The 56,595-nt window shown below is 67.4% G+C and carries 53 protein-coding genes (1 of these 53 only partly in view); 25 read left to right on the top strand and 28 right to left on the bottom strand.

The window, feature by feature from the left end; genetic code table 11:
- From ASG07_RS09750 to ASG07_RS09735, 4 genes are all read right to left on the bottom strand, one after another.
- Positions 1–397: the 5' portion of a TorF family putative porin gene (locus ASG07_RS09750; protein ID WP_055845251.1), read on the bottom strand. Its footprint begins 452 nt before the window's first position; the window shows 397 of its 849 coding nt (coding positions 1–397); it begins with the start codon at positions 395–397; its stop codon lies beyond the left edge, outside the window.
- A gap of 204 nt (positions 398–601) precedes the next feature.
- Positions 602–1,798, bottom strand: a complete 1,197-nt coding sequence (metC, locus tag ASG07_RS09745) for a cystathionine beta-lyase (protein WP_055845248.1) — start codon at positions 1,796–1,798, stop codon at positions 602–604.
- The gene (locus ASG07_RS09740) at positions 1,795–2,634 is read right to left on the bottom strand and encodes a sulfurtransferase (protein WP_055845245.1); all 840 of its coding nucleotides are present in this window, start codon (positions 2,632–2,634) and stop codon (positions 1,795–1,797) included. Before ASG07_RS09740 ends, metC begins: the two co-directional genes overlap by 4 nt.
- Positions 2,635–2,720: 86 nt before the next feature.
- Complete coding sequence (locus ASG07_RS09735) at positions 2,721–4,262, bottom strand: cryptochrome/photolyase family protein (RefSeq protein WP_055845240.1); 1,542 nt, start codon at positions 4,260–4,262, stop codon at positions 2,721–2,723.
- Between the two features lie 29 nt (positions 4,263–4,291).
- Between ASG07_RS09735 and queF the strand changes: the two genes are divergently transcribed.
- The 4 genes from queF to ASG07_RS09715 all read left to right on the top strand — a co-directional run bounded on the left by queF (position 4,292) and on the right by ASG07_RS09715 (position 8,925).
- Positions 4,292–4,738, top strand: coding sequence for a preQ(1) synthase (gene queF, locus ASG07_RS09730; RefSeq protein WP_055845237.1), 447 nt, complete (start codon positions 4,292–4,294; stop codon positions 4,736–4,738).
- A 135-nt stretch (positions 4,739–4,873) separates the two neighbouring features.
- On the top strand, positions 4,874–7,141 hold the full coding sequence (locus tag ASG07_RS09725; RefSeq protein ID WP_055845232.1) for a glycosyltransferase family 4 protein: 2,268 nt from the start codon (positions 4,874–4,876) through the stop codon (positions 7,139–7,141).
- Positions 7,142–7,207: 66 nt separating this feature from the next.
- A complete protein-coding gene (locus ASG07_RS09720) occupies positions 7,208–8,491 on the top strand; it encodes a glycoside hydrolase family 130 protein (protein WP_055845227.1) in 1,284 nt (427 codons plus the stop codon).
- Positions 8,491–8,925 carry a hypothetical protein gene (locus tag ASG07_RS09715; protein ID WP_055845224.1) on the top strand — a complete coding sequence of 145 codons (435 nt, stop codon included), beginning with the start codon at positions 8,491–8,493 and terminating at the stop codon, positions 8,923–8,925. Before ASG07_RS09720 ends, ASG07_RS09715 begins: the two co-directional genes overlap by 1 nt.
- 4 nt (positions 8,926–8,929) lie before the next feature.
- Here ASG07_RS09715 and ASG07_RS09710 read toward each other — a convergent pair whose 3' ends face one another.
- Positions 8,930–10,903, bottom strand: coding sequence for an OPT family oligopeptide transporter (locus ASG07_RS09710; protein ID WP_055845221.1), 1,974 nt, complete (start codon positions 10,901–10,903; stop codon positions 8,930–8,932).
- Positions 10,904–11,389: 486 nt separating this feature from the next.
- On the opposite strand from ASG07_RS09710, the gene ASG07_RS09705 reads away from it, so the two are divergent.
- On the top strand, positions 11,390–12,679 hold the full coding sequence (locus ASG07_RS09705) for a homoserine dehydrogenase (RefSeq protein WP_055845217.1): 1,290 nt from the start codon (positions 11,390–11,392) through the stop codon (positions 12,677–12,679).
- 22 nt (positions 12,680–12,701) lie between these two features.
- Here ASG07_RS09705 and ASG07_RS09700 read toward each other — a convergent pair whose 3' ends face one another.
- From ASG07_RS09700 to ASG07_RS09690, 3 genes are all read right to left on the bottom strand, one after another.
- Positions 12,702–13,226, bottom strand: a complete 525-nt coding sequence (locus ASG07_RS09700; protein ID WP_055845214.1) for a hypothetical protein — start codon at positions 13,224–13,226, stop codon at positions 12,702–12,704.
- A 71-nt stretch (positions 13,227–13,297) separates the two neighbouring features.
- The gene (locus ASG07_RS09695; RefSeq protein ID WP_055845212.1) at positions 13,298–13,726 is read right to left on the bottom strand and encodes a CoA-binding protein; all 429 of its coding nucleotides are present in this window, start codon (positions 13,724–13,726) and stop codon (positions 13,298–13,300) included.
- A 23-nt stretch (positions 13,727–13,749) separates the two neighbouring features.
- Entirely contained in the window at positions 13,750–14,721 is a 972-nt protein-coding gene (locus ASG07_RS09690; protein ID WP_055845210.1) for an Mrp/NBP35 family ATP-binding protein, read from the bottom strand.
- A gap of 73 nt (positions 14,722–14,794) precedes the next feature.
- On the opposite strand from ASG07_RS09690, the gene hflK reads away from it, so the two are divergent.
- From hflK to ASG07_RS09660, 6 genes are all read left to right on the top strand, one after another.
- Entirely contained in the window at positions 14,795–15,931 is a 1,137-nt protein-coding gene (gene hflK / locus ASG07_RS09685) for a protease modulator HflK (protein WP_055845207.1), read from the top strand.
- Positions 15,928–16,791, top strand: a complete 864-nt coding sequence (hflC, locus tag ASG07_RS09680) for a protease modulator HflC (RefSeq protein ID WP_055845204.1) — start codon at positions 15,928–15,930, stop codon at positions 16,789–16,791. Before hflK ends, hflC begins: the two co-directional genes overlap by 4 nt.
- A 244-nt stretch (positions 16,792–17,035) precedes the next feature.
- On the top strand, positions 17,036–18,580 hold the full coding sequence (locus tag ASG07_RS09675; RefSeq protein ID WP_055845200.1) for a Do family serine endopeptidase: 1,545 nt from the start codon (positions 17,036–17,038) through the stop codon (positions 18,578–18,580).
- 105 nt (positions 18,581–18,685) lie between these two features.
- Positions 18,686–20,338 carry a helicase HerA-like domain-containing protein gene (locus ASG07_RS09670; protein ID WP_055845197.1) on the top strand — a complete coding sequence of 551 codons (1,653 nt, stop codon included), beginning with the start codon at positions 18,686–18,688 and terminating at the stop codon, positions 20,336–20,338.
- Between the two features lie 10 nt (positions 20,339–20,348).
- Positions 20,349–21,569: a M20 metallopeptidase family protein gene (locus ASG07_RS09665; RefSeq protein WP_055845194.1), complete on the top strand. Its 1,221-nt coding sequence runs from the start codon at positions 20,349–20,351 to the stop codon at positions 21,567–21,569.
- Positions 21,566–22,174: a peptidylprolyl isomerase gene (locus ASG07_RS09660; RefSeq protein WP_201780996.1), complete on the top strand. Its 609-nt coding sequence runs from the start codon at positions 21,566–21,568 to the stop codon at positions 22,172–22,174. The genes ASG07_RS09665 and ASG07_RS09660 overlap by 4 nt, the downstream gene beginning before the upstream one ends.
- Here ASG07_RS09660 and ASG07_RS09655 read toward each other — a convergent pair.
- Positions 22,164–23,132, bottom strand: coding sequence for an isopenicillin N synthase family dioxygenase (locus tag ASG07_RS09655; protein WP_055845191.1), 969 nt, complete (start codon positions 23,130–23,132; stop codon positions 22,164–22,166). The two genes, ASG07_RS09660 and ASG07_RS09655, sit on opposite strands and share 11 nt — an antisense overlap.
- 96 nt (positions 23,133–23,228) lie before the next feature.
- Here ASG07_RS09655 and ASG07_RS09650 point away from each other — a divergent pair, with 96 nt between their 5' ends.
- The 4 genes from ASG07_RS09650 (at position 23,229) to ASG07_RS09635 (ending at position 26,469) form a co-directional block, all read left to right on the top strand.
- Positions 23,229–24,470: a multidrug effflux MFS transporter gene (locus tag ASG07_RS09650; RefSeq protein WP_055845188.1), complete on the top strand. Its 1,242-nt coding sequence runs from the start codon at positions 23,229–23,231 to the stop codon at positions 24,468–24,470.
- Between the two features lie 64 nt (positions 24,471–24,534).
- Positions 24,535–24,879, top strand: a complete 345-nt coding sequence (locus ASG07_RS09645; protein ID WP_055845186.1) for a hypothetical protein — start codon at positions 24,535–24,537, stop codon at positions 24,877–24,879.
- Positions 24,880–24,919: 40 nt separating this feature from the next.
- Entirely contained in the window at positions 24,920–25,618 is a 699-nt protein-coding gene (locus ASG07_RS09640; protein ID WP_055845183.1) for an MliC family protein, read from the top strand.
- Positions 25,619–25,866: 248 nt separating this feature from the next.
- Positions 25,867–26,469 (top strand): hypothetical protein, encoded by a 603-nt coding sequence (locus ASG07_RS09635; protein WP_055845181.1) that lies wholly within the window; start codon positions 25,867–25,869, stop codon positions 26,467–26,469.
- A gap of 66 nt (positions 26,470–26,535) precedes the next feature.
- Here ASG07_RS09635 and ASG07_RS09630 read toward each other — a convergent pair whose 3' ends face one another.
- On the bottom strand, positions 26,536–26,730 hold the full coding sequence (locus tag ASG07_RS09630; protein WP_055845178.1) for a hypothetical protein: 195 nt from the start codon (positions 26,728–26,730) through the stop codon (positions 26,536–26,538).
- Between the two features lie 129 nt (positions 26,731–26,859).
- Here ASG07_RS09630 and ASG07_RS09625 point away from each other — a divergent pair, with 129 nt between their 5' ends.
- Genes ASG07_RS09625 through ASG07_RS09615 form a run of 3 tightly spaced genes read left to right on the top strand, consistent with a single transcriptional unit; the run spans position 26,860 to position 27,618 of the window.
- Complete coding sequence (locus ASG07_RS09625; RefSeq protein WP_236694632.1) at positions 26,860–27,198, top strand: HNH endonuclease; 339 nt, start codon at positions 26,860–26,862, stop codon at positions 27,196–27,198.
- Between the two features lie 50 nt (positions 27,199–27,248).
- Positions 27,249–27,416 (top strand): hypothetical protein, encoded by a 168-nt coding sequence (locus tag ASG07_RS09620; protein ID WP_156361817.1) that lies wholly within the window; start codon positions 27,249–27,251, stop codon positions 27,414–27,416.
- The gene (locus tag ASG07_RS09615) at positions 27,406–27,618 is read left to right on the top strand and encodes a type II toxin-antitoxin system RelE/ParE family toxin (protein WP_082474704.1); all 213 of its coding nucleotides are present in this window, start codon (positions 27,406–27,408) and stop codon (positions 27,616–27,618) included. The genes ASG07_RS09620 and ASG07_RS09615 overlap by 11 nt, the downstream gene beginning before the upstream one ends.
- Positions 27,619–27,884: 266 nt before the next feature.
- Here the strand turns inward: ASG07_RS09615 and ASG07_RS17655 are convergent, their stop codons facing one another.
- Genes ASG07_RS17655 through ASG07_RS09600 form a run of 3 tightly spaced genes read right to left on the bottom strand, consistent with a single transcriptional unit; the run spans position 27,885 to position 30,260 of the window.
- Positions 27,885–28,952, bottom strand: a complete 1,068-nt coding sequence (locus ASG07_RS17655; RefSeq protein ID WP_201780995.1) for a hypothetical protein — start codon at positions 28,950–28,952, stop codon at positions 27,885–27,887.
- 3 nt (positions 28,953–28,955) lie between these two features.
- Positions 28,956–30,014 (bottom strand): ribonucleotide-diphosphate reductase subunit beta, encoded by a 1,059-nt coding sequence (locus ASG07_RS09605; protein ID WP_055845171.1) that lies wholly within the window; start codon positions 30,012–30,014, stop codon positions 28,956–28,958.
- Between the two features lie 45 nt (positions 30,015–30,059).
- Positions 30,060–30,260: a hypothetical protein gene (locus ASG07_RS09600; protein ID WP_055845168.1), complete on the bottom strand. Its 201-nt coding sequence runs from the start codon at positions 30,258–30,260 to the stop codon at positions 30,060–30,062.
- 56 nt (positions 30,261–30,316) lie between these two features.
- Here ASG07_RS09600 and ASG07_RS09595 point away from each other — a divergent pair, with 56 nt between their 5' ends.
- On the top strand, positions 30,317–30,568 hold the full coding sequence (locus ASG07_RS09595) for a DUF2171 domain-containing protein (RefSeq protein WP_055845165.1): 252 nt from the start codon (positions 30,317–30,319) through the stop codon (positions 30,566–30,568).
- A gap of 77 nt (positions 30,569–30,645) precedes the next feature.
- On the opposite strand, the gene ASG07_RS09590 is transcribed toward ASG07_RS09595, so the two are convergent.
- The 4 genes from ASG07_RS09590 to ASG07_RS09575 form a co-directional block, all read right to left on the bottom strand.
- Positions 30,646–30,930 carry an endonuclease domain-containing protein gene (locus ASG07_RS09590; protein ID WP_236694631.1) on the bottom strand — a complete coding sequence of 95 codons (285 nt, stop codon included), beginning with the start codon at positions 30,928–30,930 and terminating at the stop codon, positions 30,646–30,648.
- A gap of 184 nt (positions 30,931–31,114) precedes the next feature.
- Complete coding sequence (locus ASG07_RS09585; RefSeq protein WP_055845162.1) at positions 31,115–33,022, bottom strand: ribonucleoside-diphosphate reductase subunit alpha; 1,908 nt, start codon at positions 33,020–33,022, stop codon at positions 31,115–31,117.
- Positions 33,023–33,400: 378 nt separating this feature from the next.
- Entirely contained in the window at positions 33,401–34,276 is an 876-nt protein-coding gene (locus ASG07_RS09580; RefSeq protein WP_055845158.1) for a right-handed parallel beta-helix repeat-containing protein, read from the bottom strand.
- Positions 34,277–34,414: 138 nt separating this feature from the next.
- Complete coding sequence (locus ASG07_RS09575) at positions 34,415–37,015, bottom strand: EAL domain-containing protein (RefSeq protein WP_055845154.1); 2,601 nt, start codon at positions 37,013–37,015, stop codon at positions 34,415–34,417.
- A 102-nt stretch (positions 37,016–37,117) separates the two neighbouring features.
- Between ASG07_RS09575 and ASG07_RS09570 the strand changes: the two genes are divergently transcribed.
- On the top strand, positions 37,118–38,638 hold the full coding sequence (locus ASG07_RS09570; RefSeq protein WP_055845152.1) for a fumarate hydratase: 1,521 nt from the start codon (positions 37,118–37,120) through the stop codon (positions 38,636–38,638).
- 40 nt (positions 38,639–38,678) lie between these two features.
- Here the strand turns inward: ASG07_RS09570 and ASG07_RS09565 are convergent, their stop codons facing one another.
- The 10 genes from ASG07_RS09565 to ASG07_RS09520 all read right to left on the bottom strand — a co-directional run bounded on the left by ASG07_RS09565 (position 38,679) and on the right by ASG07_RS09520 (position 50,030).
- Entirely contained in the window at positions 38,679–40,400 is a 1,722-nt protein-coding gene (locus ASG07_RS09565) for a DEAD/DEAH box helicase (protein ID WP_055845148.1), read from the bottom strand.
- A gap of 43 nt (positions 40,401–40,443) precedes the next feature.
- Positions 40,444–41,616, bottom strand: a complete 1,173-nt coding sequence (locus tag ASG07_RS09560) for an NAD(P)/FAD-dependent oxidoreductase (RefSeq protein ID WP_055845146.1) — start codon at positions 41,614–41,616, stop codon at positions 40,444–40,446.
- 143 nt (positions 41,617–41,759) lie between these two features.
- Positions 41,760–41,939, bottom strand: coding sequence for a hypothetical protein (locus ASG07_RS09555; protein WP_055845142.1), 180 nt, complete (start codon positions 41,937–41,939; stop codon positions 41,760–41,762).
- Positions 41,939–42,394 carry a GreA/GreB family elongation factor gene (locus ASG07_RS09550; RefSeq protein WP_055845139.1) on the bottom strand — a complete coding sequence of 152 codons (456 nt, stop codon included), beginning with the start codon at positions 42,392–42,394 and terminating at the stop codon, positions 41,939–41,941. The genes ASG07_RS09555 and ASG07_RS09550 overlap by 1 nt, the downstream gene beginning before the upstream one ends.
- A 29-nt stretch (positions 42,395–42,423) precedes the next feature.
- On the bottom strand, positions 42,424–44,358 hold the full coding sequence (gene acs / locus ASG07_RS09545) for an acetate--CoA ligase (protein ID WP_055845136.1): 1,935 nt from the start codon (positions 44,356–44,358) through the stop codon (positions 42,424–42,426).
- Positions 44,359–44,595: 237 nt separating this feature from the next.
- On the bottom strand, positions 44,596–45,648 hold the full coding sequence (locus ASG07_RS09540) for a c-type cytochrome (RefSeq protein WP_055845133.1): 1,053 nt from the start codon (positions 45,646–45,648) through the stop codon (positions 44,596–44,598).
- Positions 45,645–46,220, bottom strand: coding sequence for a cytochrome c oxidase assembly protein (locus tag ASG07_RS09535; protein WP_055845130.1), 576 nt, complete (start codon positions 46,218–46,220; stop codon positions 45,645–45,647). Before ASG07_RS09535 ends, ASG07_RS09540 begins: the two co-directional genes overlap by 4 nt.
- Positions 46,217–46,594, bottom strand: coding sequence for a hypothetical protein (locus tag ASG07_RS09530; RefSeq protein ID WP_055845127.1), 378 nt, complete (start codon positions 46,592–46,594; stop codon positions 46,217–46,219). Before ASG07_RS09530 ends, ASG07_RS09535 begins: the two co-directional genes overlap by 4 nt.
- The gene (gene ctaD, locus ASG07_RS09525) at positions 46,591–49,107 is read right to left on the bottom strand and encodes a cytochrome c oxidase subunit I (protein WP_055845124.1); all 2,517 of its coding nucleotides are present in this window, start codon (positions 49,105–49,107) and stop codon (positions 46,591–46,593) included. Before ctaD ends, ASG07_RS09530 begins: the two co-directional genes overlap by 4 nt.
- A complete protein-coding gene (locus tag ASG07_RS09520) occupies positions 49,104–50,030 on the bottom strand; it encodes a cytochrome c oxidase subunit II (protein WP_236694630.1) in 927 nt (308 codons plus the stop codon). The genes ctaD and ASG07_RS09520 overlap by 4 nt, the downstream gene beginning before the upstream one ends.
- 127 nt (positions 50,031–50,157) lie before the next feature.
- On the opposite strand from ASG07_RS09520, the gene ASG07_RS09515 reads away from it, so the two are divergent.
- From ASG07_RS09515 to ASG07_RS09505, 3 genes are all read left to right on the top strand, one after another.
- Entirely contained in the window at positions 50,158–50,547 is a 390-nt protein-coding gene (locus tag ASG07_RS09515; RefSeq protein WP_055845121.1) for an acyl-CoA thioesterase, read from the top strand.
- Between the two features lie 57 nt (positions 50,548–50,604).
- Positions 50,605–51,768 carry an isovaleryl-CoA dehydrogenase gene (locus tag ASG07_RS09510; RefSeq protein WP_055845118.1) on the top strand — a complete coding sequence of 388 codons (1,164 nt, stop codon included), beginning with the start codon at positions 50,605–50,607 and terminating at the stop codon, positions 51,766–51,768.
- Positions 51,769–51,871: 103 nt separating this feature from the next.
- A complete protein-coding gene (locus ASG07_RS09505; RefSeq protein ID WP_055845115.1) occupies positions 51,872–53,467 on the top strand; it encodes a carboxyl transferase domain-containing protein in 1,596 nt (531 codons plus the stop codon).
- 17 nt (positions 53,468–53,484) lie between these two features.
- On the opposite strand, the gene ASG07_RS09500 is transcribed toward ASG07_RS09505, so the two are convergent.
- Complete coding sequence (locus tag ASG07_RS09500) at positions 53,485–53,895, bottom strand: endonuclease domain-containing protein (RefSeq protein WP_055845112.1); 411 nt, start codon at positions 53,893–53,895, stop codon at positions 53,485–53,487.
- Positions 53,896–53,970: 75 nt separating this feature from the next.
- On the opposite strand from ASG07_RS09500, the gene ASG07_RS09495 reads away from it, so the two are divergent.
- Both ASG07_RS09495 and ASG07_RS09490 read left to right on the top strand, forming a co-directional pair.
- Positions 53,971–54,441: a hypothetical protein gene (locus ASG07_RS09495; RefSeq protein ID WP_055845109.1), complete on the top strand. Its 471-nt coding sequence runs from the start codon at positions 53,971–53,973 to the stop codon at positions 54,439–54,441.
- Between the two features lie 163 nt (positions 54,442–54,604).
- On the top strand, positions 54,605–56,440 hold the full coding sequence (locus ASG07_RS09490; RefSeq protein ID WP_055845106.1) for an acetyl/propionyl/methylcrotonyl-CoA carboxylase subunit alpha: 1,836 nt from the start codon (positions 54,605–54,607) through the stop codon (positions 56,438–56,440).
- Positions 56,441–56,595 lie beyond the last annotated feature (155 nt).

Raw genomic sequence — 56,595 nt, 5'->3', positions numbered from 1 at the left:
ACACCTTCGCATAGGGTTCGAAGAAGTCGGTTTTGTCCGCGCCGCCCGGATACATGTAATAGGTGACGCCGACGTCGAGCGTCACGTCCTCGGTCGGTTTGAACTTGTAGCCGCCGATGATGTCGAGTTCGAGGTTGGCGCCGCCGAAGGTGCCCCAGCCGGCGAGGTTCGAACCCCAGAAGCCGCCATAGAGGCCGCTTTCATGCGCGACGGTGACGCCGGCCTGAACGGCGACGTCCTCGTCGGATTGCGACACGCCGCGGAACCGGTAATCAGACACGATCGCGGCGGAACCGCTGATGGTGACCGGTGGCGGTGGCGCGGTGTCGTCCTGAGCGAAGGCCGGGGTAGCTGCGACGAGCGAAAGCCCGCCGACGAGAAGGTGCGAGAAGCGCATCGTATTCCCCTGTTGGGATGAAACCGATTGCTCCGCCTGCTTCCCGGGAACGCCGCGTGTGTCCGGCCCGTCGGGGGCCGTCTTGCGATCTACTCGCCGGGACGTCCTGATTGCCAGCGCCTGCTGCGGCGCACAAGAACATTCCTGCAACCGAGATCAGGAAATCGACCGGATGTTGCGCGATCGCAACAGCCGGGACAGCATCTATGCGCCGGTCACCACCCGCCATGCAGCGAACGCGCGATCGAGATCGGCGATCAGGTCGCCGACATCCTCCAGCCCGATCTGGAGGCGTACGAGCAGGCCGGCGTCGTCGCGCGTGGTGACGCTGCGATGGCGTTGCGGGTCGATCGGAATCGCGAGGCTCTCGTAACCGCCCCAGCTATAGCCGATCCCGAACAGGTCGAGCGTGTCGATGAAGGTGGTGCGGGCATCGTCGCTGCCGGCCGCCAGCGCGAGCGAGAACAGGCCGCTGGAGCCGGTGAAGTCACGCTTGAACTGCTCGTGGCCGGGGCAGCCCGGCAGGGCGGGATGATGGACGGCCGACACCTCCGGTCGGGCATCGAGCCAACGGGCGATCGTCAGCGCGCTCTCCTGATGCTGGCGCAGGCGCACCGCCATCGTGCGGAGGCCGCGGCTGCCGAGGAACGCGTCGTCGGGCGCGACGTGCTGGCCGAGATGGAAGCTGGTGTCGCGCAGGGCGGCGAAGCAGCCGGGACCGGCGGTGACGGAGCCGAGCATCGCGTCGGAATGGCCGACGACATATTTGGTGCAGGCGAGGATCGTATAGTCGATGCCGCGCGCGATGGCGGGGAAGAACAGCGGCGTGGCCCAGGTGTTGTCGAGCAGCGTAGCGATGCCGTGCGCCCTGGCGACGGCGACGATCGCGGGAATATCCTGAACCTCGAAGGTCAGGCTGCCGGGGCTTTCCATGAAGATCGCGCGCGTGGTCGGGCCGATCAGGTCGGCGATGCCCGCGCCGATCATCGGGTCGTAGAAGCGGGTCGTGATCCCGAACCGTTTGAGCAGGCCGGTCGCCAGCCCGCGAGTGGGATCATAGGCGCTGTCGACCAGCAGCAGCTCGTCGCCGGGCGAGAGGATCGCGAGCAGCGCGGCGGCGATCGCGGCGACGCCGGACGGGTAGAGGAAGGTCCCTTCCGCGCCGGGTTCCAGTTCGGTCAGCGCGTCGGCGAGCGACCATTGGGTCGGGGTGCCGCGCCGGCCATAGAACAGGCGGTGATGCGTATCGCGCCCCGCCGCGGCGCGCAGTTGCGCGACATCGTCGTAGAGGATCGTGGAGGCGCGCCAGATGGGCGGGTTGACGATGCCGGCGGTCCATTCCTTGCGGCGGCCGGCGGTGACGACCTTGGTCGCAGGCTTGGTATCGTCGCGGTCGTTCATGCCGGTTCGCCCGTCGCTTTCAGGGTGGAGGGATCGCTGCCCCATTCGGTCCAGCTGCCGTCGTAGAGTGATGCCTCGCGACCGAGCAGGTGCGCGCCGAACGCGAGCACGGCGGCGGTGACGCCGGAGCCGCAGGTCATCGTCATCGGTGCATCGAGATCGACGCCGGCGTCCTCGAACGCCGCCGACAGGTCGCCGCCGCGCTTCCACGTGCCGTCCGCGTGGAACAGGCGCGGATAGGGCAGGTTGCGGGCACCCGGGATGTGGCCGGGGGCGGCGCCGTGCGGATCGGGCTCGTCGCCGGTGAAGCGCGCCGCGCTGCGGGCGTCGATCACCTGTTCCGCACCACTCGCTAGGTTGCCCTTCATCTGCGCGAGGGTGCGCAGCCGTGCCTCGTTCCATTCGGGCGTGGCGTGGCGGGGTGTCGCGACATGGGGCCCAGTGTCGAGCGGGCGACCCTCGGCCCGCCATGTCGCGAGGCCGCCGTCGAGGATCGCGACGCTACCGATGCCGTAGCCGCGGATCAGCCACCACGCGCGCGCCGCGCTTTTCCACGGGGCGTCGTCGTAGAGGACGATGCGGGTACCGTCGCCCAGGCCGAGCCTGCCGAGCCGGCTGGCGATCCTGGCCGGGCCGGGCAGGGTGTTCGGGAGCGGCGAGTCGGTGTCGCGCAGTTCGGCGAGGTCCAGGAATACCGCGCCGGGGATATGACCGGCCTCGAACTCCATGCGGGCGTCGCGCCCCAGCAAGGGGTCGAGCAGGGTGGCATCCGCGATCCGCAGATCGCGCTGGCCCAGCGATGCTGCGAGCCATTCGGTCGTGACGAGGGAATCCATGCGCGCGCCTCTAGCGGATAGCGATGGGGTTTGTCGAAGGTCGGGGGGTTTGTCGAAGGCTGTGGGTTTGTCGAAGGCTGGGGGCATCAGTAGGGCGGACCACCGGCGTCGAGGGCGTCGAGGAAGGTGGTGGCCTGAGCGCGGGTGGCCGCCTGCGCGTCGGCGGGCTGTTTGTCCCAGGTGCGGTACGGCATGGCGAGGCGCGGATTGCGGCCCAGCGTCTCGCGGTGGCGGACGAGGAAGTCCCAGTACAAGGCGTTGAACGGGCACGCATCCGGCCCGACCCGCTGCTTCACGTCGTAGCGACAATGACGGCAATAATCGGACATCCGGTCGATATACGCACCCGACGAGACATAGGGTTTCGACCCGACGAGGCCGCCGTCGCCGAACTGGCTCATGCCCAGCGTGTTGGGCAGCTCGACCCATTCGTATGCGTCGACATAGACCTCCAGATACCAGAGGTGCACCGCCTTCGGATCGGCACCGATCAGCAGCGCGAAATTGCCGGTCACCATCAGCCGCTGGATGTGGTGGGCGTGCGCGGTGGCCAGCGTCTGGCCGATCGACTCGCGCAGACAGTGCATGTCGGTCTCGCCGGTCCAGTACCAGCCGGGCAGGGGACGGTGATGATCGAGGTGGTTGCGGTCGACGTAATCCGGACCCTCCCGCCAGTAGATGCCGCGCATATATTCGCGCCAGCCGATGATCTGGCGGACATAGCCCTCGACCGAATTCAGCGGCGCGCGGCCGGCGCGATATTCCGCCTCCGCACGGCGACAGAGGTCGAGCGGATCGAGCAGGCCGGAATTGATGTAGGGTGACAGGATCGAGTGCCAGAGGTGGCGCTCGCCGGTCAGCATCGCATCCTCGTAGTCACCGAATTGCGGCAGGGCGTGGCGGAAGAACATATCCGCCTGACGCCCGGCATCGGCGGCGGTGACCGCCCAGTCGAAGCCGTCCAGCGAGCCGGGATGATCGGGGAAGCGGTCCGCGACCATCGCGATCACGTCCTGCGTGATCGCGTCGGGCGCGAAGGCGAGGGGGCGGGGCATCAGCAGGTCGGCCTTCGCCGGCTTGCGATTGTCCTTGTCGAAGTTCCAGCGCCCCCCGGCCGGCTTCGCCCCGTCCATGAGCAGCCCGGTCTTGCGGCGCATGCCGCGATAGAAGAATTCCATGGTCAGTTCGCGGCGACCCTCCGCCCAGTCATCGAACTCGGCATGGGTGGCGACGAAGCGGTCGTCGGCGTGGATCGCGACCGGGATGCCGAAGATCGTCTCCCACCCGTCGATCATCGCGCGGACGCGCCACTCGCCGGCTTCCGTCACGGCGATGCGGTCGGGCGAATGACGCTGGATCGCGCGGGCGAGTTCACCGGTGAAGCTGCCGGCGTTGTCCGGGTCGTCGAGCGGCGTGTAGTCGACCGTCCAGCCGGCCGCGCGCAGCGCGCCGGCGTGGTGGCGCATCGCCGACAGGATATAGGCGAGCTTCTGTTTGTGGTGACGGACATAGGTCGTCTCCTCCGCCACCTCGACCATCAGCACGACAGTGTCGGCCGGGTCCCGTTCGCGGAGCGAGGCTATGTCCGGCGACAATTGATCGCCCAGGATCGGCACGAGCGTTTTCATGCGGCCATCATCTTCCTATGTGCGGGGGCATGACCCCCAAGCATCTCGGCCAGACCAGCGCGCTGCCCGCATCCCCGGAAGCGGCGGTGCTCGACTATGTTCCCAATCCGCGGCCCGGCCGTACCTATCTGATACGGTTCGCGGCCCCCGAGTTCACCAGCCTGTGTCCGGTGACGGGGCAGCCCGATTTCGCGCATCTCGTCATCGATTACGTACCCGGCGAGACGATCGTCGAGTCGAAATCGCTCAAGCTGTTCCTCGGCAGCTTTCGCAACCATGCCGGTTTTCACGAGGACTGCACGGTCGGGATCGGCGAGCGATTGTTCTACGAGATGAAGCCGATGTGGCTGCGGATCGGCGGCTACTGGTATCCGCGCGGCGGTATTCCGATCGACGTGTTCTGGCAGTCCGCTGCGCCGCCCGCGGATTTGTGGCTACCGGATCAGGGGGTTGCGCCATACCGGGGACGCGGATGACGGCTTCGTAATGCAGCGCGGCATATTATTGTTGCGTTGCAGCGACTTCCACGAAACTTTCCCTTAGATGAATGGTTTATGCCAGTTGTAACGGGCAGACCGGGAGTCGCCGATGCACCTAGCGAGGGAATTACGATGGTAGAAGCAGTCGCGGCCACGATCGATCATCTCGTCATGATCGGCAATTTCCTGCCGCGGCAATGTGGATTGGCGACGTTCACGACCGACGTCTACACCGCTGTCCGCGAACGCTTTCCCGACGTCGCCCTCGATGTGTACGCGATGGACGATCACCCCGGCCGCTACGATTACCCCGACGCCGTGACCGGCGCGATCCCGCAGAATGAACTCTCCGCCTATATCGACACGGCGCGCATCGTCGAGTCGAGCGGGGCGCAGGCGATCTGGCTCCAGCACGAATACGGCATCTATGGGGGCCCGGCGGGAGAGCATATCCTCGCGCTGCTCGATCGCACGACATTGCCGCTGATCGTGACGCTGCATACGGTGCTGGAGAAGCCGAGCCCGGACGAACGGCGCGTGATGGAGGGGCTGTTGCGCCGCGCGTCGCGCGTCATCGTGATGGCCGAGCGCGGGCGCGACATCCTGAAGCGCGTCTATGGCGCCAATCCGCGCCAGATCACGATGATACCGCACGGGGTTCCCGATCGCGATCTGATCGATCCGGCGTCGCGCAAGGGCAAGTTCGGCTGGGAGGGGCGGCCGGTCGTGCTGACGTTCGGCCTGCTCGCGCCGAACAAGGGCATCGAGACGATCATCGAGGCGCTGCCGGCGGTTGCGGAGAAGCACCCGGACCTGCTCTACGTGGTGTTGGGCGCCACACACCCGAACCTCGTCGCGCATGAAGGCGAGAAGTATCGCGACCGGTTGAAGGCGCTCGCGGCCGAGAAGGGCGTCAGCGACAATGTCGCATTCGTCGACGGCTTCGTCGAGCATGACGAGCTCATCAGCTATCTGGAGGCGGCGGATATCTATGCCACGCCGTATCTCAACCCGGCGCAGATCACGAGCGGGACGCTGTCCTATGCCGTGGGCGTCGGCAAGGCGGTGATTTCCACGCCCTACGTGCATGCGACCGAGATCCTCGCGGACGGGCACGGCGTGCTGGTCGATTTCAAGGATGTCGCGGCGTTCGCGCGGGAGATGGACCGGCTGCTGTCGAACGAGCGCGACCGCAAGCGACTGGCGGAACGTGCCTATGCGCGTGGCCGGACGATGATCTGGCCGCGTCTGGCCGAGGCGATGCTGGCCGAAACCGACCGCGCCGTCGCTCATCGTCCCGAGCGTATCGTGAAGTCCACGCCTTCCTTTCGCGCCATCGCCCCCGATTTCGCCGCCGTCGAACGAATGAGCGATGCGACGGGTATGTTGCAGCATTCGATCTATTCCGTGCCGGATCGCCGCCACGGATATTGCATCGACGACAATGCCCGTGCGCTGATCCTGGTCAGCGGGATGCCGGAACTGGACCCGGTGCTGCGCGACAAGTGGACGACGATCTATGCGTCCTTCGTCCAGTATGCGTGGAACCCGGACAGGCGTCGCTTCCGCAACTTCATGCGGTTCGACCGCGGGTGGTGCGAGGACGTGGGGTCGGAGGATTCGAACGGCCGGACCCTGTGGGCGCTCGGCATGGTCGCGCGCGATGCGAAGGAGGCGAAGCATCGCGACTGGGCGGGAGCGATGTTCGATTCCACCGCCAGTCTGGCGCTGGAACTCGGGTCTTTGCGGGCGCAGGCGTTCGCGATGCTGGGTGCGGCGGCGATCCTCGATGCGAAGCCGGGCCACGTTCTGTCGCTGGAGATTCTGACGCAGCATTCGGCGTCGTTGCTGAGCCTGCTCGAAGAAGCGCGACGGCCGGAATGGCAGTGGTTCGAGATCGTGCTGGCGTATGACAATGCCCGCCTGCCGGAAGCGTTGATCCGGGCCGGCCGGGCACTGGGTCGCGACGATCTGCTGCAATGCGGGCTCGCGACGCTCGACTGGATCTGTGGCAAGCAGACGTCGCCCGAAGGCCGTTTCCGCGCAGTGGGCACCGAAAGCTTCTTTCGGCCCTATGCCGAGCCGTTGCAGTTCGACCAGCAGCCGCTGGAGGCGCAGGCGACGGTCGAGGCGTGTGTCTCCGCCTTCGAGGCGACGGGGGACCGTCGCTGGGTGGCCGAAGCAGAGCGCGCCTATGGCTGGTTCATGGGATTGAACGACCTCGATCTGCCGCTGGCGACGGCGGCGGACGGCGGGTGTTTCGACGGCCTGATGCCGACCGGGCTCAACCGCAATCAGGGTGCGGAGTCGATCCTGGCTTTGCAACTGGCGAGTTGTGCGATTTGGGGGCTATCGCAGCCACGGGCCGACGTGGCAGGGACGACGCTCGCCGCCGCGTGAGGCCGGACCTTCGGGAACGGCCGGCGTGGTGACCATCGTCTGCCGGCAGCGAGGGTCCGGAACCGCATGAACCTGTTCACTCACGAAATGCGCCTGCACGCCGATCCGTCGCGCGTGGTGGTGCGGCCTTTCCATATCGCCTGGAGCGGCGGCAACGGCGCGGCCCCCAGCCGGACCGAACGGCTCGTCGCCGAGGTGCTGGGCATGGATGGTGCCCAGGCGCGCGAGGAGCTGGAGGTCGTCCTCAAGGACTTCGAGGCGCGGCACTGGCAGACACGGCGCGTGTTCATGACGCGCTACGACGAGATCGAGGAGATGCTCGGTCTGGACGGCAGCGAGATCGGCGACGAGAAGCGGCAGCTGATCGGCGCGTATTTCTGTCATGAGTACAGCTATGCCGCCGCGGCGCTGATGAACCCCAGCGCGGTGCCGCATTTCGACCAGTCGGGGATGCCGCCGGGTAGCTTGCGCATCCTGATGTCGATGCGCGCGGTGGGCGAGGGCCATATTTCCTCGGTGGCGTTCCGCGAGGGGATCATCACCGACCGGCACGAACTGCAACTCGCGCCGGAGCCACCGTTCGCGACCGCGACCGACGCCGTCGGCAGCGATCGCGAGGAGATGCCCGAGGGGCCGGTGACGGTGTACCGCCACCGCGACTCCACATTGTCGGGGACGGTCATCTTTCCGATCACGGCGGCGCAGTCGAAGGGGCTGGAGGATCTGCGCATCGTGCGGTTCCAGCACGAGGACGGCACGTTCGAGTGGATCGGCACCTACACCGCCTATAACGGCTCGCAGATCCAGTCGGAGCTGATGCGGACACGCGATTTCCGGGCGTTCGATCTGGTGCCGATGACCGGCGGCGCGGCGCGGAACAAGGGCATGGCGCTGTTCCCGCGCAAGGTCGATGGCCAGTATATGATGATCGGCCGGTCGGACGGCGAAAACCTGTTCCTGCTGAAGTCGGACGACCTGACCCATTGGGAAGATGGCGCGAAAATCCTCGTGCCCGAATATCCGTGGGAGCTGGTGCAGATCGGCAATTGCGGTCCGCCGATCGAGCTGGACGAGGGCTGGCTGCTGCTGACCCACGGGGTCGGCGCGATGCGGAAATATTCGATCGGCGCGGTGCTGCTGGACAAGAACGATCCGTCCAGGGTGATCGGCCGCACGTCCGAGCCGTTGCTCGCGGCGAAGGATCAGGACCGCGAGGGGTACGTGCCGAACGTCGTCTATTCGTGCGGAGCGATCCGGCATGGCGACACGCTGTTCCTGCCGTACGGGATCGCGGACAGTTCGATCGGCTTCGCGTTCGTGGCGATCGGGGACCTGCTGGAGCGGATGTGATGCTGCTGGCGTTGCTGTTGCAGGTCGCGGTGCCGTCGGTGGAGGCGGAAACGCTCGGGCGGCGGCTGGCGGCGGCGGGTGGACTGGCGACGATGATCCCGATGCTGGTCGAGACGGACCTGACCGAACTCGCGGGCGAGAAGCCGGACCTGACGCCGGCCGAGCGCGAGCGGTTGTTCGCGATCGGCCATGCGGAAGGGGCACGGGGGCGGGCGAAGCTGATCGATGCGCTGGGCCATGCCTATGCCGCGAAGCTGACGGTCGCCGATCTGCGCGTGCTGGTGCGCAACGCCGAGATGCCGGAGACGAAACGTCTCCGCCAGACCGAACCCGCCGCGATCGTGCAGGCGATGCAGACGCTGGGCGAGATGGACCTGAAGAAGACGGTCGCGGCGCAATTGTGCAAGGAAACCGGCAAACGCTGCGAGCGGTGACGCTCTACGCCGCCGCCACCCGCCGCGCGTAGCGGTAGAGGAGGGCGACGAGCGCGAGGAACAGGATCGTGCCGCCGATCAGGGCGACGGGCTCCCATGCCGCCCCGACGATCGCCAGCGGGGCATCCGAGTTGGTCGCGTAGACGAGGCCGGCAAAGGCCACGCCCCACAGGCTTTCGCCGACGATCATGCCCGTCGCGGCGAGGACGCCGAACCGCTCCGCCGCCTCAGGATCGCGCTGCCGCTTCGCCCAGCGGTCGTAGATCGCGCCGATCACCGCGCCGAGCACCACCGGCAACGTCACCGTCATCGGCAGGTAGACGCCGAGGCCGATGCCGAGCGGGGGCAGGCGCAGGCGGCCGGCGCGGCCGAGCAGTTCGTCGACCCCGACCATGATCGCGCCTGCCAGCGCGCCCCAGCCGATCATCGCCCAGTTGAGATCGCCGCCCAGCACACCCTTCGCGAGCGCGGAGATCAGCGCGGCCTGGGGGGCGGCGAGCGCGTTCGGGCCGGCCCCGGGCGCGCCGACGAAGCCGAGCGTGCTGCCGAGCAGGTTCAGCACCGGCGGCACGACGATCGATCCGAAGATGACGCCGAAGACCAGCGCCACCTGCTGCTTCCACGGGGTCGCGCCGACGAGCTGGCCGGTCTTCAGGTCCTGAAGATTGTCGTTGGAGATGGTCGCGACGCCGAAGACGATGCCGGTGACGATCAGCGCATAGGCAACCAGCGCCTGCGTGGTTTCGGGCGGCGTGCCGCGCCCGAACAGGCCGACGAGCATCAGGCTGGCGGCGAGGACCGACAGGATGCCGATGCCGGACACCGGGCTGTTCGACGCGCCGATCAGGCCCGCCATGTAACCGCAGACGGCGGCGATCACGAGGCCGATGACCAGCACGAACACCAGCGCGCCGGCGATCAGCGGCACCGCCGAGCCGGCGAGCGGTCCGCCGGCGATGACCGTCCAGAGCAGGATGCCGATCGGCACCAGCATGCCGATCGAGACGAGGAAGACGAGGCCGATCGGCAGGTCGCGTTCCGTCACGTCGACGATCGCGCCGCCGCGCTTGGCCTGCGACGCGGCGAGGGCGGAGCGGACGCCGCCCACGACCGGGCCGATGATCTTCGCCAGCGTCCAGATCGCGGCGACGCCGATCACGCCCGCGCCGAAGAAGCGCACGTCGCTGCGGAACACGGTGCCGGCCCAGGTCGCGACATCGGCGGCGGGCATCGGCGCGGCGGCGGTGAGGATCGGCAGGACGATCCACCAGCCGACGATGATGCCGACGAACATGGCGAGGCCGACCGACAGGCCGACGAGATGGCCGGCGCCGATCAGCGCGAACGACAGACCGCCGGCGATGCCGGTCGCGCCGCTGCCGGCGCGGAACCACAGGGCGGCCTCGGCGGCGACGAGGCGGGTCTGGGTCAGGATCGCGAAGCCCGCGGAGACGAGCGCGCTCCACACGATCACCCACAGGCCGCGGGCGCTTTCGGCGGCACCTTCGCGGCTTCCGGCGCCGACCTTGAGCACCTCGGCGGCGGCGCGGCCCTCGGGATAGGGGAGAGGCGTATCGAGGACGAGGGCGCGGCGCAGCGGCACGGAGAACATGACGCCGAGAATGCCCCCGAACGCGGTGATCGCCGCCGTCGTCAGATAGGGAAAGCCTTGCCACCAGCCGATCATGACGAGGCCGGGCAGGACGAAGATGATCGCCGCCAGCGTGCCCGCCGCCGACGCGACGGTCTGGACGATGTTGTTTTCGAGAATGGTCGCGCCGGGCAGATAGCGCAGGATCGCCATCGAGATCACCGCGGCGGGGATCGAGGTGGCGAAGGTCAGCCCGACTTTCAGCCCGAGATACACGTTCGCGGCGGTGAACAGCAGCGTGATGATGCCGCCGAGCGCGATGCCGCGAACGGTGAGTTCGCGCATCGGTGTCGCCGGGGGGGAGCCGGTTGCGGCGGTGTGGGTCATGCCTGTCCTGTCGGGATCGAGGGCGAAGTGGAGGCGTTCACGGGGTGTCCGCTCAGGCCGAAGTGGAGGACGTGGAGGCGACCGGAGGGTGGCTCCACGTTGCATGGAGCGGCGTAGACGCGGTCTTCGGATCGGGCGGGGTGGGGCAGGAGAGTGACCTTCGCGTTCGTATGGCGTCTACGGCTGGGGGTAAGTGCGACGTGACCGCCGAGTGACCTGGACGGGGGAATATCATGTCGCGTGCGTGTAGGACCGTCAAATCCGGTGTGGTGTCGCTTTGCGTTCGTAGGGTTTCAGATGTTCCTCCCCTGCAAGGGGAGGTGGCGCGCACCGCCGGAGGGGTGTCAACGCTGGCCGTGTCACCCCTCCGTCAGCCCTGCGGGCTGCCACCTCCCCTTGCAGGGGAGGAATGGGGGTACGCCACGCACGCTCCTCGACACTTTCCCCCCGACGCTTTAGGCGCGGCGGCGATTCAAGGGGAACGACATGGCGGACGCGTTGCGGGTGGCATTGGCCGGGCTGGGGACGGTGGGTGGCGGGGTCGTCAAGCTGCTGGACGCCAATCGCGACCTGATTATGCGCCGCGCCGGGCGGCCGATCGAAGTCGTCGCGGTGTCCGCGCGCGATCGCAGCAAGGATCGCGGAATCGACCTGTCCCGCTTCCGGTGGGTCGACGACACCAGCGCGCTGGCGCAGCAGGCGGATGTCGACGCGGTGGTGGAGCTGATCGGCGGATCGGACGGGCCGGCGCTGACGCTGGCGCGCGCGACGCTGGCGAAGGGGCGGCATATCGTGACCGCCAACAAGGCGATGCTGGCGCATCACGGGCTGGAACTGGCGCAGGCGGCGGAAGCGGCGGGCGCGGCGCTGAAGTTCGAGGCGGCGGTGGCCGGCGGCATCCCGGTCATCAAGGGCCTGCGCGAGGGTGCGGCGGCGAACGAGATCGGTCGCGTCTACGGGATCCTGAACGGCACCTGCAATTTCATCCTGTCGAAGATGGAAGCCGAGGGTCGCGATTTCGCGGAGGTGCTGGCGGAGGCGCAGGCGCTGGGCTTCGCCGAGGCGGACCCGACATTCGACATCGACGGCATCGACGCCGCGCACAAATTGTCGATCCTCGCCAGTCTGGCATTCGGGACGCAGCCGGCGTTCGACCATGTCGCGGCGACTGGCATCCGGCACGTGCTGGGTGCGGATATCGCGGAGGCGGCGGCGCTGGGCTATCGCGTGCGGCTGGTCGGGCTGGCGGAGGCGGGCAAGGCGGGGCTGTTCCAGCGCGTGCATCCGCATCTGGTGCCGATCGATCACCCGCTGGCGCACGTCACCGGATCGACCAACGCGGTCGTGGCGGAGGGCAATTTCGTCGGCCGCCTGCTGTTTCAGGGTGCGGGGGCCGGCGAGGGACCGACCGCGAGCGCGGTGGTCGCCGACCTGATCGATATCGCGCGCGGCGAATATGGCCCGCCGTTCGCGATGCCGGCGGCATCGCTGGTGGCGGCCGACGTCGCCGATGCGGGCGAGCGACGCGGGCGTGCGTATCTGCGCTTTCTGGTCGAGGACCGCGTCGGCGTGCTGGCCGAGATCGCGGCGGCGATGCGGGATGCGGGCGTGTCGATCGAGAGCCTGATCCAGCGCGGCGCGACCGCGGAGGGCCATGTGCTGGTCGCGATCGTCACGCACGAGGGACCGGAGCGGAGCGTGGCGCAGGCGCTGGAGCGGCTGCGCGGATCGCCCAGCGTGGCCGGTGCGCCGTTGTGGATGCATATTCTGGGCTAGGGCGAAGCAGAGCAGACGTGATTCAGGGCGTCGCCGGAACCGTTCCGCTGACCCGCGGCACCGGCGGGTCTTCGAGGGGGATGGCGACGCGGTTGGATTTGTCGGTCTTCTTCTTGCCCTTGAGGCTGCCGGCGATGTCGCGGACGAGGCCGACGGGATTGGTGGCCTGACCCGGTTCGTCGCAGCAGCTGTTCGGGTCGATGAGCTTGCCGAGCAGCCGGACCGCAGCGACGCCGCCGCCGATCATGTCGACGCCGGTCTGGCAGCCGCCCTGAACGGTGGCGCAGGGGGCGGCGGCGGCGTTCATCGCGACGTCTGGACGCAGATAGGGGTTGATCGGGGTCGGCCGGTCGGGCGGGCCGCGTTCCGCGGGCAGGGGCAGACGCTGGGTCGGGGTGACGGTGGCGCAGACCACGACCTCTTCGGGGGTCGGCAGCGGCTGGCGCTTGCACGCCTCCGTCGGGACGGGAGCGAGGATCGAGAAGCGTTCGGGCGCCGCCGCGGGTGCAGTCGCCTGAAGCGAGAGGATGATCGCGGCGAGACTCATCGGGTGCGCTCCGGTCGGAAGCGGGGAGCCTGCCCGTTCGGATGCGTTCCGTAAAGCGTCAGGTTAGAGCGTCAGGCGGGGCGCGCGACGCCCAGCCGGGGGATGTCGATCGCGGGGCAGCGGTCCATCACCACCTTCAGCCCGGCGGCTTCGGCGCGGGCGGCAGCGGCCTGATTGACGACGCCGAGCTGCATCCACACCGCCTTCGCACCGACGGCGATGGCCTGATCGACGACTTCGGCGGCGGCGTCCGAATTGCGGAAGATGTCGACGATGTCGATCGGGTCGCCAAGCTGCGCGAGGTCGCGGAAGACGAACTCGCCATGGACATGCTCGCCGGTAATCTGCGGATTGACCGGGATGACGCGATATCCGTGGCGCTGGAGTGCGGCCATGACGCCGTAGGACGGCCGGTTGGGGCGATCCGACGCGCCGACGAGGGCAATCGTACGGGCCGATTCGAGCAGGTCCCTGATCTCGGCATCGGTGGTGAGCGGCATGTCGGAACTCCTGTGCTGCGCGCTCAACGCGGCGTGGCGGCTGGCGGTTGCCGCAACCACGCGTCCACCGTCGCGGCGATGGGCGCGAAGACATGGTCCCCGGCTTCCGCAGCAGGCGGGCGACCGGCATCGCTGGCGGCGCGGATCGATCCGGTCAGGGGGATGCGGCCGAGGAACGGGATGCCGAGATCGAGTGCCGCCGCCTCCGCGCCGCCGAGGCCGAACGGGTCGGAAATCTCGTGGCAGTGCGGGCAGATATAGCCGGCCATGTTCTCGATCAGGCCGATGATCGGGATGCCCGCCTTCTGAAACAGGTCGATCGCGCGGGTGGCGTCGATCAGCGACAGGTCCTGTGGCGTCGACACGATCACCGCGCCGGCGGGGCGGTATTTCTGGACCATCGTCAACTGCACGTCGCCGGTGCCGGGCGGCAGGTCGAGGACGAGCGTATCGGCGCGACCCCACGCGCCCTCCACCAGCTGCCCCAGCGCCCCCGCCGCCATCGGCCCGCGCCACGCGATCGCGCGGCCGGGTTCGACGAGCTGGCCCATCGACAGCAGGGGAACGCCGTAGGGGGTGAGGACGGGGATGAGCTGCTTGTCGAGCGCCTCGGGGCGGGTGCCCTCGACACCCAGCAGGCGCGGTTGCGAGGGGCCGTAGATGTCGGCGTCGACCATCCCGACGCGGCGACCGGCGCGCGACAGCGCGATGGCGAGGTTGGCCGCGATGGTCGACTTGCCGACCCCGCCCTTGCCGCTGGCGACGGCGATCAGCGCGCGGGCGGAGCGTTCGGCGGTGGCGACGACCCGAACCTCGGCGATCCCCGGCCGGCCGGTCAGCGCGGTGCGGAGCGCGACCTCCATCGCGTCGCGTTCGGGCGCGTCGAGGCCGGTCGCGTCGAGGATGACGCCGGCGCGTGCGCCGTCCATGCGAAGGGTGGCACGGTCGCCCGCGATCGCGGCCACCGCCGCCTCTGCCGTATCATAGATGGTCATGCGACGCGGCAGATAGGGCCGGACAGGGCGCTTGCCACTGTTTTTCGTCGGAACGTCTTCCTATAGAGGAGGGATGAGCATCCTGCCGCGCTGGCGCAAGCGCCCTATCGTCCTCGCCGCTGAAACTCCGAAGGGCCCGTGGGGCGGCGGGGACAATAATGGCGGGGGGCCGCGCAATCCGTGGTCGTTGCCGCCGGGCGGGCGGAAACCGGCGGGTGGCAGCGGACCGCGCCCGACGGCCCTGGACGAGTTCCTGAAGAAGGCGCGCAACGCCGGTGGCGGCGGGGGCGGCGGCGGCGGTTTCTCCGGACTGCCGACCGGACCCAATGCGCGGATGCTGTGGGCGATCGGTGCGGGTATCCTGGTTCTGATCTGGCTGGTCTTCACGTCGTTCCACCAGATCGCGCCGCAGGAACGCGGCGTCGTGACCTATTTCGGCCGTTATGCCGGGACGTTGCAGCCGGGCGTGCAGATCACCCCGCCCGCGCCGATCGCGCGCGTGCAGACGGTGAACGTGCAGGGGTTCCGCACCGAGAACTTTCCGCGCGGCGACGGCGTCAACCTGGCGCTGACCAAGGACCAGAACATCGTCGACCTGACCTATTCGGTCCGCTGGAACATCGCCAATCCGAGCGAGTACGTGTTTCAGCTGCGCGAGCCGGAGGAGACGGTGCGCGCCGCCGCCGAGAGCGCGATGCGCGCGGTGATCGCGAACACGACGCTGGATCAGGCGCTGGGCCGTGGCCGGACCACGATCGAGGCGGAGGTGAGCGAACTGACGCAGTCGATCCTCAACAGCTATCGCGCGGGCGTCCGCATCCAGAGCGTGTCGATCAACCGTGCCAGCGCGCCGCAGCAGATCGTCGACGATTTCAACAAGGTCACGGCGGCGCAGCAGGAGGCGGTCGCGGCGGTCAACCGCAGCCGCGCCTATGCGCAGCAGGTGATCGCGCGGGCGCAGGGCGAGGCGGCGGCGTTCGACCGCGTCTATGCCCAGTACAAGCTGGCCCCCGAGGTGACGCGCCGGCGCATGTATTACGAGACGATGGAGGACGTGCTGGCGAAGTCGAACAAGACGATCGTGGAGCCGGGCGGGACGGTGCCGTACCTGCAGGTGCCGGGCGCGACGCGCATGCCGCCGCCGGCGGCGGCCGCAGCGCCGGCACCGGCACCGGCCCAGCCCGCGGCGACGACGGGAGCGGCACAGTGAACGGTCTGTTGAAGAACCCTGTCACGATCGGCATCCTGGCGCTGGTGCTGGTGATTCTCGCCGCCGCGACCTTCGCGATCGTGCCGGAGACGCAGCAGGCGGTCGTTTACCGCCTCGCCCAGCCCATCCGGGTGGTGAACAAATATCAGGCGAGCCAGCCGATCGGATCGTCGGGTGCCGGCCTGATCGCGCGGGTGCCGTTCCTCGACCGCATCACATGGGTCGACAAGCGCGTCCTCGATCTCGATCTCGAGAACACGCAGGTGCTGTCGACCGACCAGTTGCGGCTGAACGTCGATGCGTTCGCGCGGTTTCGCGTGGTCGATCCCCGACTGATGCTGGCGACGGCGGGCAGTGAGGAAGGCGTCGCCAACCAGTTGCGCCCGCAGTTCGGGTCGACGCTGCGCAACGAACTGGGCAAGGTCCGGTTCGCGACGCTGCTGACGCCGGAGCGCGGCGAGGTGATGGATTCGATCCAGCGCGGTCTCGATCGCCGCGCGCGCCAGTATGGCGTCGAGATCGTCGACGTCCGCATCAAGCAGGCCGAATTGCCGGAGGGCACGCCGCTGGATTCGGCGCTCCGCCGGATGCAGACCGCGCGCCAGCAGGAGGCTATCACGATCGCCGCCGAGGGTCAGCGGCAGGCGCGGATCGTGCAGGCGGATGCGGATGCGGAGGCGTCGCGCATCTATGCCGAGAGTTTCGGCAAGGATGCCGGCTTCTACGATTTCTACCGGGCGATGCAGTCGTACCGGCGGACGTTCGGGGCGGACGGTTCGACCGACGAGAAGGGTGCGACGTCGATCATCCTGTCGCCGAGCAACTCCTATCTGCGCGAGTTCGTGGCGCCGGGACGGTAAGTGCCAGCGGCTCCCGTCTGGCTCCGTCCGGGTCGGAGGTGGTCGAAGGCGGAGCCCCCCACGGGGCAGCTCGACTTCGCTCCGCACGAACGGATCGGATGAAGTTACCGGGCTCAGGGTCCGGGGCGGATGTAAAAGGGCTCAAACTGAACGGGTGCTGCTGGACCCGTTCATATTCAACGATCGTTCAGCCGCTGTCCCGCAAACGATGTCGGTACGATCGAGACGAGAGGACAATATCCTAGTGCGATACGCCTACGCCATTACCGGTGCCCTGCTGCTCGGCGGCGCGACCGCCACGCTCGCGCTGAACCCGAGCGGCGCTCAGGTCGCACAGAACGAGCCGGGCACGATCCAGGCCGCCGTGCCGAAGGCGGGCGCGCCGCTCAGCTTCGCCGACATGGTCGCCAAGTTGCAGCCGGCGGTCGTCAACATCTCCACCAAGCAGACGATCAACCAGCCCGCGCAGGCGAATCCGTTCTCCGGCACGCCGTTCGAGGGTCTGTTCGGCGGGCAGGGTGGCGGTGCGCCGTCGCGGCCGCGCGAGGGTGCGTCGCTCGGATCGGGATTCCTGATCTCGCCGGACGGCTATGTCGTGACCAATGCGCACGTCATCGCACCGGGCGCGCGCGGCGCGACGGTCAACTCGATCACGGTGACGCTGTCCGACAACAAGGAATATGTCGCCAAGGTGATCGGTCAGGATCGCGATTCCGATCTCGCCCTGCTGAAGATCGAGGCGCGCAACCTGCCGTTCGTCCGCTGGGGCGATTCGGCGAAGGCGCGGGTCGGCGACTGGGTCGTGGCCATCGGCGAGCCGTTCGGGCTCGGCGGGACGGTGACGGCGGGTATCGTCTCGGCGATCAACCGCGTGACGGGTCAGGGCGGTGCGTATGATCGCTTCATCCAGACCGACGCGTCGATCAATCAGGGCAATTCCGGCGGACCGATGTTCGACCTGAACGGCAATGTGATCGGCGTGAACAGCCAGATCTTCAGCCAGTCGGGCGGCAATATCGGCATCGGCTTCGCGATCCCGGCGGCGACCGCCAAGCCGATCATCGAGACGTTCATGAAGGGCGGTACGATCAGCCGCGGCTATCTGGGCGTGACGCTGGGTGGCGCGGTGAACGACGACGTAGCGGCGGCGCTCGGCATCGCAAAGAATCAGGGCGAGCTGATCGCGGGCGTCGAACCGACCGGCCCGGCGGCCAAGGGCGGCTTGCGGCCCGGCGACGTGGTGGTGAAGGTCAACGATCAGGCGGTCACGCCGGATCAGACGCTGTCCTATCTCGTGTCGAACGTGAAGCCGGGCAGCACCGCGCGGCTGGACGTGCTGCGCGACGGCAAGCCCGTCGCACTGTCGGTCACGGCCGCGCCGCGTCCTTCGGCCGAGCAGTTGACCGCGACCCTGAACGGCGGCGAGGATTCCGGTGGCTTCGGCACGGACGGGGATGACGATGCGCAGGACGACGGCGCGACCAGCCCCGCCGGTGCGACGCTGGGGCTGAACGTGCAGCCGCTGACGCCCGGTATCGCGCGCGCGGTCGGCGTGCCGACGACGGTGCAGGGCGTGGTGATCGCGTCGGTCGCCTCCACCAGCGACGCCAGCGGCAAGTTGCAGCGCGGCGACGTGATCCAGTCGGTCAACGGCGCTCCGGTGCGGACCGCGGCGGACATGGCGCGCGCCGTGGCCGCGGCAAAGGCGGCGGGCCGTCCGCAGGTGCTGGTGCTGGCGATGCGCGGTCGCAATCCGGCGCGGTTCATCCCGATCAAGATCAAGGGCTGACCCTCGATCGAGCAATGACGAAGGGCCGTCGCTCCCGATCGGGAGCGGCGGCCCTTTCCTTATGGCGCGGGAGCGCGCTACCCTGATGCGGGCAGGAGACGGCACATGGCGGACGGCATCTTCATCGGGCTCGGTCAGATTACCGGACAGGGTGTCGGGGTTGGCGGGGGTACGCCGCAGGCGATCGACCTGCGGCGTGCCAATCGCCACGGCCTGATCGCGGGCGCGACGGGCACCGGCAAGACGGTGACGTTGCAGGGCATCGTCGAGGGGTTCTCCGCGGTCGGCGTGCCGACATTCGTGGCGGACGTGAAGGGCGACCTGTCGGGACTGGCGATGGCCGGTTCGCCCACCGCCAAAACGCACGCCAGCTTCGCGGCGCGGGCGGCGGAGATCGGCGACACCGGCTGGCGATATCGCGACAATCCGGTGCAGTTCTGGGACCTGTTCGGCGAGCAGGGCCATCCGGTGCGGACCACCGTCAGCGAGATGGGGCCGCTGTTGCTCGCGCGGCTGATGGACCTGAACGCCGTGCAGGAGGGGGTGCTGACGATCGCCTTCCACGTCGCGGACAAGGAGGGGCTGCTGCTGCTCGATCTGGACGATCTTCAGGCGATGCTGGCGCATTGCGCGGAGCGGGCGGCGGAACTGACCACGACCTACGGCAACGTATCGAAGCAGTCGGTCGGAACGATCCAGCGCGCGCTGTTGCAGTTGCGATCGCAGGGCGCGGAGCATTTCTTCGGAGAGCCGGCGCTGGAACTCGGCGACATGATCCGGCTGGACGACACCGGGCGCGGCGTCGTCAACATCCTGGCGGCGGACAAGCTGATGGCGAGTCCGAAGCTGTATTCGACGTTCCTCCTGTGGTTGCTGAGCGAGTTGTTCGAGCAACTGCCGGAGATCGGCGATCCCGACAAACCGGTGATGGCGTTCTTCTTCGACGAGGCGCATCTGCTGTTCGACGAAGCGCCCGATGCGTTGCTGGAGAAGATCGAGCAGGTCGTGCGGCTGATCCGGTCGAAGGGGGTCGGCGTGTATTTCATCACGCAGAACCCGCTGGACATTCCGGACAAGGTGGCGGGGCAGCTTGGCAACCGGGTGCAGCATGCGCTGCGGGCGTTCACCCCGCGCGATCAGGCGGCGGTGCGGGCGGCGGCGGAGACGTTCCGCGCCAATCCGGGCGTCGATGTCGCGACGGCGATTACCGAGTTGAAGGTTGGTGAGGCGCTGGTGTCGCTGTTGCAGGCCGACGGATCGCCGTCTCCGGTGGAGCGGACGCTCATCAAGCCGCCCGCCAGCCGCGTCGGGCCGGTGACGCCGGCGGAGCGCAAGATGCTGATCGAGACCGATCTGGTCGGTGACAAATACGACCAGCTGATCGATCGCGAGTCGGCGGAGGAGTTGCTGTCGGCCAAGACGCAGGAGGCGGCCGCCTCGGCTGCGGCGGCGCGGTCCGCCGATGCGGAGGAGAAGGCGGCGGCCTTGCGCGCGAAGGACGATGCGAGGGCCGCCAAGGAGGCCGGGCGCGCGCGGATCGCCGAACAGCGCGAGGCGGCGCGCGCGTCGGCGGACAGTCCGTGGTCGAAGATGGCGACCAGTGCGACGCGCGCGGCGAGTTCGTCGATCGGGCGCCAGGTGGCGAACGAGATCGGCAAACAGGTATTCGGTACGACCAGACGGCGATCGTCGGCATCGTCGGGCGGGATCGTCGGCGGCTTGCTGCGCGGCGTGCTGGGCGGTCTGTTCCGCGGATGAGGAAAGCGTGATGAGTCTGGACGATATGGCGACCGACTGGAGCGGCGCGGCGGAGAGCGTGTTCGAGGAGGTCGTGGCGCTGAGGCGGGCGATCCACGCCGATCCGGAGATCGGGCTTCACTGTCCGCGCACCAGCGCGCGGATCAGGGCGGCGCTGGCGGGATTGCCGCTGGAGTATCGCGAGGGGACCTCGACCACGGGATTCGTGGCGATCCTGCGCGGCGGCGGCGGCAATGGCCGCACCGTCCTACTGCGCGGCGACATGGACGCGCTGCCGATGCAGGAGGAGACGGGCCTCGACTTCGCGAGTGGCGTGCCGGGCGCGATGCACGCGTGCGGGCATGATTCGCATACCGCGATGCTGGTCGGCGCGGCCAAGGCGCTGTGCGCGCGGCGCGACGACCTGCCGGGAACCGTGGTCTTCATGTTCCAGCCCGGCGAGGAGGGATATCACGGCGCGCGCTTCATGATCGAGGACGGGCTGCTGGCGGACCCCGCGCCGGATGCGGCGTTCGCGCTGCATATCTCGCCCAACCACGCATCGGGCGTGGTGACGACGCGGACGGGCACGGTGATGGCGTCGGCGGACACGCTGCACGCGCGGATCACCGGCCGGGGCGGCCACGCGGCGATGCCGCACGGGGGCCTCGATCCGATCCCGGTGGCGTGCGAGATCGTGACGGCGTTGCAGGTCTATATCGGGCGACAGGTGGCGGTCAGCGATCCGGCGGTGCTGTCGATCACGAAGATCACGGCAGGGACGGCGCACAACGTGATCCCGGGCGAAGCGAACCTGCTGGGGACGCTGCGGACGTTGTCGGAGGCGACGCGGGCGCAGTGTCAGGCGGCGTTCATGCGGATCGTCGAGAATATCGCGGCGGCGCACGGCGCGGTCGGGGAGGCGTGGATCGAAACCGGCTATCCGGTGACGGTCAACGATCCGCGTGGCGCGGCGCTGATGCGGGAATGCGCGGTCGGGCAGCTTGGCGAGGACGGGTTCGAGCCGATGGTCCACCCGATCATGGGCGCGGAGGATTTCTCCTATGTATTGCAGGCGTACCCGGGGGCGTTCGCGTTCATCGGCGCAGCCCCGGTCGGCAGCGACCCGGCGACCAACCCGCCGCTGCACAATACGCGCATGACGATCGACGAGGCGGCGATGGCCAAGGGTGTCGCGCTGCATTGTGCGGTGGCGACGCGGTTCCTGGAGCGGGGGTTCGAGGCGGCATGATCGTCGACCGGCGGCGGCTGGTGGCGGGGGCGGCGCTGGTCGTTGCGGTGCCGGCGCTGGCGAGGACGCGGTTGCCGCGCGTGCTGCTGACGACCGGAATGGGGCGGATCGTGATCGAACTCGATACCGTGCGGGCGCCGGTCACGGCGGGCAATTTCCTGCGCTATGTCGACAGGGGTCTGTTCGCGGACGGACATTTCTATCGCGTCGTCCGGCCGAACAACGATCATAATCCCGCGACGATCTCCGTCGTGCAGGGCGGGCTGTCGCCGCGCGAGGACCTGATGCCGCCGATCGCCCACGAGACGACGGCGATAACCGGCATCCGCAACACCGATGGCGTATTGTCGATGGCGCGGGATGCGCCGGGCAGCGCGACGTCCGAATTCTCGATCAGCGTCGGCGACAACCCGGCGCTCGATTTCGGCGGCGCGCGCAATCCCGACGGTCAGGGCTTCGCGGCGTTCGGGCGCGTGGTGTCCGGCATGACGCTGGTCCGGCGGATCGACCGGCTGCCGGCGGACGGACCATCGGACAGCCCCTATACCGAAGGCCAGATGCTGGCGCGGCCGATCGCCTTCGCGATCCGCCGGATCAGGGCTTGATGAGGCCGATCTCCACCAGCCGCTGACAGAGATAGTCGTGCGCCGTGATCGGCTCCGGATAGCGGTTCGCGTTGTCCGGCGTGATCGTCGCGGGCAGCGTCTCGATCAGGAAATCGGGCGCAGGGTGCAGGAAGAACGGCATCGAATAGCGCGAATGGCCGCGACGCTCGGGCGGCGGATTGACGACGCGGTGCGTGGTCGAAGGCAGGACGTGGTTGGTCAGCCGTTGCAGCATGTCCCCGACGTTGACGACCATCGCCCCCTCCGGCGGCTTGATCGACAGCCAGCGCCCGCCCTCATCTCCCTGGCTGCGGTCGAGCAGTTCCAGTCCGGCCTCTTCCGCACCCAGCAGCAGGGTGATGAGGTTGATGTCCTCATGCGCGCCGGCACGGACGCCCTCCGCATCGGCGGGGATCGGCGGATAGTGGAGCAGGCGCAGCACCGAATTGCCGTCCTTCACCGCCGGGTCGAACCAGTCCGGCGCGAGCTTCAGATAGCGGGCGATCGCCGACAGCAGCCGGTCGCCGGCGGCGTCGAAGGCGGCGAACAATTCGACGAAGGTGTCGCGGAACCCCTCCGGCCGGGTCGGCCAGATGTTGGGCGACATCGTGTCGGCGAAGCGGTGACCGGCGGGAAGCTCGCGGCCGACGTGCCAGAATTCCTTCAGGTCAACATGCTTCGCATCCTTCGCGATCTCCGTCCTGAACGGGGTGTAGCCGCGCGCGCCGCCGCCGCCGGGAACATGATATTCGCGCTTCTCCGCGTCGGGCAGTGCGAACAGCGCCTCCGTCTCCGCCCATGCGCGGGCGATCAGGTCCTGCGGAATGCCGTGATCCGCGACGATCGCGAAGCCGAACCGCTGGAACGAGGAACCGAACGCCTGCGCGAAGCCCTCCGGATCGGACGCCTGATCGGCGAGGCTGAGCGTAGGAACCTGGGCGGCGGGGGTGTCGAGCATGCGGGTTATCCTCTTTCTCGCCTCTCATAACCGTCTGCACGAACGCGCGAAAGGCGGGTTCCGGCGCGGCGCGCGACTGGGTATGGACGACGCATCATGTCAGACCAGACCCACCCCGCGCCGGAGCTTCCGACGGAACCGCTCGGTGCGCCGATCGGCTTTGCCGAATTCGTCGCGCTGGTCGCGGCGCTGATGGCGCTGGGCGCGCTCGGCACCGATGCGATGCTGCCGGCGCTGCCCGCGATCGGCGAGGCGCTGGGCGTGGCGAGCGCCAACGACCGGCAGTTCGTGGTGTCCGCGTTTCTGGGCGGGTTCGGCGTGGCGCATCTGGTGCATGGGCCACTGGCGGACCGGTACGGGCGGCGGCGCGTGCTGCTGTTCGCGCTGGCGGGCTATGTCGTCGCCAATGCCGCGGCGGCGGTGGCGGGGAGCTTCACGCTGTTGCTGGTGGCGCGCGTCGCGGGCGGCGCATGCGTCGCGGCGACGCGGGTGGCGACGATCGCGCTGGTGCGGGACTGTTACCACGGCCGGGCGATGGCGCGGGTCATGTCGATCGCGTTCATGGTGTTCATGATCGTGCCCGTGCTCGCGCCGTCGATGGGGCAGCTGGTGCTGTTGTTCGGTGATTGGCGGACGATCTTCTGGGTGATCGCCGGGGCGGGGGCGGTGATGTTCGCGTGGCTGGGGCTGCGGATGCCGGAGACGTTGCGGCCGGAGGCGGCGCTGCCGATCAATCCGGCGCGGATCGTCGGCGGCTGGCGCATCGCGCTGACCGACCGTCAGTCGATCGGCTATACGCTGGCGGCGACGATGCTGCTCGGTGCGCTGTACGGCTATCTCAACACGATCCAGCAGATCATGTTCGACGTGTTCCGCCATCCGCAGTTGCTGGCCGCGGTGTTCGCGGGGACGGCGGCGACGATGGCGGCGGCGAACCTGCTCAACGCGCGGATCGTGATGCGGCTGGGCACGCGACGGATCGCGCAGAGCGCGCTGGTGGTCCTGATCGCGACGGGGGTGATCCACCTGACGCTGGCGGAGGCGGGGATGGATTCGCTGATCGCGTTTTCCGTGCTTCAGGCGGTAACGATGGCGAGCTTCGCGCTGGCGTCCTCGAACTTCTCCGCGATGGCGATGGAGAATATGGGCGCGATCGCCGGCACCGCGTCCAGCGTGCAGGGCTTCATCAGCATCACCGCCGGTGTGCTGATCGGCGCGGTGATCGGGCAGGCGTTCGATGGATCGGTGGTGCCGATGGTCGCGGGTTTCCTGATCGCCGGCGTGATCGCGCTCACGCTGGTCGCCGTCATCGAACGGGGACGATTGTTCCGGGCGTGAACGACGGAACCGCCATGCCAAGCCCGCCGTTCGACCTTGCACAGATCAAGAAGAGGACGACGACATGGGCGGTCAGCAGATTCCCGGCCACGGCACCGGCGACGATGGTTGGGACGAGGAAGGCTATGACGAGAGCCAGCGCGCCGAAATTCTGGAGGCGACGCGCAACGGCCCGACCGACGGCATCGTCCTGACCGATCTCGACCCCGATCTGGGCGACGAGGACGCGGAAGGCGAGGCGATCGACGATCTCGACATGACGGACGACGAAGTCGGCGAAACCGATTCGACCGTGACGATGGATGAGGACGACATCGACGAGGACGACGTTCAGGAGGAACTGGACGACGGCAGCATCGACGATGACGAAGACCTCGACGACGCCGACGACGTCGCCCTGAAACCCTGACGGGGTGCTTTGCGCCCGGATCGGCATCGCGCTCACATTGGTGAGCCTCATCGGAACGGGCTGCACGAACGAGGTCGAGGCTTCGGCCAAGACCGGAAACGCAATCGACCTTGCGGCGGCGGCCAATGAGGCCGCCGCCGATATCGGGAATTACGCCGCCGTTGCCGCGGTGCCGGCGGATGAGCAGGCCGCGGGTGATGTCGTGCGTGGCATGTTCGCCGCTCTGGTCGATCGACGGTGGCGCGATGCGCGACTGGACTGGCGCGATCCGGCGAACATGGGTCGCGTCGAACGCGAGCGGGACGGATATGAGAGGTTCATCGCCGAGGTCGGGCGCGCCGTTGCGGACCGGAGTGTCGATGCCATGACGGTGCCGCTGGAGATCGTCGCCACCGCCGCCGGCGGTCGCCAGATGCTCTACACCGGAGAGGCGACGTTGCAGCGGGGCCGGAGTGGCGACCGGGCGTGGAAGATCGAGCGCATCGATCTGTCCCCGGCGATACCGGTCCGTGTCGACGCCGTTTACCGCTGTGCGGATGGCCGGTCCCTGACGGTTGTGTTCGACAATCGTCGGCAGACGGCATTGGCCGACATGGGCCGAACGACGTGGCGGCTGGAGCAGCAGCGCGTCGCGTCCGGCATCGGCTATTCGGGGCAGGGCGCGGAGCTTCGCGGCCAGGGACGGGACGCCGACTGGCGGGTTCCCGGGCAACCACCGCTGCGGTGCAGCGTCACCTGATCGTTCGCTGCCGCGCGCACAGCTTGTGGCCAGAACAAGGCGAACATGACGGAAAGCCTTGGTTGAGACATGTTTCATTCACTTGGGTGACAGGAACCGTGTCGTTCCTGCAACACCGGGCGGAAAGTACATGGGATCGGAACATTGCGCTGCAACAAACCTGTCACTGAAGGCTTCTGCATTGCCTGGATGGGGACTGGTTCGACCAAGACCCCGACCGGATAGTTGAACCAACAAGGTCATTTTCGATGCGTAAGCTCTCCTTCGCCGCCGCCCTCCTGGCCGTCACCGCCGCCATCCCCGCTTTCGCGCAGGACGATATCCCCGCCGATGCCGCCCGCGCACCGGACGGTACGCGCGCCTTCGGCATCGATCCCTACGTCGCCGTGCTCGGCGGCTGGGAAGGCTTCGACCGCAACCCGGGCCACGGCATCCCCGCGACGGCGATCAATGGCGGCAACAAGCTGGACGGCGGCCTGGTGCAGGGCGTGGTCGGCGTGAACGTGCCGCTCGGACCGGTGTTCGTCGGCGTCGAGGGTAACGCCGCCAAGGGCTTCTCGGGCGACATCGACTGGCAGTACGGCGCCGCCGGCCGCTTCGGCTTCCGCGCCGGCGAGAGCGGCCTGTTCTACGGCAAGGTCGGCTACCAGTGGGTGAACTTCGCCCGCTTCGGCAAGGACAGCCCCGATTTCCACGCCGTGACGTACGGCGTCGGCGCCGAAGTCGGCCCGAAGGACATCGGCCTGTCGGGCATCACCGGCAATGCCGGCGTGCGGTTCCGCTTCGAGGTTTCGACCTTCGGTTCGGCGGACAGCTTCCGCCCGATGGCCGGCGCGGTGCTGCACTTCTAGTCGCAGCGCTTCGGCGAGGAAGGGGCGGGGCGCGACGATGGTCGCGCCCCGCCTTTTTCGTGTCTGCTACAAACCGGCGGCGTTGGTGACGGCGATCAGGTCGGCAGCGTCGACCGCTTCGCCCGTGGCGTCGACCAGCGCGGCATTGGCCGCTGCGTTCTCCCGCGGCGCAGACCCGGCGACGTCGTACGCCGTCCAGACGATCCCGCCCGCCCACAGGAGTGCGGACCAGCGGCTGCGGAACAGGCGGGACATCGGCATGGAAATGTCCTGCCCTGTCGGGGGTTAAGAAACCGGCACGGGATCGGCGGGATGGTGGCGGGTCGTGCTGGTGAGGGCGCTATGGCAGCGGCCCTTTCGCATGGCCCGGCGGCCACCCACATCCCGGTCATGACCGGCAGGGTGAAGCGCAAGGCGGGCCTCGCAGCGGCAGCGGCCCGCGCCGCCGTCGAAGCGACACCCCCGCCGGTTTGCGCGCTGTGCCAACGGCCGCTGGGCGCACGGGTGGAGTGGCATCATCTGGTGCCCAAAAGCGAAGGCGGCCGCGTCACCGCCCCGGTCCACCCGATCTGCCACCGCACGATCCACGCGACGCTGCCGAACGGGGAGTTGGCGCGGGCCTATGCCGACCCGGCGGTCCTGCGCGAACACCCCGCGATCGCGCGCTTCCTGCGCTGGGTGGCGGACAAGCCGGCGGACTTTTCGGTGCCGGTGAGACGGGGGCGGTGAGGGTGGGGTTGGCTCTTGCCCCACGCGTCGATCTGCTTATGTTCAACAGCGTGGCTACACGTGCTGACCATGAGACGCCCGATGACGGCAAGACGATGGAGCCGGGCTACGCCGCGTGGAAGCGGGCCAAGGTCAAGCGCGGGCTGGAGCAGAGCCGCGATCGGTCGGCGATGATCCCGGTGGAGCAGGTGCTGCGAAACCTCTCGCTTGAGGGTTAGTTTTACGCCGCAGGCGCAGGACGACCTTCAGGCGATCCGCGACTGGATCGCGGAAGATAATCGCGTTGCTGCGGATCGGGTGGTCAGCCGGATCGTCCAGATGGCAATGATGTTCGGGCAGTTCCCGTTTTTTGGTCGAGCCGGGCAGGTGGACGGGACGCGGGAGTTTTCCGTCGTCGGCTTGCCGTATTTGATCGTCTAAGCCGTCGCATCGGAAAGCGAGATCGACGTACTGACGGTGCTGCATACCCGGCGGCCTTATCCGCCGTTGGCTTATTAATGGCATGGCGGTGCCGGCGCGAGTCAAGGCGCTGCGCGCAGATCCCGCCGCGCTGCTGGTGATGCGCGCCGACCCGGAGGCGCGCTACGACCGCTTCGACTAGGTGCTGGCCGAAGTGAAGAGCGCGGGGATCACGCGGTTGAGCTTTGCGGGGAATGAGGCGGTGGTAGAGTGAGGGCCATCATCGTTTACTTGCCGCGCAGGATATCAATATAAGATCGGCCAGCGTTTCTATTTTCCCAAGTCGCCTTTACGTGTTCCGCTATTTTTGGAATATCTTGACCTACGGTAGATGGCCACAAGTTTGCGTCGTACTCTTGAACTCGTAACAAATTGTCGACATCGAAGATACGGCCAGTATCGTCTGACTTTATGATTGCAACTGGCTTATTTTCAGCCATGCGTAACCCAAGTTCGAATAGAACATTGGGGTTGTGGTCGGTCAAGTCGGCTAGCACTATATCAGCGTCTGCTATTTCATTGATGATCGTTGAGTGAATCAGGTCACTTCCTGTTCTCATGGCTGTCTGCGCGACAAAACCCGCCTCCTTCACAGCCGGTTTAATGATGCTTTCGTAGACCTTGTTAAAATATCCACGAGAGCGAACGTCGTTTCGCTCAGCAAGCGGCATGATGACGAAGCACTTGAGTTCACTGCCGGATACCGGCGAGCTACGAATAATCGGCAGACTGTGGTCAATTTTTCCGCGTGAGTCTGGAGCGCTTGCTATCCAGTTCTTTCCTATCCTCGCATATTCGCAATTCTTCTGGAATACGTCAATGAACTCTTCCTGAAGTTCCAGCGGAATAGCAAATTTATGGAGTAAAGTGTTGGAAAGGTACTCTTTTTCAGGAAGTTCGTTTCCGCCGTAGTGATCTAATACCTTGGCAAAGAGATCTATCGACAAAAAAGCACTACGCTTAGCCGCTAACTCGCGTTCTGGGCTATCTGCGTAAACAATGTCACGACCGAGAGGCGTGAGAGCTATTTGGCTAGATGCACGACTTCCCTCGGTTATCCCGTATTGAATACTCGACGCGGTATAAATATCAAGATTGCTTGATTTTGCACCTAAGCCTAGTGCCTTGGCCACCTCCGATGGTGGCCAAGGGTTGCCGCCGTTCTTTTCCTTTATAATACTCGCTAACTTTACGCAGGTTTCTAAAGGGGTGCGTGGGTAACTTCTTTTAGGCGGGATGCGCCTGATCTTCTTTTTTTTGTCACTGTCAACTTCAGTGTCCATCGTTTCAGTCATAACTCACTCCGCCGCCACGCCAGCCCGCGAGAACATGTCGCCGGTTTCCAGGCCCAGATCCTGCTCGGTCGGGCGGATGATCTTCGCCTTCTGGCGCTTGTCGAACGAGTCCCAGACGTCGTTCCACTGGCCCTTGGTCGCGGCCTTCGAATATTCGGTGGCGCGCTGTTCGAAGAAATTGGCGTGCTCGACGCCGTTGAGCATCGGCGCGAGCCAGGGCAGGGGATGCTCGTCGATCATGTAGATCGGCTTCAGGCCGAGCTGGCCCATGCGCCAGTCGGCGATGAAGCGGATGTACTTCTTGATCTCCTTGGGCGTCATGCCGTTGACCGGACCCATTTCGAACGCGAGGTCGATGAAATTGTCCTCGAGCCGGATCGTGGTCTGGCACACGTCGGCGATGTCGTCCTTCACCGCCTTGGTCAGGCACTGGCGCTCCTGACAGAAGGTGTGGAACATCTTGATGATGCCCTCGCAATGCAGGGACTCGTCGCGGATCGACCAAGTGACGATCTGGCCCATGCCCTTCATCTTGTTGAAGCGCGGGAAGTTCATCAGCATCGCGAAGCTGGCGAAGAGCTGCACGCCCTCCGTGAAGCCGCCGAACATGGCGAGCGTGCGGGCGATGTCCTGATCGTTGTCGACGCCGAAGTTCTGCATGTAATCATGCTTTTCCTTCATCTCGGCATATTCGAGGAAGGCGCCATATTCGCTCTCGGGCATGCCGATCGTGTCGAGCAGGTGGCTGTAGGCGGCGATGTGCACCGTCTCCATGTTGCTGAACGCGGTCAGCATCATCTTGATCTCGGTCGGCTTGAACACGCGGCCGTATTTCTCGTGGTAGCAATCCTGCACCTCGACGTCGGCTTGCGTGAAGAAGCGGAAGATCTGCGTCAGCAGATTGCGCTCGTGATCGGTCAGCTTCTGCGCCCAGTCACGGCAATCCTCGCCCAAGGGTACTTCCTCGGGGAGCCAGTGGAGCTGCTGCTGACGCTTCCAGAACTCGAACGCCCAAGGGTATTCGAACGGCTTGTACTGCTTGGAGGCGTGAAGGAGGGACATGGGATTACTCCGGTGCGAATAGTGGAAAGGGGGAAGGGGCGGAATTCATATGGCCATGCTCCACCGCCACATCGCGGTGGCGGACATGGCGAGGACGATGCCGGCGGAGGCGGCCATGATGCCGATCATGCGATAGGCATAGACCTGACGCTCCGACAGGTTGCCGCGCAGGCGCAGCAGCAGGACGATGCCGCCGATGCCCAGCACCGCGGCGACGACGTACATCACGACGACATTATAGCTCATGCGACCAACTCCCCATCCATGCGTTCGGATGCCGAACCCATTAGAGGAGAAGACGCATGGTCGATGTAAGCCAGATCAAGGAACATGCCGAGGTGATCGGTGCGGACGGCGTGCATGTCGGCACCGTCGATCATGTCGATGGCGACCGCATCAAGCTGACCAAGACCGACTCGCCCTCCACCGAGGACGGGCAGGGGCAGAAGCATCATTATCTGCCGATCGGCCTGATCGCCGAGATCGAGGGCGACACGGTGCGCCTGAGCGCGACCGGGCAGAATGCGGTCGATCTGTTCGAAGAGGCCGGGTGAGGTCGTACCTCCTCTCCCCTTGTGGGAGAGGAAGGGGCCCGCTGCCATTGGCAGTGGGAAGGTGAGGGGGCCGTCCGTCACGGGCGGCCCTTTTGCGTAAGAGCTTCGGCCGCAATCATCGTCACCACGCCGTGGATGTTGTCCATCACGTCAGAATTGGTGAAGCGGATCACGCGATAACCTTCGTTTTCGAGAAAGCGGGTGCGGATGGCATCCGTGGTGACCCGCATGGCATGATCGTCGCCGTCCACTTCGACGATCAGCTTTGCGGCATGCGAGCAGAAGTCGGCGTGATAGGTCCCGAACGGCACCTGACGGCGGAACTTCAGTGACGGTGCCGATAACCTGAGCGCCGCCCACAATCGCCGTTCTGGCTCGCCAGCGTCGCGCCTAGGAGTACGGGACCGGTTTACGACGCCGGGAGGAAGGAGCTGGCGCTTGGTCAGCCCATCCGCATTCCCCCTCACCCTCCCACGCCGCTCCGCGACGCGGGCCCCTCCCTCTCCCACAAGGGGAGAGGGGGCTAGAGGGCGATCGCCATCCACCTCACTGACACGCCAGACACTCGTCGTAATCCGTGCTTTCCAGCTCGAACTTCGGCTTGGCGATGGTGTTGTCCGCCTCGACGCCGCCCGCGAAGCCAGCGCGCTGGACCGATTTCGAGCGAAGGTAATAGAGCGACTTGATACCCAGCTCCCACGCGCGGAAGTGGAGCATCAGCAGGTCCCATTTCTCGACATCGGCGGGGATGAACAGGTTCAGCGACTGCGCCTGGTCGATATAGGGCGTGCGGTCGCCGGCGAGTTCGAGCAGCCAGCGCTGGTCGATCTCGAAGCTGGTCTTGTAGCAGTCCTTTTCCTCCTGCGAGAGGAAGTCGAGATGCTGCACCGAGCCACCGTTTTCGAGCATCGAGTTCCACACCGCCTCGGTGTTCTTCGACTTCTCGTTCAGCAGCTTTTCCAGATACGGGTTCTTGACCGAGAAGCTGCCCGACAGCGTCTTGTGGGTGTAGATGTTGGCCGGGATCGGTTCGATGCAGGCGCTGGTGCCGCCGCAGATGATGCTGATCGACGCGGTCGGCGCGATCGCCATCTTGCAGCTGAACCGCTCCATCACGCCGACATCGGCGGCATCGGGGCAGGGGCCACGCTCGACCGCGAGCTGCATCGACGCCTCGTTCACCTGCGCGTTGATCTGCTTGAAGATGCGCAGGTTCCACGACTTGGCCATAGCCCCCTCGAACGCGATGCCGCGCGCCTGAAGGAAGGAGTGGAAGCCCATGACGCCGAGCCCGACCGACCGCTCGCGACCGGCGCTGTAGGCGGCGCGTTCCATGCCGGGCTCGTGACGGTCGATATAATCCTGCAGGACGTTGTCGAGGAAGCGCATGACGTCCTCCACGAACATCTTGTCGTCCTTCCACTGATCCCATGTCTCGAGGTTCAGCGACGACAGGCAGCAGACCGCCGTGCGATCGTTACCGAGATGATCCTTGCCGGTGGGCAGCGTGATCTCGGAACACAGGTTGGAGGTCGAGACCTTCAGCCCGAGCTGGCGATGATGCGCGGGCATCGTCGAATTCACGTGATCGGCGAACACGATATACGGCTCACCGGTCGCGAGACGGGTCTCGACCAGCTTCTGGAACAGGGCGCGGGCATCGACCTTGCCGCGCTCCGACTGGTCCTTCGGCGACCGCAGGATCCACTCGGCGCCGTCGCGAACGGCTTCCATGAAGGCGTCCGGGATCAGGACGCCGTGGTGCAGGTTCAGCGCCTTGCGATTGAAGTCGCCCGACGGCTTGCGGATTTCAAGGAACTCCTCGATCTCCGGGTGCGAGATATCGAGATAGCAGGCGGCCGAACCGCGACGCAGCGAGCCCTGCGAAATCGCGAGGGTCAGCGAATCCATCACGCGGACAAACGGGATGATGCCGCTGGTCTTGCCGTTCAGGCCGACCGGCTCGCCGATGCCGCGGACATTGCCCCAATAGGTGCCGATGCCACCGCCGCGCGACGCCAGCCAGACATTCTCGTTCCAGGTGTCGACGATGCCGTTCAGGCTGTCGGGCACGGAATTGAGGTAGCAGCTGATCGGCAGGCCACGACCGGTGCCGCCGTTCGACAGCACCGGCGTCGCGGGCATGAACCAGAGGCGCGAGATATAGTCGTAGATGCGCTGCGCATGCGCGACATCGTCGGCATAGGCGGATGCGACGCGGACGAAGAGGTCCTGGTACGATTCGCCCGGCAGCAGATAGCGGTCGTTCAACGTCTCCTTGCCGAAATCGGTCAGGAGCGCGTCGCGGCTGTGGTCAACCTCCAGCGCATAGGGTTGCGGCGCGACGGACTTGCTGTCGAGCGCGACGGGGGCGGGCCTGGGCGCTGCGACCCCGGCAGCGGCGGGCGCTTCGATGGTGTCGGTCGCCGCGCCCCGGTCATTGCTGAAATCCATCGTCACGCCACTCCTGTTCGTTTCCGGTTCGTTCGAATCGGCAAGCACTTAGCCTACACCCATGCCATCAGGCGGTGGAGAACAAAATGCGATCATCGCGGCCATCGCAATATCGCCGGGGGCATTCGTGCCGTCCCGGGTCCATCAACGATCACACCAGCTATAGGGTCCCGATCCGTCGCTTACCCCCAGAGATTGTGGCAAAGCCGCCTGAGAGGCAAGTCCGATTTGCCGAAACCGCAGATCGCATCATCATCGGTTCGATGCCGCATCGCCGCGACGCGCGGATTTGCGCCGCGCCGCCGATCCGCAAGGGAACGCAGCGCGAACGAAAATAATTAATCGATCGTAAACGGGGCTGTGCGGCCGCGCGCCGGCTCAGCAGCGCGCGGTACCTTCGCCGTCCGGATAGGATTCGACGACGTTGCCGCACACCCGATTGCTGCGCCCGGTCGTGTAGATCCAGGTGCCGATCAACTGGAATGGCCAGTTGAGCGCACGGGCACCGGGAATGGTGCGAACGCGGTTGCCGGTGACGAGCGAGTTGCGCCCCTCCCAGATCACGATGCCGTTCCAGTAGCGGAGATTGAGATCGTTGTTGCGGACGGTGATGCGGTCATAGCCGCCCTGGCCGGGATCGAAGAAGCTGATGCCCTGCATCTCTCCCTCCGCGGCATTGTCGGTGATGGTGATGTCGCTGGTCGGCCGGAAGCCGCGACGCGACCAGCCCTGGATACAGTCCGAATGGTCGCCGTCGACGAGCAGCCGCCCGTCGGACGAATAGATCGCGCGAATCGGCTTGAAGTTGATGCAGGCGTTGCCGGTGATCCGGACGCGTTGCGACATCGCGATATTGACGCCGTCGGACCGGACGCCGTCGAAGCTGTTGCCGACGATATCGATATCGGTCGAGCGCGCCATCGCGACGCCGACGGCCGGCCCGGTGATCCGCATGCCCGACACCAGAATGTCGCGCGAATCGACGATGGATACCCCGAAGGACTGCAGCCGCGGGCCGATAATCGTCCCGCCCAGCCACTCCATCCCCGTCACGTTGCGCATCGTGATACCCGTGAAGACCGCGCTGCGCGCGTCCACGCGGACCCGGCGACCGAACTGCCGCCTGACGACCAATACGGTTCCGTAACGACCTTCGCGCAGGGTGATCGTGTCACCCGCCCGGGCGGCACGAAGTTGGGCGGGCAGGGTGGCGGGCGTCGCAACGAGTGCGGCGAGAAAAACCGTCTGGATCATGAGGCGCTGTACGCGATCGGCTTTTTCCTGACATAGGTTGGCCCGATCGGCTTAACCCTGTCCGGCCACAATTCATCGCAATGTGCGAAAATAATTTACGATTCGAGGAACTTATCTGCCGCCGCTCCGGATCAGGCGTCATCCCGTCCGGCGAAGCGTCCGCGGCGGCGCGTTGGTGACGAGGTCGACGTCGATCGGGTGGAGGAATTCGATGCCCGCACGACCGTCCACGGCCCAGCGCAGCTTGGCGGCGATCATCCTGTCCTTCACGAGTTCGATCAGCACGTCGAGATCGCCAGGCGGGCCATCGACCGCGATGCCGTCGATCATCGCACCCGTCGCGGAGATGTCACGCAGACGGACGTCGCCTTCGACTCCGTCGATCGCGATGCGGGCGGCGCGCAGCATGCGGGTCCGGGGGGCGCGGCTGATGCGGTAGCCGGATGTCGCGGTCCGGCCGTTGTCGGCAGCGAGCCGGATGGCAATGTCCGCCGGCGGCATCGGGCGGCCGTAGACATAGCCCTGGATGTGGCTGCACCCCAGGTCGCGCATCAGCCAGACCTCGTCCTGCACCTCGCACCCTTCGGCAGTGGTCTCCATTCCCAGCGTGTCCGCGAGCGTGACGATCGCGCGGATGATTGCGGCGTTGCGATTGCCCGGCTGGGCGGCCCCCCGCACGAAGCTCTGGTCGATCTTGATCTTGTCGAACGGCGCGGTGCGGAGATAGCCGAGCGACGAATAGCCGGTCCCGAAATCGTCCAGCGCCAGCCGGACCCCGATACCTTTCAGCGCGCGGAACATGCGGTCCGACGAACTCGTCTCGTCGAGGAAGACGCCCTCGGTGATCTCCAGCTCCAGTCGCGCCGGGGCGAGGCCGGAGCGGGCAAGGGCGCTGGTGACGAGCGCGGGAAGCTGCGCGCTGGCGAACTGGATGGGCGAGACGTTGACCGCGACGCGGATGTCCGCCGGCCATTCCGCCGCATCGAGGCAAGCGGTGCGGAGCACCCATTCGCCGAGTTGCTCGATCAAACCGCATTCCTCGGCGACCGGGATGAATTCCGCCGGCGAGATCGGCCCGCGTTCGGGATGCGTCCAACGGACCAGCGCCTCGCAGCCGACGATGCGCTCGTCGCCGGTATCGACCACAGGCTGATAGGCGATGTGCAGCCCGCCGGTGGCCAGCGCCTGGCGAAGGTCGTCCTCCAGTTGCTGGCGGCTGCGGGCGCCCGCGAGCATGTCGGGCGAATAGAAGCGATGGACGCCACGCCCGTCGGCCTTGGCCGCATACAATGCGAGATCGGCGTTGCGGACCAGCGTCTCCGCGTCCTCGCCGTGGTCGGGCGCGAGCGCGACGCCGATCGAGCAGCCGATCGTGACGGAGGTGCCGCCGACCGAATAGGGTTGCGACAGCGCGAGGATGACCGCGCGCGCCAGTTCCGCGAGCGCCGGCCGCGAATCGATGCCGGGCAGCAACACCTTGAACTCGTCGCCGCCGAGCCTGCCGACCAGCCCCTTGTCGCCGATCTCCCGCAGCAGCCGCTGCGCGACCTGTTTCAGCAATTCGTCGCCCGCCTGATGGCCGAGCGTGTCGTTCACCGCCTTGAACCGGTCTAGGTCCATCAGGAACAACGCCGCCGGACGGCGCTGGCCGGGCGGCGGCGCGAGCGTCTTGTCGAGCGAGAAGCGCATCCGCTGGCGATTGGCGAGGCCGGTCAGCCCGTCGAACAGGGCGAGCCGCGTGATCTCCGCCTCCGACCGGCGTTTCTCGGTCAGGTCGACGCCCGAGCCGATGAAGCCGGAGAAGCGGCCGAGATCGTCCAGCACCGGCCGGCCGCTGATCGACCACCAATGCGCGCCGCGCCGGTCGCCGGCCGCGCAGACCGAATAGTCGTTGAACGAGGTGCGCGACGACAGATGGAACGCCAGCGTCCGCTCCGTACCGGGCGTGGCGGCGTCCATGCGGAAGATCTCGGTCAGCGCGCGCCCGACCGGATGCGGGCCGAATGCGGCGATCTCCGCGGCGACCTTGCCGGACAGGTATGTGACGCGGCCGGTGCGATCGGCCTCCCAGAACCAGCCGGTGCCCTGGCCCTCGAACTCGGCGACCATCTTGGCGGCGAAGCGCCCCTCGCCATGGGCGAGATCGTTGGCGACGGCGGCAGCGTGATCGGCCTGCACCAGCCGCAGCGTCAGCCCCCCGGCGACGACCACCAGCGCCGCCGCCGACAGCGCCGGCCAGCCACCGCCGGCGCAGATCGCCAGCGCCACGGCCGCGCCGCCGGCATAGCCGAGGGCGGCGACGCGGACGGGCGCGAGAACGATGCCCGCCAGCCAGCCGGCGCCGATCAACGCGACCAGACAGGCGATCCGGTCGTTCCCAGCCATCGTGCCGCCATCCCATATCAGCGGAGGCAGCGCCGAGCCGACCGCGGCGGCGGCGAACGTCAGGGCGCGGATGCGGCGATGCGGCGGTATCGTGCGCGCCAATCGGACGACGGCGAAGACGGCGGCGGTGCCGACCATCAGCCACGCCGTCCCCAACGCCGTATTCCTGCTCGCCCCGTCCGCGACCAGCCGGACGATCGCGGCGACCATCAGCGCGGCGAGCGCCGCCGGCCATGCCACGGCCACCAGCGCCAGCCGCGCGGCGTCCCGACGGCTGGTCCGTTCGTCCTCGACAACGCCCAGCATCACCGCGAACGGTACGGGGACGGTGTCGGAAAAGGGATCGGACGACATCCCGCCGCGCTACCACGCGCGACGTTAACAGGATGCTGCGTCGCATCGGCAACGCGGCGCGGCGATTGCATCGCCGGACGCGGTGCCGCTAAAGCGCGGGACATGACCGTCACGATCCGCGAAACCGACCTGATCGAGAGCGTCGCCGACGCGCTCCAGTTCATCAGCTACTATCACCCGATGGATTATATCCGCGCGCTCGGCGAGGCGTATGACGCGGAGCAGTCGCCCGCGGCCAAGGACGCGATCGCGCAGATCCTGACCAACAGCCGGATGTGCGCGGAGGGGCATCGCCCGATCTGTCAGGACACGGGCATCGTCACCGTGTTCGTCAAATGGGGGCAGGATTGCCGGCTGGAGAGCAATCTCGGCCTGCAGGAGGTGATCGACGAGGGTGTGCGGCGCGCGTATCTGCACCCGGAGAACAAGCTGCGCGCGTCGATCCTGGCCGATCCCGCCTTCACCCGCCGCAATACGAAGGACAATACGCCGAGCGTCCTGCACGTCGAGATGGTGCCGGGATCGAAGGTGTCGGTGGACGTCGCGGCGAAGGGCGGCGGCTCGGAGAACAAGTCCAAGTTCAAGATGATGAACCCTAGCGATTCAATCGTCGACTGGGTGCTGGAGATGATTCCGCAGATGGGCGCGGGCTGGTGCCCGCCCGGCATGCTGGGCATCGGCATCGGCGGGACGGCGGAAAAGGCGATGCTGCTCGCCAAGGAATCGCTGATGGGCGCAATCGACATGGGGCAGTTGAAGGCGCGCGGGCCGCGCAACGATATCGAGGCTTTGCGCATCGAGCTGATGGACAAGGTGAACGCGCTCGGCATCGGCGCGCAGGGGCTCGGCGGGCTGTCGACGGTGCTCGACGTCAAGATTCTCGACTGGCCGACGCATGCCGCGTCGAAGCCGGTGGCGATGATCCCCAATTGCGCGGCGACCCGGCATGCGCATTTCACATTGGACGGCAGCGGGCCGGTCTATCTGGAGGCACCCAAGCTGAGCGACTGGCCGCAGGTGAACTGGACGCCGGACAAGGCGGCGATCCGCGTCGACCTCGACACGCTGACGCCAGAGGTGGTGGCGACGTGGAAGCATGGCGACCGGCTGTTGCTCAACGGCAAGATGCTGACCGGGCGCGATGCGGCGCACAAGCGGATCGCGGACATGCTGGCGCGTGGTGAGTCGCTGCCGGTGGATTTCGCGGGGCGCGTCATTTATTATGTCGGGCCGGTCGATCCGGTCGGCGAGGAAGTGGTCGGCCCCGCCGGCCCGACCACCGCGACGCGGATGGACAAGTTCACGCGCATGATGCTCGATCAGGGCCTGCTCGCGATGGTCGGCAAGGCGGAGCGCGGCCCGGCGGCGACCGAGGCGATCGCCGAGGCGAAGTCGGCCTATCTGATGGCGGTCGGCGGCGCGGCCTATCTCGTCGCGCGGGCGATCAAGGGCAGCAAGGTCGTCGGTTTCGAGGATCTGGGAATGGAGGCGATCTACGAGTTCGAGGTCAGCGACTTTCCGGTGACTGTCGCGGTCGATAGCGCGGGGCAGAACGTGCACCAGCTCGCGCCGCTGGTGTGGCGAGAGAAGATCGCGCGCGAGGGGCTGCTGACGCCGGCGTGACCGGAACGACCGGCCGGGCCGAAGCCCGGCCGGTGACGGCTCAACGCTTCGGTCGGGTCGGACGGGCCGAATAGCTCGCCGGACGCGGACCGTTGGGCTTGCGACCACGCGGTCCCGCGCCTGCACCACGCGGAGCCTGTGGTGGCGGACCATCGGCGGGAATGATCGTGATGCCGCTCTCGTCGTTGCCCTGACCGGCGGTCTTCGCAACCGAAGCCGCGAACTTCGCCGCGACCGCGCGCGGGATCTGCACGCGGGTTTCGTTCTGGTCGATGCGAATCGCGCCGATCTCGTCGCGGGTGACATGCCCACGGCGGCAGATCAGCGGCAACAGCCAGCGTGGGTCGGCGTTCTGGCGGCGACCGATGTCCATCTTGAACCACACGGTATCGTCGAAGCCGGGACGATGTTCGCCGGTGCGGGTGTCGCCACCGCGCTGACCACGATCGGGCTCGGACGATTCGAGCATCTCCTCGGGCGAGGGCAGGCGGCTGCGCATCAGGCGCACCAGCATCGCCGCGATCTCGTGCGGCTCGCGCTGTTCGAGCAGGCGCAGGCCGAGCGCGTTGTCCTCCTCGTCCAGCTCCACCGGCTCGGCGAGTTGCGTCAGCAGGCGCTCGCGATCGGCGGCGCGGATGTCGTCGGCACTGGGCACCGGCGTCCACGTCACCGCGATGCGGGCGCTGCGCAGCATCATGTCGACGCGGCGACGCTTGGGATAGGGGACGATCAGGACCGCGGTCCCCTTGCGACCGGCACGACCGGTACGGCCCGAGCGGTGCTGGAGCGTCTCTGCATCGCGCGGCAGTTCGACATGAACGACCAGCGACAGGCTGGGCAGATCGATGCCGCGCGCGGCGACGTCGGTCGCCACGCAGACGCGGGCGCGCTGGTCGCGCAACGCCTGAAGCGCGGCGTTACGCTCGTTCTGCGAATGCTCGCCCGACAGTGCGACGGCGGCGAAGCCACGTTCCAGCAGGCTGGCGTGGAGGTGACGGACATTGTCGCGCGTGGCGCAGAACAGCATCGCCGTCTCCGCCTCGTGCAGGCGCAGCAGGTTCACGACGGCATTCTCGATATCGGACGGGGGCACGGCCATTGCCTGATATTCGATGTCGCCGTGGCCGCGATCCTCACCGACCGTCGAGATACGCAGCGCATCCCGTTGATAGGTGCGGGCCAGCGCCACGATCGGGCGCGGCAGCGTCGCCGAGAACAGCAATGTCCGCCGCGTCTCCGGCGTGCCGTCGAGCAATTGCTCCAGATCCTCGCGGAAGCCCATGTCGAGCATCTCGTCCGCCTCGTCGAGGACGGCGACGCGCAGCGCGGCGAGGTTCAGCGCGCCACGTTCCAGATGGTCGCGCAGGCGGCCGGGCGTGCCGACGACGATGTGCACGCCCTGATTGAGCGAGCGCCGCTCGCGGCTGGCGTCCATGCCGCCGACGCAGGTGGCGATGCGCGCACCGGCAGAGGCGTAGAGCCACATCAGCTCGCGACTGACCTGAAGCGCGAGCTCGCGGGTCGGGGCGATGACCAGCGCGAGCGGCGCGGCGGGACGATCGAGCGTGCCGTCCGGCATGAGCTCGTCCGCCATCGCGAGGCCGAAGGCGACCGTCTTGCCGGAGCCGGTCTGCGCGGACACGAGCAGATCGCGGCCCTTCGCATCGTCGGCAACGACCGAAGCCTGAACGGGGGTGAGGGTTTCGTAGCCACGCGCGCTAAGCGCCTCGGCGAGAAGCGGGGGCAGGTTTTCGGGGATCATAAGGCCTGGGATATGGGGTGTCGGTGCCGCATCGGCAAACCGATCATAGGGATTGGCCTGTAGCCCAACCGCTCGCCCAAGCCCACTGAAAATTATATCCGCCCAGCCAGCCGGTCACGTCGACCGCCTCGCCGATCGCATAAAGTCCGGGTATTTTCTTCGATTCCATCGTCTTTTGCGACAGTTCGGCGGTGCTGATGCCACCGACCGCGACCTCCGCCTTGGCATAGCCTTCGGTGCCGTTCGGGCGGAATTGCCACTCCGCCAGTCGCTGTCCTGCGTTCCGCAATGCCTTGTCGGACTGATCGGCGAGATTGCCGGGCAGCGTCAGCCGCTCCGCCAGTGCCTCCGCGAGGCGGCCGGGCAGGGCGGCCGCCAGCGTTTTCGTGGCGGAGGCGCGGGGATTGGCGCGCTTGGCCTCGACCAGCCACTCCGCGCCGCGACCGCCGGTGAAGTCGATCGCGACCGGCTGGCCATGACGCCAGTAGCTGGAGGCTTGCAGGATCGCCGGGCCGGACAGGCCGCGATGGGTGAACAGCGCCGCCTCCGCGAAGCCCGGTCCGTCGCCGCGTGCGATCACCGGCGCGGCAACGCCGGCGAGGTCGCGGAACAGCGCCTCGTCCGGGCCGAGCGTCAGCGGAACGAGCGCGGGGCGCGGCTCGACCAGCTTCAACCCGAACTGGCGCGCGAGGCGATAGGCGAAGTCGGTCGCGCCGATCTTTGGAATCGACGGCCCACCGGTGGCGATCACCAGCGCGGGTGCGGTGACGATTCGGTCGCCGACCGTAATGCGGAAACGGCCGTCATGCGCCACGTCGTGCACCGGCCGGCCGAGCGCGATCTCGACGCCGCCGATCGCGCATTCCTCCAGCAGCATGTCGACGATCTGCCGCGCGGAGCCGTCGCAGAAGAGCTGGCCGAGCGTCTTCTCGTGCCACCTGATCCCATAGCGATCGACCAGCGCGACGAAATCGGCGGCGGTGTAGCGGCCGAGCGCGGAGCGGGCGAAATGTGGGTTGGCGGAGATGTACCGGTCGTGCGCCGCGTCGACGTTGGTGAAGTTGCACCGCCCGCCGCCGGAAATCAGGATCTTGTTGCCCACCCGGTCGGCGTGATCGATCAGCAGCACCCTGCGCCCGCGCTGGCCGGCGGTGGCCGCGCAGAACAGGCCGGCGGCCCCAGCGCCGAGGACGATGGCGTCGTAGCTTTGGGTCACCGACGAAGGGTCGAGCCAATACGCTGCGAACTCCCCTCCACCCCGGCGATGGCCGGGGTCCAGTTGCCGCGCAGGCAGAGGGACCCAGGGCGCTGGCTGAGCCTGGACCCCGGCCTCTGCCGGGGTGGATTATATGACATCGCTCACCGCAGTTTCGCGATCGACAGCCCGTCCGCCTTGGCGCGGTCCTTCACCGATTCCTCGCTGCGGGTCAGCGCCTTGGCGATCGCCTTCAGCGCCATGCCCTTCTTGGCGAGCTGGTGCAGCTTCTGCACCTCCTCCGTCTTCCACGGCTGGCGGTGGCGTTCGAACTTTTCGGCCATTATCGATTCTCCACCGACAGGATGCGGATCGCGTCGGTGCGACCCTGAAAATCCGCCGTCTCGCCCGCCTGCAACCCGATCACCGCGCGCGCCAGCGGGGCGGCGAAGCCGATCGCCGTGTCGCCGTTCGCCTCGTCATGCCCGACGATCGCCAGCGTGCGCTGAACTCCGTTCAGCGCGAACGTGACCCGGCTGCCGATCCCGACCTCGTCGTCCTCGGGCAGCGCCATGACCTCCACCGTCGCCGCGCGCGTCCGCCAGTAGCGCAACTCGCGCAGCAGCGGCACGGCGTCCTCGGTCGAGGCGGCGGCGATCCGCGCCTCCAGATCGGCAATCGTGCCGGCGATCAGCGCCGGACCCGCCGCCGTGACCCGATTGGGTCCCGGCGGGATCGGCAGTTCGAAGCGCGGCTCCAGATGTTCCTCGTCGCTTTCCCGGCGGAAGGCGACGCTCATGACGGGTGATCCATCCGGTGCAGATAGGTCTAACCGATGCGGTTCGCCACCAGATCGTCCACCACCGCCGGATCGGCCAGCGTCGAGGTGTCGCCGAGTGCGCCGGTATCGCCCTCCGCGATCTTGCGCAGGATGCGCCGCATGATCTTGCCCGATCGCGTCTTGGGCAAGGCCGGCGCGAACTGAATCGCGTCGGGCGTGGCGATCGGCCCGATCTCGCGGCGGACCCACTGCTTCAGCTCGGCGGACAGTTCGTCGCTCGCCGCGACGCCGCCGTTCAGCGTGACATAGGCGTAGATGCCCTGACCCTTAACCTCGTGCGGCATGCCGACGACCGCCGCCTCCGCGACCTTGGCGTGCAGCACCAGCGCCGACTCGACCTCGGCGGTGCCCATGCGGTGGCCGGACACGTTGATGACGTCGTCGACGCGGCCGGTGATCCAGTAATAGCCGTCCTCGTCGCGGCGGCAGCCGTCGCCCGTGAAATACTTGCCCGGATAGGTCGTGAAATAGGTCTGGAAGAAGCGGTCGTGATCGCCCCAGACGGTCCGCATCTGTCCCGGCCAGCTGCCGGTGATGCAGAGATTGCCCGACGTCGCGCCCTCCAGCACCTCGCCCTTCTCGTCCACCAGTTGCGGGAAGATGCCGGGCAGGGGTCTGGTCGCAGACCCCGGTTTCAGCGCGGTCGCGCCGGGCAGGGGGGCGATCAGCGCGCCGCCCGTCTCCGTCTGCCACCACGTATCGATGATGGGGCAGCGACCCTCGCCGACGACCTCGTGATACCAGCGCCACGCCTCCGGATTGATCGGTTCCCCGACCGAGCCGAGAATGCGCAGGGACGAGCGATCGGTCGCCGTGACCGGCGCATCGCCCTCCTTCATCAACGCACGCAGCGCCGTGGGGGCGGTGAACAGCCCGGTGACCCTGTGCCGCTCAACGACCTGCCAGATGCGGCTGGCGTCGGGCCAGTTCGGCAGTCCCTCGTACATCAGCGTCGTCGCGCCGTTCGCGAGCGGGCCGTACAGGATATAGGTGTGGCCGGTGACCCAGCCGATATCGGCGGCGCACCACCACACGTCGCCGGGCCGATAGTCGAAGCACCATTCGTGCGTCAGGCTGGCCCAGAGCAGATAGCCGCCGGTGGAATGCAGCACGCCCTTCGGCTTGCCGGTCGAACCGCTGGTGTAGAGGATGAACAGCGGGTCCTCCGCCTTCATCGGCTCGGGCGGGCAGTCGGTCGACACCTGCGCGGCGGCCTCGTGATACCAGACGTCGCGATCGCCCATGGTCACATCGCCGCCGGTCGCCCTGACGACGATGACGCGTTCCAGGCTCGGCGCGCGGGTGGCGGCTTCGTCGACGCACGCCTTCAGCGCGACACGTTTGCCGCCGCGGCGTCCCTCGTCGGCGGTAACGACGATCCGCGAGTCGCAATCCTGTATGCGCCCGGCGAGAGCGTCGGCGGAGAAGCCGCCGAATACGACGGAATGGACAGCACCGATCCGCGCACAGGCGAGGACCGCGAACGCCGCCTCCGGGATCATCGGCATGTAGATGGTGACGCGGTCGCCCTTCGTCGCGCCGTTCGCCTTCAGCACGTTGGCGAAGCGACAGACCTCCGCATGCAGTTCGCGATAGGTGAAGCGGCGCGGTTCCTCGGCCGGAACGCCCGGTTCCCAGATGATCGCAACCTGATCGCCGCGCTCGGCCAGATGCCGGTCGAGACAGTTGGCGGCGGCATTGAGGGTGCCGTCCGCGAACCAGTCGATATGGAAGTCTGCCTCGTCGAACGACCAGTCGCCGGCTTTTCGGGGAGCATCGATCCAGTCGAGCCGCTTCGCCTGTTCCAGCCAGAACGCGTCGGGTTGGTCCTTCGCCGCCGTGTAGAGCCGCTCGTATCCTGTCGCATCGATCCTGGCCTGTGTCGCCCACGTCTCTGGCACCGGAAACAGGTCTGCGGTCATCGGCGAATCCTCTCTCGTTTGGATGCCGTGTTAACGTGGTTTGGCGGGGAAGGGGATCGGTGATCTGCCGCTGTGCGCGCCGGGAGTTGCAGAGCGTTTGCTTTACTCACACTTCCCCGGCGGAGGCCGGGGCCCAGTTGCCGCGCAGGCAGTGAGACTCACCGTCTTCACCGCAACTGGACCCCGGCGTTCGCCGGGGTGGAGCAGGTGGGCAGGGCGCAGCCTCGGCAGAACGGCCTATCGTCGTTCCCCGGCCAGATACGCCGCCAGCGGATCGATCATGTCCGCGGGGATGCGCCGCGCGATGACCGGCATGGTCGCGTGGCTCTTGCGGGCATCGACAACCTCCTTCTCGCCCCGCCACTGGCGCAGGCGTTGGGCGATGTAGCTGGCCCGCTGGCCGTTCAGCACGGGGTATCCCTTGCCGGCGGCGTGGCAGCTGGCGCAGGCCGGGAGCTGGATCTCGGGCAGGCCCTTCTCCACGATCCGCTGCGCTGCCGCCGGGCCGGCCGGAGCGGTCGCGCCGGTCCCCGGCATCGCCGCGAAATGACCGGCCAGTGCGCGCATCTCCGCGTCGGACAAGATGGCGGCGGCGTTGCCCATCACGGCGCTGTGTCGCGTGCCGTCGGCATAGGCACGGAGGGCGGCGAGCAGATATTCGGGCCTTTGCCCGCCGAGCACCGGAATGTCCGGCTGGCCGCGCCCGCGGCCGTCCGCACCGTGACATCCGGCGCATCCCGCCAGCACGCCATCCTTGACCCCGGCCGCGCCAGCGCCGGCGGTCGCTTCGGTCAGCGAGCGGTATTCGGCGACGCTCATCGTCGGCAGCCGGCGGACGAAGGCGACCATGCGGCGAATCTCGTCCGGCCGCTCCGGCGCGCCCCAGGCAGGCATGCCGCTGTATTTGACGCCGTGTTGCAGGATCCAGAACAGTTGCTTGTCCGTCCATTCCTTCGCGTTCACCGCCAGATCGGGGGCGGGGGGCGTCGCCGCCTGCATCACGGGTGAAGGACGACGGCCCGGCGCACCGTGGCACGAGGCGCAGGCATTGGCGAAGTGGCCCGCCGCGCTGACCAGTTCCTGCTGCGCGCGCGGATCGTCCGGCGCGGAGAAGGCCGCGTGCGTCTTCACCGAATTGCGCATGACCCAGTGCAGGAACCAGTCCGTCACCGGCCAGTGCCCGCTGGACGCGGCGACGTTGAACAGCCCCGACCACGCGAACAGCATCCCCGCCGCGAACAGCGTCAGCAGCGTCGCGCCGACGCGCTTCCAGGTGATCCTCAGCGTCATGCCGGCTCCTCCCGCATCTTCAGAAGTCCGGCCAGCATCGCCAGCCCGCCGACGAAATAGCTCGCCGCGCCGATCATCAGCATCACCACGCCGCCCAGTTGCTGATCCTCCATCCCGTGATCCATCGACGCGTACAGGGGACGCGGCGCGAGGCCGATCAGCGCGCCCAGCAACGTCATGTGCATCGATGTCAGCAGCAGCGCGCCGATGCCGCCAGCACGGTGGCCCGGCGCGAACACCGCGCTCCAGAGCAACAGTCCGGCGGCGAGAAAGCTCACCTGCTCGACCGCCAGCCACACGCCGCTGCCATCCGCCAGCGCGCGCATTGACGGGACGTGCCATCCCCATACGACGACCAGTTCCACCAGCATCATCGCCATCGGCGTGAGCGTGCGCGGCCAGCGCGCGGCAGGATCGAGGCGGCCACCGTGCAGCCCCCACGCCACCAACGGCGCCGCGACCGCGACGGCGATCATGTGCCCGGCCATATGCCCGGTCATGCCCCCGACGATCGCCGCCGCCCAGCCGAGCGGCAGCAGGACCAGTCCCGCGATCAACGCAGCGTGCTTCATCGGCAATCCGTCAGGAAGATGACCGGCATCGCGGTGAACACGACGCCGATGAAGCTCAGCGCCGCCAGCAGCACGGTCGCCGTGGCGAGGAAGCGGAGACGGTCGATCTCTGTTCCCGAATCATGGGGCGGCGTGTCGCCCTTGCGGTTGGCCTGAACGTGCGCGACCCAGCCAGCCGCGACGATCACCGCCAGCGCGATCGCCGTGCCGACGGCGAACAGCGTCGGGAAGGTCGCGAACTCGCCGACCTTCGCACAGTTGAGCGCCGCCCAAAGGTAGGAGAACAGGAAATGGCCTGCCCACATACTCGGCGGCACGATCAGCGTCCACAGCGTGACGCGCAGCCCGGCAATGCGTTCACGCAGGCGCTTCACGACGCCGCCCCCGGAAACAGGCCGATCGTGGCGTAGGTGACGACAGCGGTCAGCGCGAGGAAGTGCATGAACACGGTGATGTTGCGCAGGTCCGCGTCATATTGCGGCGTCATCCTGCCGGCGATGCTGCGGGCCAGCGTGTAGCCCTGACAGATCGCGCCGACCCCGGCATGCGCGGCCGTCCAGATCGCCAGCACCCAGACGATCGCCGGATAGACATGGTCGACGGGGTTCAGACCGGTGAACCACGGCCCGGCCAGTCCCGCGAGCAGGCTGGCGAGCGTCAGGACGATCCCGACGACCAGGAGGCCGCGTGCTACGAGCACCTGACCCCGCGCATGCACCTCCCGCGCGACCACCGTCGCGGCCCAGCTGGCGAGTTGCGTGCCCATCGCGACCATCGGCCAGAACACGCCCGGCCCCGCCGCGTCGGGCGGAGGGAAATCGGGATGCACGGTCCAGTAGAAGTAGTAGCCAAAGACGAGGCCCGAAAAGGCGGTGGCGTCGGCCAGCATCGTGATGAACATCGCCCACCAGCCGCTGGCCGAGGGACCGGAGATATACAGCGGCACGACGATGCCGTGGCCGATCGACTTCTCGGGCTTCTCCGGGATGATCGCCGTCCCCGTCCACAGCCATGTCAGCACGCAGCCGAGCGTCACGAACGCTCCCGCCAGCGACCACCAGTAGAGGTGATAGGTCGTCAGGATGAACACGCTGCCCAGCGCCACCGCCGTCGCCATCGGGATGAAGCTGGGCGTGCCGAGGCGCACCACCTGCAACGGGCGAGCGTCGAGCACGGTGGTGACGATCGTCTCGCGCTTCATCTCCTCCGCGTCGGGCAGGAAGAAGCGACCCTCGTCGACCTTGGCGACGAAATCCTTCTGGTCCCAGATCGGGTAGCGGCTCTCGATCAGGGGCACCGACCGGATGCCCCAATTCTCGTCCTCCGGCTTGGCCAGCCATTCCAGCGTGCCGGCGTTCCACGGATTGCGGACGCCCTTCGGCCGGGTCGGCGACAAGGCGAGGTCGATGCACACCATCAGCACGCCGGTCGCGAACAGATACGCGCCGACCGTCGACGCCATGTTCAGCCCGCCGATGCCGAGTTCGGCCGGGTAGGTGAACACGCGTCGCGGCATCCCCTCCAGCCCCGACAGGTGCATCGGGAAGAAGGCGAGGTTCGCCCCGGCGAACATCACCCAGAACGCGATCCGCCCGATCCGGTCGGACAGCTTCTTGCCGGTAATCAGCGGCCAGTAATAATAGAGCCCGCCGAACAGCGGCAGCAGCGTGCCGCCGATCAGCACGTAATGAAGGTGCGCGACGACGAAATACGTGTCGTGCGCCTGCCAGTCGAACGGCGCGATCGCGACCATCACGCCGGTCAGCCCGCCGATCGTGAAGATCGCGATCGATCCCACCGCATACAGCAGCGGCGTCGACCAGATCACGCGGCCCGCCCACAGGGTTGCGATGAACGCGAACACCTGAATGCCGGTGGGGATCGCCACCGCTTCGGACGCGGCGGAGAAGAAGGCGAGGCTGATCTTCGGCAGCCCCGTCGCGAACATGTGGTGGACCCACAGGCCGAAGCTCAGGAATGCGGTGCCCACGGCCGCCAGCACGATCCACGGATAGCCGAGCAAATGCCGCTGCGCGAACGTCGGGATCAGCATCGCGAACAGCGCGATCGACGGCAGGAAGACGATGTAGACCTCCGGGTGACCGAAGATCCAGAACAGATGCTGCCACAATAGCGGATCGCCGCCCTTTGCGGCATCGAAGAACGGCCAGCCGAGCAGGCGCTCCATCTCGAACAGCAGGTCGCCCGCGATCAGCGGCGGGAAGGCGAACAGGATCATCACCGCCACGACGAGGATGTACCAGGCGTAGAGCGGCATCAGGTTCAGCCGCATGCCGGGCGGGCGGCATTTCAGCACGCCGACGATCAGCTCCACCGCCGCCGCCACCGACGACACCTCGATGAAGCTGAGGCCCAGCATCCAGATGTCCGCGCCCAGCCCCGAGAGATCGGTGCGCGTGGTCAGCGGCGGGTACATGAACCAGCCGCCGTCGGGCGCGGCGTTGAAGAAGATCGACCCGCCGACGAAGACGCCGCCCAGCAGGAAGCTCCAGTACCCGAACGCCGACAGCCGCGGGAACGGCAGGTCGCGCGCCCCCAGCAACTGCGGCAGCAGGATGATCGACACCGCCTCGAACATCGGCACGGCGAACAGGAACATCATCATCGAGCCGTGCAGCGTGAACAGCTGGTTGAAGGTGTTTGCGGAGACCAGGTCGTTCTCCGGCACTGCAAGCTGCGTCCGCATGATGAGCGCCAGCACGCCCGCGAACAGCATGAACGCGAAGGCGGTCAGCGTGTACCAGACGCCGACACGGTTGTTGTTGACGTCGGTCCAGCGCAGGAACAGCCCCTCGGGCGGTTTCCATACGGCACGCAGCCGCTCCTCCTGCTCGGCGCGCAGGGTCAGGTCGTTCTGGTCGCTCATTTCAGCCCTTGGAGATAGCGGGCGAGCGCGACGGCGTCGGCCGGTGGCATGTGGTCGAAGGCGGGCATGCGGACGCCCGGCTTGGTCTTTTCCGGGTGGCGGATGAAGCCGGCGACGTTCGCCGTCGTTATCGGCAGCACGCCGGCGGCCAGCGTCTGGCGTGCCCCGAAATGCGTCAGGTCGGGGCCGATCGCGCCCGCCTCTCCGGTGCCGCGGATCGCATGACAGCCGCCGCAGCCATATTGCGCGAACAGCGCGTTACCGCCCGCCGCCGGCTTGGCTTCCGCCGTCAGCCAGCGGTCGAACGCCGCCGGCTCCAGCGCCACCACGTCGAACGCCATCAGCGCATGGCTCAATCCGCAAAACTCGGTGCAGACGCCGCGAAACCGCCCCGGCTTCGTCGCGCGGACGACCAGCGTGTTGGTGCGGCCGGGGATCATGTCCATCTTGCCGGCCAGACCGGGAATCCAGAAGCTGTGGATCACGTCGCCGCCCATCAGCTTCAGCGCCACCGTTCGCCCGACCGGAACCCGCACCTCGTTGGCGGAGACGACTGGCGCGGCGTTGAGCGGGCGATAGGCGACCCGCCACCAGAATTGTTCCCCCTCGACATCGATCGTCAGTTCGGCGCGCGTGGTGGGCAGGGGCCGCATCGCCGGCAGCGACGTGACCAGCAGCGTGAACAGCAGGATCGTCGGCACGACGCCGCCCGCCCACAGCACCAGCTTCATGCCCTGATGATGGGTCAGCCGCTCGCCCGGCGTCCGGATCGCGTGCCGGATCAGCAGCGACATGCCGACCGCGATCACGACCGCGCCGACCAGCAGCACGATCGTCAGGTCGCGGGTGGAACTCGCCTCGACGCCGAAGGGGGCGAGCGCGGACTGGTGCCGGTTGCATCCGGCAAGCGACAGCGTCGCCAACAGCCCGAAAAGATGGAATTTCCCCCGTATGATCGTTCGGCTCCCTGCTCGGCTGTATACTCGCACAGCCTGCCATTTGCTGACATTGCTGTTAGCGCGGACGCGACGTCCGTGTTATGATCCGGCCATGACGACCTTGCCCCATGCCTATGCCATCGACGTTGATCCTTCGGACATCGATTTCATGGGTCACGTCAATAACGCCAGCTATTTGAAATGGGTCCAGGAAGCCGTCATCAGCCACTGGCAGAAACTGGCGCCGGCAGAGGCGGTTGCGGCGCATCTGTGGGTCGCTCTCCGTCACGAGATCACCTACCGCAAGCCCGCCTTCCTCGACGACGAAGTCATCGCCACCGTCATCCTCGAAAAGGTGCAGGGCGCGCGTGCCTTTTACGACACCGTTATCCGCCGCGGCGAGGAAGTGCTGGCGGAGGTGAAGTCGAGCTGGTGCTGCATCGACGCCACGACTCACCGCCCCGCGCGCTTGACCCGCGCCGTGATCGATCGTTTCTTCTGATACGACTTGGCCTCATCTTCGTGTCGGTCTAGGGCTGGACGAAAATACGGAGAGGGCATGCAGGATTTCGACTTCGCGCTGGGTGAAACCGCGGACATGATCCGCGACACCACGCGCCGTTTCGCGAGCGAGCGCATCGCGCCGCTGGCCGCCGCGATCGACGCGGAGGATCGCTTCCCGATCGAGCTGTGGCCGGCGATGGGCGAACTCGGCCTGCACGGCATCACCGTCGCCGAAGAGGATGGCGGACTTGGCCTCGGCTATCTCGATCATGTCGTCGCGTGCGAGGAAGTCAGCCGCGCCTCCGCCTCGGTCGGGCTCAGCTACGGCGCGCACTCGAATCTCTGCATCAACCAGATCGCGCGCTGGGCCAATGCCGAGCAGAAGGCGAAGTACCTCCCCAAACTGATCTCCGGCGAGCATGTCGGCAGTCTGGCGATGTCGGAGGCCGGGGCGGGGTCCGACGTCGTGTCGATGAAGCTGCGCGCGGAGAAGACCGGCGACGGCTTCCGCCTGAACGGCACGAAGTTCTGGATCACCAACGCCGCTTATGCGGACACGCTGGTCGTCTACGCGAAGACGGGGGAGGGGAGCCGCGGCATCACCGCCTTCCTGATCGAAAAGGATATGGCCGGTTTCTCGATCGGCCAGAAGATCGACAAGATGGGCATGCGTGGGTCGCCCACCGCCGAGCTGGTGTTCGACGACTGCATGGTTCCGGCCGAAAACGTGATGGGGCCGGAAAATGGCGGCGTCGGCGTGCTGATGAGCGGCCTCGATTACGAGCGCGCGGTGCTGGCGGGCATCCAGCTCGGCATCATGCAGGCGTGCCTCGACGTGGTGCTGCCCTATATTCGCGAGCGTCGCCAGTTCGGCCAGCCGATCGGCACGTTCCAGCTGATGCAGGCCAAGGTCGCCGACATGTACGTCGCGCTGAACTCCGCCCGCGCCTATGTCTATGCGGTCGCGCGGTCGTGCGATGCGGGCAAGACGACGCGCTTCGACGCGGCGGGTGCGATCCTGCTCGCCAGCGAGAACGCGTTCAAGGTCGCCGGCGAGGCGGTGCAGGCGCTCGGCGGTGCCGGTTACACCAAGGACTGGCCGGTGGAACGCTTCCTGCGCGACGCGAAGCTGCTCGATATCGGCGCGGGTACGAACGAGATCCGCCGGATGCTGATCGGCCGCGAACTGATCGGTGCCGCCGAGAAGGTGGCGCAGTGAGGCCGCCGCATCGATCCCCCCCGGCACGGGGAGGGGGACCAGCGAAGCTGGTGGAGGGGCCGTCAGCCTGTGGCTGCGCCCTCCCCGTACCGGGGAGGAGTTGATGGCGGTCCTCGCCACCACCCTCTCGCCCGACAGCGAAACATTTCGCGCCAACGCTGTCCACAACCGCGCGCTGGCCGAGAACCTCCGTGCCCGCGTCGCGACCTTCGCGCTGGGTGGCCCCGAGAAGTCCCGCGACCGCCATACCGCGCGCAACAAGCTGCTCCCCCGCGACCGGGTCGAGCGCCTGCTCGATCCAGGCAGCGCGTTTCTGGAGATCGGCCAGCTTGCCGCGAACGGCTTATACGACGGCGAAGTGCCCGGCGCGGGCCTGATCTGCGGCATCGGGCGCGTCTCGGGCCGGCAGGTGATGATCGTCTGCAACGACGCCACCGTGAAGGGCGGCACCTATTATCCGCTGACCGTCAAGAAGCACCTCCGCGCGCAGGAGATCGCGCAGGAGAACCGGCTGCCGTGCATCTATCTGGTCGACAGCGGCGGTGCGAACCTGCCGCATCAGGCGGAGGTCTTTCCGGACCGCGATCATTTCGGGCGCATCTTCTTCAATCAGGCGAACATGTCCGCGCTCGGCATTCCCCAGATCGCGTGCGTGATGGGCAGCTGCACCGCCGGCGGCGCCTATGTCCCTGCCATGTCCGACGAAACCGTGATCGTCCGCAATCAGGGTACGATCTTCCTCGCCGGCCCGCCGTTGGTGAAGGCGGCGACGGGGGAGATCATCTCCGCCGAGGAGCTGGGCGGCGCGGACACGCACGGCCGTCGATCCGGCGTCGTCGATCACGTCGCCGAGAATGACGAGCATGCGCTGACGATCGTCCGCGACATCGTCGCCACGCTGCCGCCGCAGCGCGAACCCGACGTGAACCTGCGCGCCCCCGTCGAACCGCGCTTCCCGGCCGAGGATTTGTACGGGATCGTGCCGCAGGATGTCCGCGCGCCGTATGACGTGCACGACGTCATCGCCCGGCTGGTCGACGGATCGGAGTTCCACGAGTTCAAGGCGCTCTACGGCGCATCGCTCGTTTGCGGCTTCGCGCATATCCATGGCATGCCGGTCGCGATCCTCGCCAATAACGGCGTGCTGTTCAGCGAAAGCGCGCAGAAAGGCGCGCATTTCATCGAACTCGCCTGCCAGCGGCGTATCCCCCTGTTGTTCCTCCAGAACATCTCCGGCTTCATGGTCGGCGGCAAGTATGAGGCGGAGGGGATCGCCAAGCACGGCGCGAAACTGGTCACCGCCGTCGCCACCGCCAGCGTGCCGAAGATCACGGTGCTGATCGGCGGCAGCTTCGGCGCGGGCAATTACGGCATGTGCGGCCGCGCCTATTCGCCGCGCTTCCTGTTCACCTGGCCGAATGCGCGGATCAGCGTGATGGGCGGCGAGCAGGCGGCCTCCGTGCTGGCGACCGTCCACCGCGATGCGGAAAATTGGACGCCGGATGAAGCGGAGGCGTTCAAGGCCCCGATCCGCCGCAAATACGAGGATGAGGGCAACCCCTACCACGCGACCGCGCGGTTGTGGGACGACGGCGTGATCGACCCGATCCAGACGCGCGACGTGCTCGGGCTGGCCCTCGAAGCCTGCCTCAACGCGCCCGTGCCGGACGCCGCGCGCTTCGGCGTGTTCCGGATGTGACGGGGGAATTCGGCTCGCTATTCCTCCCCAAGCTCGGCTTGGGGAGGTGGCACGCCGTCGGCGTGACGGAGGGGCAGGCGCGCGCCGGCGTGCGAAACGATCTGCCGCATGACCGCGTCCATATCCTCCAGCACATCTCGCGCCGGCACTCTCAGCGTCGCGATGTCGTGTTTCGCCAATATCGCATCGCGAACGGCATCGCGCTCGGGCATGTTACCCCGCGCATGAACCTCGCCGTCGACTTCAATCGCGAGCCGCGCCGCAGCACAGTAGAAGTCGAGCACGTATGCGCCCGCCGGATGCTGGCGGCGAAACCGCAGCCCGCCCGGATGGTCGCGAAGCACCTGCCACAGAACGACCTCCGGCAACGTCATCGTCCGTCGCAACGCTCGCGCTCGTTTGACGGTCTTGCCCGGTTTACTCAGCATCCCGCCCGCCCCTCCACCATGCTTCGCATGGTCCCCCTCCCCGAGACAAGCTCGGGGAGGATTTAGGAGTACGTCATGATCCTCCCGCTCCTCCTCCTCTTCCTGCAATCCGACAAGCTCCCCCCGGCCAACCCGCTCCCCTACACGGACCCGGATGCCGCATCGGTGATGGCTCCCGTCAACCGCATACTCGCGGCGGTCGGCACGCGGGATGGCGCGGCGATCGTCGCCGACACCCGGTCGGAGGGGGGCGCGACCGTCGTCGTCGAGCGCGCCGACGGCGACCGCACGATCCGTCACCTGAGCTGGGCCGAGTTCGCGAGTGGCATCAAGCCCGGCACGGAGACGCTGGCGGAGCGCATGCCCGACCCGGCGATCGAGGTCGACGGCGATATCGCGATGGTCTGGGGGCCCTATGTCTTCACCGTCGACGGCAAGGCCAATCACTGCGGCGTCAACCATTTCGACCTGATCCGCGAGCAGGGCCGCTGGAAGGTGTTGAACGTCACCTGGTCGCAGCGGTCGACCGGCTGCGAGGCGCGCTGATGCTGTCCTACACCGGTCGCGATCGCTATGATCGCGCCGCCATGCCGCACATCGCGAGCCCGCGCCGGCGGTGCCGCATCGATCGGTTCGGTGCGAAGTGGAGGAACCCCGTCCGGCGCCTCCACTTCCTCCACTTCGGTTTCGCCTCACAAGGCTTTTCAGCATGATAGCTTCGCTCCTCATCGCCAATCGCGGCGAGATCGCCTGTCGCATCATCCGCACCGCGCGCGGACTGGGCATCCGCACGATCGCGGTCCATTCGGACGCGGACGCGAGCGCACTCCACGTTCGCCTCGCCGACGAAGCCGTGCGCATCGGTCCGTCGCCGGCGCGCGAGAGCTATCTCGTCGGCGACCGCATCCTCGCTGCGGCGCGCGACACGGGGGCGGAGGCGATCCACCCCGGTTACGGCTTTCTGTCGGAAAACGCCGACTTCGCGGCAGCGGTGATCGCGGCGGGGCTGGTCTGGGTCGGCCCGCGCCCCGATTCGATCCGCGCGATGGGACTGAAGGATGCCGCCAAGTCGCGGATGATCGCCGCCGGCGTCCCCGTGACGCCCGGCTATCTCGGCGACGACCAGTCGCCCGATCGCCTCGCGGCGGAGGCCGTTACGATCGGCTACCCCGTCCTGATCAAGGCGGTCGCCGGTGGCGGCGGCAAGGGTATGCGCCGCGTCGACGACGCTGCCGACTTCGCCGACGCGCTCGGCTCCTGCCGTCGCGAGGCCGCGTCCTCGTTCGGCGACGATCGCGTGCTGATCGAAAAATACATCCTGTCGCCGCGCCACATCGAGGTGCAGATATTCGGCGATACGCATGGCAACATCGTCCACCTCTTCGAACGCGACTGCTCGCTGCAGCGCCGCCATCAAAAGGTGATCGAGGAAGCCCCCGCGCCCGGCATGGACCCGGCCACGCGCGCGGCGGTGTGTGACGCGGCGGTCAAGGCGGCGCGTGCGGTCGATTATGTCGGCGCGGGCACGATCGAGTTCATCGCGGACGCATCCGCCGGCCTGTCGGCCGACCGTGTCTGGTTCATGGAGATGAACACCCGGCTCCAGGTCGAACATCCCGTCACCGAAGCGATCACCGGCCAGGATCTCGTCGAGTGGCAGCTCCGCGTGGCGAGTGGCGAACCCTTGCCGCTGACGCAGGACGAGCTGGCGATCGACGGCCATGCGATCGAGGCGCGGCTCTATGCGGAGGACCCGGCCAAGGGCTTCCTCCCCTCGATCGGTCGGCTGGACGTCTTCGATCTCGGCGAATCGGTCCGGATCGACACGGGCGTGGAGCAGGGGGCGGAGGTTTCGCCCTTCTACGACCCGATGATCGCGAAGCTCATCGCCCATGCTGCGACCCGAGAGGAGGCGCGCGAAACACTGGCCGATGCGCTGGACGAGGCGGTGATATGGCCGGTTCGCACCAATGCCGGCTTTCTCGTCGAGGCGCTGGATCATCCCGACTTCGTTGCCGGCACCGTCGACACCGGCCTGATCGCCCGCGAAGGCGAGGCGCTGATGCCGCCCCCCTTGCCCAGTGACGAGGCGCTCGCCGATGCGGCGGCGTCCTTGAGCGGGGAGGGCGGTGGTTTCCGCCTCAACGCCGGACCGAAGCGCCATGGCTGGTTCCTGCTGGACGGTCAGCCTCTGGAAATCGACTTCGCCGAAGGTGCGGCCGATTCGACCGGCGAGGACCGCGTACTGATTGCCGAGGGGGGGCAGGTCTGGGAACTCGGACGCTGGCGAGTCGACGGCGCGGCTGTCGGCGGGGCGGCAGACGGCGCCATTCTCGCGCCGATGCCCGGCCGGATCATCGCCGTCGATGTTGCCGAGGGGCAGGAGGTCGCCATGGGCCAGAAGCTCGTGACGCTCGAAGCGATGAAGATGGAACACGCACTCGTGGCACCGTTCGCTGGAACCGTGGCAGGCTTGTCGGCGCAGTCCGGCGGACAGGTGACGGAGGGGACGCTGCTCGTCAGGATCGAACGATCCGCCGACTAGCCTCCAGCGCTCAGGAGGAGCGCCGCTGACGGAGGAATGGGCCTGTCGGATCTTTTTTGCACATTTCTGACAGAAAGGGTTTGACGGGCATGGGGTGTTGTCCTAGATGGGTTTCACCGCAGCGGCGGCCCGGACGGGTTGTTGAGGTGGTCGCC

This window comes from Sphingomonas sp. Leaf343 (assembly GCF_001423765.1).
Classification (GTDB): domain Bacteria; phylum Pseudomonadota; class Alphaproteobacteria; order Sphingomonadales; family Sphingomonadaceae; genus Sphingomonas.
The sequence above is the reverse complement of the archived record's forward strand: the minus strand, read 5'-3'. Positions and strand labels throughout refer to the sequence as shown.

Excerpts from the sequence above, each read along its gene's own strand:
- metC (WP_055845248.1), bottom strand. The coding sequence starts at position 1,798 with ATGAACGACCGCGACGATACCAAGCCTGCGACCAAGGTCGTCACCGCC.
- ASG07_RS09740 (WP_055845245.1), bottom strand. The coding sequence starts at position 2,634 with ATGGATTCCCTCGTCACGACCGAATGGCTCGCAGCATCGCTGGGCCAG.
- ASG07_RS09735 (WP_055845240.1), bottom strand. The coding sequence starts at position 4,262 with ATGAAAACGCTCGTGCCGATCCTGGGCGATCAATTGTCGCCGGACATA.
- queF (WP_055845237.1), top strand. The coding sequence starts at position 4,292 with ATGACCCCCAAGCATCTCGGCCAGACCAGCGCGCTGCCCGCATCCCCG.
- ASG07_RS09725 (WP_055845232.1), top strand. The coding sequence starts at position 4,874 with ATGGTAGAAGCAGTCGCGGCCACGATCGATCATCTCGTCATGATCGGC.
- ASG07_RS09720 (WP_055845227.1), top strand. The coding sequence starts at position 7,208 with ATGAACCTGTTCACTCACGAAATGCGCCTGCACGCCGATCCGTCGCGC.
- ASG07_RS09715 (WP_055845224.1), top strand. The coding sequence starts at position 8,491 with ATGCTGCTGGCGTTGCTGTTGCAGGTCGCGGTGCCGTCGGTGGAGGCG.
- ASG07_RS09710 (WP_055845221.1), bottom strand. The coding sequence starts at position 10,903 with ATGACCCACACCGCCGCAACCGGCTCCCCCCCGGCGACACCGATGCGC.
- ASG07_RS09705 (WP_055845217.1), top strand. The coding sequence starts at position 11,390 with ATGGCGGACGCGTTGCGGGTGGCATTGGCCGGGCTGGGGACGGTGGGT.
- ASG07_RS09700 (WP_055845214.1), bottom strand. The coding sequence starts at position 13,226 with ATGAGTCTCGCCGCGATCATCCTCTCGCTTCAGGCGACTGCACCCGCG.
- ASG07_RS09695 (WP_055845212.1), bottom strand. The coding sequence starts at position 13,726 with ATGCCGCTCACCACCGATGCCGAGATCAGGGACCTGCTCGAATCGGCC.
- ASG07_RS09690 (WP_055845210.1), bottom strand. The coding sequence starts at position 14,721 with ATGACCATCTATGATACGGCAGAGGCGGCGGTGGCCGCGATCGCGGGC.
- hflK (WP_055845207.1), top strand. The coding sequence starts at position 14,795 with ATGAGCATCCTGCCGCGCTGGCGCAAGCGCCCTATCGTCCTCGCCGCT.
- ASG07_RS09670 (WP_055845197.1), top strand. The coding sequence starts at position 18,686 with ATGGCGGACGGCATCTTCATCGGGCTCGGTCAGATTACCGGACAGGGT.
- ASG07_RS09665 (WP_055845194.1), top strand. The coding sequence starts at position 20,349 with ATGAGTCTGGACGATATGGCGACCGACTGGAGCGGCGCGGCGGAGAGC.
- ASG07_RS09660 (WP_201780996.1), top strand. The coding sequence starts at position 21,566 with ATGATCGTCGACCGGCGGCGGCTGGTGGCGGGGGCGGCGCTGGTCGTT.
- ASG07_RS09655 (WP_055845191.1), bottom strand. The coding sequence starts at position 23,132 with ATGCTCGACACCCCCGCCGCCCAGGTTCCTACGCTCAGCCTCGCCGAT.
- ASG07_RS09650 (WP_055845188.1), top strand. The coding sequence starts at position 23,229 with ATGTCAGACCAGACCCACCCCGCGCCGGAGCTTCCGACGGAACCGCTC.
- ASG07_RS09645 (WP_055845186.1), top strand. The coding sequence starts at position 24,535 with ATGGGCGGTCAGCAGATTCCCGGCCACGGCACCGGCGACGATGGTTGG.
- ASG07_RS09635 (WP_055845181.1), top strand. The coding sequence starts at position 25,867 with ATGCGTAAGCTCTCCTTCGCCGCCGCCCTCCTGGCCGTCACCGCCGCC.
- ASG07_RS09630 (WP_055845178.1), bottom strand. The coding sequence starts at position 26,730 with ATGCCGATGTCCCGCCTGTTCCGCAGCCGCTGGTCCGCACTCCTGTGG.
- ASG07_RS09625 (WP_236694632.1), top strand. The coding sequence starts at position 26,860 with ATGACCGGCAGGGTGAAGCGCAAGGCGGGCCTCGCAGCGGCAGCGGCC.
- ASG07_RS17655 (WP_201780995.1), bottom strand. The coding sequence starts at position 28,952 with ATGACTGAAACGATGGACACTGAAGTTGACAGTGACAAAAAAAAGAAG.
- ASG07_RS09605 (WP_055845171.1), bottom strand. The coding sequence starts at position 30,014 with ATGTCCCTCCTTCACGCCTCCAAGCAGTACAAGCCGTTCGAATACCCT.
- ASG07_RS09600 (WP_055845168.1), bottom strand. The coding sequence starts at position 30,260 with ATGAGCTATAATGTCGTCGTGATGTACGTCGTCGCCGCGGTGCTGGGC.
- ASG07_RS09595 (WP_055845165.1), top strand. The coding sequence starts at position 30,317 with ATGGTCGATGTAAGCCAGATCAAGGAACATGCCGAGGTGATCGGTGCG.
- ASG07_RS09585 (WP_055845162.1), bottom strand. The coding sequence starts at position 33,022 with ATGGATTTCAGCAATGACCGGGGCGCGGCGACCGACACCATCGAAGCG.
- ASG07_RS09580 (WP_055845158.1), bottom strand. The coding sequence starts at position 34,276 with ATGATCCAGACGGTTTTTCTCGCCGCACTCGTTGCGACGCCCGCCACC.
- ASG07_RS09575 (WP_055845154.1), bottom strand. The coding sequence starts at position 37,015 with ATGTCGTCCGATCCCTTTTCCGACACCGTCCCCGTACCGTTCGCGGTG.
- ASG07_RS09570 (WP_055845152.1), top strand. The coding sequence starts at position 37,118 with ATGACCGTCACGATCCGCGAAACCGACCTGATCGAGAGCGTCGCCGAC.
- ASG07_RS09565 (WP_055845148.1), bottom strand. The coding sequence starts at position 40,400 with ATGATCCCCGAAAACCTGCCCCCGCTTCTCGCCGAGGCGCTTAGCGCG.
- ASG07_RS09555 (WP_055845142.1), bottom strand. The coding sequence starts at position 41,939 with ATGGCCGAAAAGTTCGAACGCCACCGCCAGCCGTGGAAGACGGAGGAG.
- ASG07_RS09550 (WP_055845139.1), bottom strand. The coding sequence starts at position 42,394 with ATGAGCGTCGCCTTCCGCCGGGAAAGCGACGAGGAACATCTGGAGCCG.
- acs (WP_055845136.1), bottom strand. The coding sequence starts at position 44,358 with ATGACCGCAGACCTGTTTCCGGTGCCAGAGACGTGGGCGACACAGGCC.
- ASG07_RS09540 (WP_055845133.1), bottom strand. The coding sequence starts at position 45,648 with ATGACGCTGAGGATCACCTGGAAGCGCGTCGGCGCGACGCTGCTGACG.
- ASG07_RS09535 (WP_055845130.1), bottom strand. The coding sequence starts at position 46,220 with ATGAAGCACGCTGCGTTGATCGCGGGACTGGTCCTGCTGCCGCTCGGC.
- ctaD (WP_055845124.1), bottom strand. The coding sequence starts at position 49,107 with ATGAGCGACCAGAACGACCTGACCCTGCGCGCCGAGCAGGAGGAGCGG.
- ASG07_RS09515 (WP_055845121.1), top strand. The coding sequence starts at position 50,158 with ATGACGACCTTGCCCCATGCCTATGCCATCGACGTTGATCCTTCGGAC.
- ASG07_RS09510 (WP_055845118.1), top strand. The coding sequence starts at position 50,605 with ATGCAGGATTTCGACTTCGCGCTGGGTGAAACCGCGGACATGATCCGC.
- ASG07_RS09505 (WP_055845115.1), top strand. The coding sequence starts at position 51,872 with ATGGCGGTCCTCGCCACCACCCTCTCGCCCGACAGCGAAACATTTCGC.
- ASG07_RS09500 (WP_055845112.1), bottom strand. The coding sequence starts at position 53,895 with ATGCTGAGTAAACCGGGCAAGACCGTCAAACGAGCGCGAGCGTTGCGA.
- ASG07_RS09495 (WP_055845109.1), top strand. The coding sequence starts at position 53,971 with ATGATCCTCCCGCTCCTCCTCCTCTTCCTGCAATCCGACAAGCTCCCC.
- ASG07_RS09490 (WP_055845106.1), top strand. The coding sequence starts at position 54,605 with ATGATAGCTTCGCTCCTCATCGCCAATCGCGGCGAGATCGCCTGTCGC.